Source organism: Nocardioides sp. Root1257, from assembly GCF_001425175.1.
GTDB lineage: Bacteria > Actinomycetota > Actinomycetes > Propionibacteriales > Nocardioidaceae > Nocardioides.
This window is the reverse complement of record NZ_LMDV01000015.1, coordinates 1-56,294: the sequence shown is the minus strand read 5'-3', so window position 1 is coordinate 56,294 and position 56,294 is coordinate 1. Positions and strand designations below refer to the sequence as shown.

The following is a 56,294-nucleotide window of genomic DNA, read 5'->3' as shown; positions in this document are numbered from 1 at the left end:
TGGACGCCGAGAAGGTCCAGGCGATCGTCAACCTGGTCGCCTCCAGCATCGACGGCCTGGACCCGGCGAACGTCACCGTCGCCGACTCGTCCGGCAAGGTCCTCTCCACCGAGGGCGCCGCCGGCGGCGTCGGGGCGGGCACCCAGTCGCAGGCCGTCACCGACTACCAGAACCGCAAGACCGCGCAGATCCAGGCGATGCTGGACCGCGTTCTCGGCCCCGGCAACTCGACCGTCCAGGTCTCCGCCGACCTCGACTTCGACAAGGCGATCCAGGAGTCGACGACGTACGCCGCCAACAAGAAGGTGCCGCCGCTCTCCGAGTCGACCAGCAAGGAGAGCTACACCGGCGACGCCACCGCGGGTGGCAGCACCGGCGTCGTCGGGCCGGACGGCCAGATGGACTCCACCGGCACCGTGTCGGGCACCGGGTCGAACGGGTCGAGCTACGTCAAGGAGTCCGCGACCAAGGACAACGCGGTCGAGACGACCAAGGAGCACCGCGAGGCGGCGCCCGGCAGCGTCCGCTCGCTGCACATCGGCGTCGTGGTCGACCCGAGCGCCAACCCCGGTGTCGACACGGTCGGCCTCAAGCAGCTGATCTCCGCGACCGTCGGCATCAACACCGCGCGCGGCGACACCGTCGACGTCTCGTCGATCGCGTTCGACCGTACGGCGGACACGGCCGCCGCCGCCGAGCTCGCCGCCGCCAACAAGGCCAAGGCCGACGCCCAGCGCTGGTCGATGATCCGCAACGGTGGCATCGCCGTCGCCGTCCTCGCGATGCTGCTGCTCGCCTGGCTGCGCGCCCGGCGCGGCAAGAAGGCTCGCGAGGAGCGCACCGAGTACCTGGTCGAGCAGCTCCGTCAGGACGCGGCGGCCCGAGCCGCCACGGCCGCGGCGCTCGAGCCGGCCCCGGCCGTCGCCGCACTGGAGACCGCAGAGCAGGCTGCCAACGACGAGCTCAAGCGTGAGATCGCCGCCCTCGCCGAACGTCAGCCCGACGAGATCGCCACGCTGCTCCGCGGCTGGCTGGTGGAGCGGTCCTGATGAACCTCGCCTCGCTCGGCGTCCGCAAGGCCGCCATCATCCTGATCCAGCTCGGCCGCGACAAGGCCGGAGAGGTGCTCAGCCACCTCTCCGACAGCGAGGTGGAGGCGATCTCCGCGGAGATCGCCCGGCTCGACGTCGTCGACGCCGCCGAGAGCGGTGCCGTCCTGTCCGAGTTCACGGAGATGGCGACCGCTCGCGCCAACATCGCGCACGGCGGCCTCGCCTTCGCGCGCACCATGCTCGAGCAGTCGCTCGGCTCCGAGCGCGCCAACGAGATCATGGACCGCCTCCAGGCGGCCGCGGTGAAGATGCCGTTCCAGTTCCTCCACCGCGCCGACCCCAGCCAGGTCCGCACCTTCATCGCGGAGGAGCACCCGCAGGTCATCGCGCTGGTGCTGGCGCACATGACGCCCGACAAGGCGTCGATGGTCATCGCCGGACTGCCGCCCAACCTCCAGGCCGAGATCGCCCACCGGATCGCGGTCATGGACCGGACGACGCCGGAGATCATCCGGGCGGTCGAGGCCAACCTGGAGCGCAAGCTCTCCTCGGTGCTCCAGCCGTCGGAGCTGTCCCAGGTCGGCGGCGTCGACCCCCTGGTCAACATCATCAACCGCTCCGACCGCGTCACCGAGCGCGCCATCGTCGAGGGCCTCGAGACCCTCGACGCCGAGCTCGCCGACGAGGTCCGCAGCCGGATGTTCATGTTCGAGGACATCGTCCACCTCGACGACCGCTCGGTGCAGCTCGTGCTGCGCCAGGTCAACGAGGCCGAGCTCGCCCTCGCCCTCAAGGGCGTCAGCGAGTCGGTGCGCTCCAAGATCACCTCCAACCTCTCCACCCGTGCGGCCGAGACCCTCATCGAGGAGGTCGAGCTGCTGGGCGCCGTCCGCCTGACCCAGGTCGAGGAGGCGCAGCAGGGCGTGATCCGCAAGATCCGCCAGCTCGAGGAGCAGGGCCAGATCATGGTCCACCGCAGCGGCAGCGAGGAGGAGCTCGTTGTCTGAGGCGCTTTCCTACCCCGACCTCCGCCACGGCCACTGGACCCGGCTCGGCGACGAGCGCATCCTCGGCGACGGCGCGACCGAGGCCGTCCTCGGCCGGCTGGCCGAACGCACCCGCGCCGCCGCCCAGGCGCAGGGGTACGCCGTCGGCTGGTCCGAGGGCCAGCAGGCGGCGCTCCGGCGCGGACTCGAGGAGGCGGCCGCGGCCGCCGCCGACGCCGAGCGTCGCGAGCAGGCGCGGGCCCGCGAGCACGCCGCGGCCGTCGCCGGCCTGCACGCGGCGGCTGCCGCCGTCGCGGCCTCCGCCCAGGAGGTCTGCACCCGGATCGCCGACCAGGCCACCGACCTCGCGTTCGAGGTCATCGAGACCCTGCTCGGCCACGAGCTCGCGGCCAGCACGGACCCCGGCGCCGGAGTCGTCGCCCGGGTGCTCGCCGTGCTCCCGAAGGACCCGGCCACGACCGTGCGCCTGCACCCGGCGACCGCCACGTCGATCGCCGTCGCCGAGCTCGACACGGTCGGCGTCGAGGTCGTCGCCGACGCGACCCTCGACCTCCACGACGCGATCGTCGAGACCAGCACGACGGCTGTCGACCTGCGCCTCGCCCAGGCGGTCGACCGGCTGCGCGAGGCGCTGTCATGACGACGTTGACCGTCGACCACCTGTCCGCGGCGCGCGCCGCCGTCGTACCCCAGCGCCTCGGCCGGGTCTCCGGCCTCCTCGGCCTGCGGGTCACCGTGTCCGGTGTCTCCGCGGCGCTCGGCGACCTCCTCGAGGTCCGCGGCGCAGCCGGCCCGGTGCCGGTCGAGGTCGTCGCGAGCGAGTACGGCGTCCTCACCTGCCTGCCTCTCGCCGAGACCACCGGCCTGCGCGTGGGCGACCACGTCGAGGCCAGCGGGCTCGGCCTGCGCATCGCCGTCGGCGAGCAGCTGCGCGGACGCGTGCTCGACGGCCTCGGCCGGCCGATCGACGGCGGGCCGTCGCTCGGTCACCTGCCCCAGGTCGTCGTCAACAACGAGACCCCCAACGCCCTGCTGCGACCGCGCATCGACCAGCAGCTGAGCCTCGGCGTCCGGGCCATGGACTCGCTGACGGCCTGCGGCCGCGGCCAGCGCCTCGGCATCATGGCCGGCTCCGGTGTCGGCAAGTCCAGCCTGCTCTCGATGATCGCCCGCGGGACCGACGCCGAGATCTCCGTGATCGCTCTCATCGGCGAGCGTGGCCGCGAGGTCCGCGAGTTCCTGGAGAACGACCTCGGCCCCGAGGGCCTGGCCCGCTCGATCGTGGTCGTGGCGACCTCGGACGAGCCGCCCGTGGTGCGGCTACGGGCGGCGTTCGTCGCCACCCGGATCGCCGAGTGGTTCCGCGACGCCGGCCGCGACGTCGTCCTGATGATGGACAGCCTCACCCGCGTGGCGCTGGCCCAGCGCGAGATCGGTCTCTCGGCCGGCGAGCCGCCCGCCACCCGTGGCTTCCCGCCCAGCGTCTTCGCGATGCTGCCGCAGCTGCTCGAGCGCGCGGGCACGTCGCCGTCGGGCAGCATCACCGGTCTCTACACCGTCCTCGTCGAGGGCGACGACATGCAGGACCCGATCGGCGACGCCGCGCGGTCCATCCTCGACGGCCACATCGTGCTGACCCGCGAGCTCGCGACGTCGGGCCACTTCCCCAGCATCGACGTGCTCGAGTCGATCTCGCGCGTCTCCGCGATCGTCTCGCCGACCGGCAAGCAGGACGCCCAGCGGCTGCGCCGGCTGCTCGCCGCGCACCGCAACGTCAAGGAGCTCGTCGAGATCGGCGCCTACGCGCCGGGCAGCGACCCCGACGCCGACCTCGCGCTGGCGCTGATGCCCGCGATCGAGGCCTTCCTGCGCCAGGACATGGACGACGCCACCCCCGCGGCCGACACCTGGGCCGCCCTCCACCAGCTGGTGACCACATGAGTCGCCGGCAGGGGAACCTCGGCGGCCTGGTGCGGCTACGCAGCGTGCGCGAGCGGGACAGCCGCATCGGCCTCGCCACGGCGCTCCAGGAGGAGCGCGAGGCGGCCGTCAAGGTCGCCGACCTCGAGCAGCTGCTGGCGAATCTGCCGATGCCGGCCACCTTCGACCTGACCGCCTTCCACGGCCGCCAGCACACGGTCGAGATGATCCGCACCGCGCTGGCCCACGGGCGCACCACCCTCGAGACGTCGCGCGACGTGACCGCCGCCGCCCGGGACCGCTGGCTCGCCGACCGCAGCCGACTGGCCGCCGTCGAGTCGCTGGTCGAGCGACGGGCCGCCGCCGTCCGCGCCGAGCGCGCCCGCCGGGAGACCCGCGAGCTCGACGAGGTCGCCCAGGAGATGTGGCGCCGGCGTACCGACGTCACCGTTGCGGGCGGAGGTGTGCGATGAGCGTCTCCGACGTCACGAGCCGGATCTCCCAGATCCAGGCCCAGATCGCGCTGCTGAAGCCGGCGAGCAGCACCAGCTCGACGGCGTTCTCCGGTGCGCTGAGCGACGCCACCGCGACGTCGACGTCCACCACCACCTCCACGGGTACGGCGAAGGGCGACGCCGTCGTCGAGGACGCCCGCAAGTACCTCGGCGTCCCCTACGTGTGGGGCGGCACCGACCCCGACAAGGGGCTCGACTGCTCGGGACTCGTGCAGAAGGTCTACTCCGACCTGGGCTACGACCTGCCGCGCGTCTCCTACCAGCAGGCCGAGGCGGGCCGCCCCGTCGCGTCCCTCGCCGACGCCCAGCCCGGCGACATCCTCGCCTTCGGGTCCCCCGTGCACCACGTCGCGATCTACGTCGGCGAGAACCAGATGATCGAGGCGCCCCGCCCCGGCCTGGACGTGCGCCTCGGCCCGATCTACGAGACCCCCACCGCCATCCGGCGCGTCGTCCCCGACGCCGGGACGGCCTCGGCCGGCTCCGTCGGTGTCGGCGGCGTCGGCGGGGTCGGCACGTCCGGTCGCGTCGCCGCGGGCACGCCGTACGCCTCGCTCTTCGAGAGCGCCGCGGCGAAGTACGGCGTCGGCGCCGACCTGCTCTCCGCGGTGGCGAAGCAGGAGTCCGGCTACAACCCGCGCGCCACCAGCTCCGCCGGCGCGCAGGGCCTGATGCAGCTGATGCCGGGCACCGCCCAGGGCCTCGGCGTCACCAACGCCTTCGACCCCGCCCAGGCCGTCGACGGCGCTGCGCGCCTGCTCAGCAGCCTGCTCGACCGCTTCGGCAGCACCCCGCTCGCGCTCGCGGCGTACAACGCCGGGCCGGGTGCCGTGCTCCGGTACGACGGCATCCCGCCGTACGCCGAGACCCAGAACTACGTCCGCTCCGTCATGTCGACGCTGGAGGCAGCATGAACCCCACGACTCTCCTGACCGGTCTCGGTGCCGCCATCGCCGCCGACCCCGCGCTCGGCGGCGCCAGCAGCCAGGGCCGCGAGTCGGCTCCCGGCAGCGGTGACCTGTTCCTCGCCCTGGTGAGCGGTCTGCTCACCGGCGACGCCACCGCCGACCCGGACGCCGGCGCGGCGACCGCGACCGGCACACCCACCGCCGCGACGCCGACCGGCGAGGACGTGGCCGCAGCCGCCACGGAGATCGAGGCGCCGGTCGTCACGACCGCGCCCGCCGATCTCTCCGCCCTGCCTGTCGTGCCCGCCCTCCCGGTCGCACCCGGAGCGGGGGACGTCACCGCTCCTGCACCGGTCTCGGACGAGACGGAGGAGACGGACAAGACCGACACCGCGCTGGCGATGCTGCCGACCGCGATCGTGATGGCGCCCTTCATCGCTCCGGTCGCCGCTCCGGTCACCGCCGCGGCGACCGGGGCTGCGGACCCGGCGGCCACCACCGTCGACGCCACGACCTCCACGACCGCCACGACCGCTGCCCCCGTCCCCGCCGTCACCGCGGACGCCGACGGTGCCGCCCAGCCGGGCGCCGGCGACAGCCACGCCGACGACCGGGCCCGGGACGGTGCGGCCCGGCCGACGACCGACGCCACGGCCTCGGTGCCTGCGTCGGCACCGGCACCGGCCGCGGCGGACGCACCGTCCGCCGTCGTCGGGACGGCCGCTCCGCGGACCGAGGTCCGGACCGACACCACCCCCACCCAGGCCCCGGCGGTCGCGGCCGCCGCTGCCGTCGCGCCGACCGCCGCACCCGCCCCGGTGACCGCGTCGACCGCCTCCCCCGACCTCCCCCGGGTCGCCGACCAGGTCTTCCCGGAGGTGCTCCGCGTCGCGACGAACGCCGAGACCGGCACGAGCCGCGTCGTCGTCAAGCTCAACCCCGAGTCGCTCGGCGAGGTCCGGGTCGTGCTCACGCAGCGGGGCGGCGAGCTCGAGGTCAGCCTCGCGGCCGGCTCCGACGCGCGCCGCGCGCTCACCGAGGGCGCCCCCGAGCTGCGTCGCCTGCTCGAGTCCGTCGGCCGGACCGACTCGAGGATCCTGATCCGCGACCTCCCGACCGGCACCGCCCCCACCCCGCCCGTCGTACCCGCCACCTCCGCGGCGACGCGCACCGATGTCTCGACCGACCTGGCCGGAGGGGCCTGGTCGGGAGCCGGACGCCCTGGTGGCGAGCCGGCACCGGACCGGGAGAGCTCCCGGCACCACCCTGGAAGCAGTACTGCCACGGACGGCATCCCGAACGCGACGACACCGTCGCGTCCCATCCAGACGGTCGGCCGGCAGCTCGCCGGTCTCGACCTGAGCATGTGAGGAGCGGCGATGTCCGTCCCGGCAACTGAGGCCGTCACGAGCACGGGTCTCTACCAGCCCGCCACGACGACGGGGAGCAGCTCCGACAAGGAGATGTTCTTGAATCTGATGGTGGCGCAGCTGCGCTACCAGGACCCGATGAACCCGACCGACTCGGGCCAGATGATGGCCCAGAACGCCCAGTTCACGGCGCTCGAGAAGATGCAGGACGTCGCCGACCAGACGGCCGCCCTGCTCTCGGCGCAGGTCTCGTTCGGCGCGGCCGGCATGGTCGGCAAGAACGTCACCTACATGAACCAGGACGGGACCACCACGTCCGGCCTCGTCGGCTCGGTGACGTACGACGCGAGCGGTCCGATGCTCGTCGTCGGCGGCGCCAGCGTCTCCCTCGGCCAGGTCCAGTCCATCTCGGCGACCGCCACCGCGCCCACGGCACCTGCCGCGGCGAGCTGACCACCACCCCAGAATCCGTACTTCCGAATCCAGGAGAACCACCATGCTTCGTTCCCTCTTCGCCGGCATCAGCGGCCTGCGCGTCAACCAGGTCATGCTCGACGTGACCGGCAACAACATCGCCAACGCCAACACCGTCGGCTTCAAGTCCAGCTCGACCGTCTTCTCCGACACCCTGTCGCAGATGCTCACCTCGAGCTCCGCGCCCGACGCCACCAACGGGCGCGGCGGCAGCAACCCGATCCAGGTCGGCCTCGGCGTCCAGCTGGCCGCGACCAACACCAACTTCAACCAGGGCTCGAACCAGACCACGGGCCGGGTCACGGACCTGATGATCCAGGGCGACGGCCTGTTCGTCGTGCAGAAGGGCAACGACCAGGTCTACACCCGCGCCGGCGCCTTCTCCTTCGACCGGTCCGGCAACCTGGTGGCTCCGGGCGGCGGCCTGGTGCAGGGCTACACGACCTTCGATGCCTCCGGGAACCACACCGGCACCACCGGCAAGATCACCCTCCCGACCGATGACGGCGCGACTCCCACGCCGCACGCGCTGAAGTCCTACGAGATCGGCTCCGACGGCAAGATCACCGCGACCTTCGACGACGACAGCACCTCCGTGGTCGCCCAGATCGCGCTCGCCAACTTCACCAACCCGATGGGTCTGGAGAAGGTCGGCGGCACCAGCTTCCGCGCCACCGCCAACTCCGGAGCCGTCGACCTCGGCGTCGCCGGCGAGGGCAGCCGCGGCGAGCTCGTCCCCGGCTCGGTCGAGATGTCGAACGTCGACCTGGCCGCCGAGTTCACCAACCTGATCCTGGCCCAGCGCGGCTTCCAGGCGAGCTCGCGCGTGATCACCACGTCCGACCAGGTCCTCGAGGAGCTCGTCAACATCAAGCGCTGATCGCGCCGCCACCGCGGGCGCCGCCACCGGCGCCCGCGGTGGATCGCGTCACACCCCTCAGGTCGCACCGGACATCGCCGATGGACACCTCGAGTCGCCACGGACGGCGCTCTCGGCAAGGCCCAAGGACGGTGCAACATGATCACGCTCACGCGACTCTCGGGGACGAAGTTCGCCCTCAACTGCGACCTGATCGAGCGCGTCGACGCCACTCCGGACACGGTGGTCACGCTCGTCGACGGCAAGAAGTACGTCGTCCTGGAGTCCCTCGACGACGTCCTCACGTCGGTACGCCGCCACCGCGGCGAGGTGCTCGCCATGAGCACGGCGATCGACCTCGACATGTGGGCGCGCCACAACGCGCGTCCCACCCATCTCGGCACGGTGTCCGAGCATCCGACGGCCCGGCTGGGGCTGACCCCGGTCGACACGGCCGACGAAGCGGAGGGCTGATGGACCCGGCAACCATGATCGGCGTCATCGGGGCGCTGGTCTTCATCGTCGTCGCCAACGTGATGGAGGGCGGCAACCCGATGAGCCTGATCGTCATCGCGCCGATCCTGCTCGTCGTGGGCGGCACGATCATGATCTCGATGGCCGGCGGCACCATGGGCGACACCAAGCTCGCCGTCCGCGGTCTCGTCAAGGCCTTCACCGGGTCCGCCGGCAGCGCCGCGGCTCTCGTCCCGACCCTGGTCTCCCTGTCGGAGAAGGCCCGTCGCGAGGGTCTGCTCGCCCTCGAGGACGCTCTGGGCGACGTCGACGAGCCGTTCCTGTCCCGCGGCCTCACCCTCGCCATCGACGGCACCGACCCCGAGGAGGTCCGCGACATCCTCGAGGCCGAGGTCGTCGCCGTGAAGGCGGAGGCCAAGCAGGCGGCCAAGTTCTTCAACGCCGCCGGCGCCTACGCGCCCACCATCGGCATCATCGGCACGGTCATGGGCCTCGTGCACGTGCTCGAGAACCTGGCCGAGCCCGAGAAGCTCGGTCACCTCATCGCCGGCGCCTTCATCGCCACGCTGTGGGGCGTCATGTCGGCCAACGTGTTCTTCCTGCCCGTCGGCGCCCGGATCGCCCGGCTCGGCGAGCTCGAGGCGGCGCGGATGGAGCTGATCATCGAGGGCATCGCAGCGCTCCAGGCCGGCTCCAACCCGCGGGTCGTCGCCCAGCGGCTCCAGTCGCTGCTCCCCGCCGACCAGCGCGAGCCCGAGGCGGCCTGACATGAGCTCTGCCAAGGGTCGTCGCAAGAAGCACGAGGAGCACGAGGAGCACGAGAACCACGAGCGCTGGCTGGTCACCTACGCCGACATGCTCACGCTGCTCATGGTGCTCTTCATCGTCATGTTCGCGATGAGCTCGGTGGACCAGAAGAAGTACAACGCGCTGAAGAACGGCCTCGCCGAGGGCTTCGGCGCCGACAGCTCCTTCATGAAGGGCTCCGACTCGATCCTCGAGGGCCACCTCGAGGAGGCGTCGAACCCCGAGCTCGAGGGCACCCAGATCTTCCAGTCCCTGTCCCCGGCCGGCCAGGCGATGGTCACCCAGGCGCTCAAGGAGGAACGGCGCAAGAGCAAGCAGGCGTCGTACGACGCCGCGGCCACCGAGGCGAGCCGGCTGAAGGAGGCCGAGCAGAAGCTCAAGGCGGCGCTCAAGAAGCGGGGCCTCGCCGACGACGTGTCGACCACCATCGACGAGCGCGGTCTGGTCGTCAGCCTCGTGTCGCGCCACGTGGTGTTCCAGCCCAACATCGCGCAGCTCAGCCCCCGGGGCCAGGAGGTCGTCGACACCCTCGCGCCGGTCCTCCACGACCTGGGCAACGACCTGCGCATCGACGGGCACACCAACCAGGCGGCCGGCCCGCCCAAGTACTACGCGACCGACTGGGACCTGTCGGCCGCCCGCGCGCTGTCGGTGCTGCGTCGCCTCAACGAGGTGGCGGGCATCCCCGGCGCCCGCCTGTCGCTGGCGGCGTTCGGCCACGAGAAGCCGCTGATCAGCCCGGTGCTGCCGGGCTCGCAGGACATCAACAAGCGGGTGGACATCGTGGTCCTCCCGAACGTCGGCCAGGACGCGCAGCAGCTGCTCAAGGAGGCCGCGAGGGCCAAGGCCGGCGCGACCGTCACGGCCGCGAGCAACAAGACCAGCACCGACACCAGCACCAGCACCAGCGATGAGACCGACGCCGCGAGCGCCGGTCACGACTCCGAGGGGGGACACGAATGAGCGCGACCGCCGAGAAGGCGCCCGAGAAGACCGCGGACGACGACAAGAAGAAGGGTAGCAAGAAGAAGCTGATCATCATCGTGGTGGCGCTGCTCCTCGTCGGCGGCGCTGTCTACTGGTTCTTCCTGAAGCCGGCCGGGCCGACCCCGCCGCCGGAGCCGGGCGAGATCGTGACCATGGACGCGACCCAGATCAACCTGGCCGACACCCACTACCTGCGGCTGGGGCTGGCGCTGCAGCTGACCACGACCGCGCACGAGGTCGACGGCAGCAAGGCCCTCGACGCGGCGATCGAGCTCTTCAGCGGCAAGAAGCTCGAGCAGATCGAGGGCCACAAGCGGGTCGCCCTGAAGGCGAAGCTCGTCAAGGAGCTCGACCACCTCTACCACGGGGACGTGATGGACGTGTACTTCACCGAGTTCGTGACCCAGTGACGGGCCCGGGCGGGACCGAACCGATGACCAGGTGATCCAACTCACTTCCACACGTTTCCTCAGGTAGGGGCGAACGGGGCCGATCCGTCCTTTCGTGCCGCCCTCAGACAGTTCCGACGCACACCCCGGCGCCCTCGTGGCAGACCGGGGCGCTCGGCCTGCCCCGGTGCCGGTCCTCTACGACTTCCGGCGGCCCATCCAGCTGTCGCGCGAGCACTCGCGCATGCTCCAGGTGGCGCTCGACGGCTTCTGCCGCCAGGCGACGACCGTCCTGACGTCATCCCTGCGCACCGTCTGCGCAGTCACGCTGACGGGGATCGAGCAGAGCAGCTACGCGGAGTACGTCGACTCGCTCGAGACCACGACCTACCTCACGATCTTCTCGGCGGAGCCGCTGCTCAGCAAGTGCGTGCTCGAGATCCCGGTCGGCGCCGTGATGACGGCCGTCGACCACATGCTCGGCGGCCCCGGACGCGTCGACCAGCCCGAGCGTGCGCTGACCGAGATCGAGACCGGTGTCTCACGCGGACTGATCGAGCGCCTGCTCCACGAGCTGCGCTACTCGCTCGCCTCGATCGTGGCGTTCGAGCCCGTCGTCACCGGTGTCGAGTACAGCCCCCAGTTCGCCCAGGTCGCCGGCGCGTCCGACGTCATGGTCGCCATGCACCTCGAGCTCAAGATCAACGACCGGCCGTTCCCGATGTCGATGTGCATGCCGTTCTCCGGGCTCCTGCCGCACCTGCTGCGCGCGGCCGCTCCGGCGCCGGTCTCCGACCGCGAGCGGGCCCAGCGCGCCCGCGCTGCCGCCGAGCTCAAGGACCAGTTCCAGACCGTGCCGGTCGACGTCGCCGTCCGGCTCCGGCCGACGACCCTGAGCCCGGGCGACCTCGCCGTCCTCCAGCCGGGCGACGCCATCCGTCTCAACCACCCCTCGTCCGCCCCGCTCGAGGTGGTCGTGGACGGCATCAACTTCGCGCACGCCACTGCCGGGACCAGCGGGTTCCGGCTCGCCGCCCTGATCGTGGGCACCCCCAAGGAGACCCCGTGAGCAACCTGAACGTCACCGAGCTCGCCCTCGCCGCCGCCGGCGCCGGCGCGGCGGTGCTGCCCTCCGCCGAGCCGCTGACCGTCGGCACGGTCGCCCCGGGAGACCCGCAGGTCGCCGGGCCGTTCGCCGGTGCGGTCATCGCCGACCTCGAGGCGGCCGTCCCCGGCCGCATCGCGGTGCTCGTCGGCCAGGAGCTCGTGGACGCGTTGGCCGGCAGCCCGCTCGGCGGCCTCGACCTGGCCGCCGCCCTGCAGCCCACCCTGGACGCCGTGGCCGCCGCCCTGCACGGGCGGGTCGGTGCCGCCCGCGAGGTCGCCCTCCCTATGGTGGCCCGCGACGTCGCATCGCCCTTCACCGTGGCGTTCCTGCACACCAGCTCCGTCGCCGCCGCCGTGCTGATGCCCGACAACGTGCTCTCCGGCGCCCACAACTCCGAGCTGTCCGCCGCGACCGGGTCGGTGCCCGGCGGCGCTGCAGCCGACGTCCTCGAGGCGGCCGCGCCCGCCACCGTGCCCGGCAACGTGCTCAGCTCGGTCGGCCACCTCGACCAGCACCGCCCGAGCCCCGGCATCGAGCTGCTGCACGGCGTCGACATGGAGGTGACGGTCGAGATCGGCCGCACCCGGATGACGGTCCGCGACCTGCTCGACCTCACCCCCGGTGCCGTGCTGGAGCTCGACCGGGCCGCCGGCAGCCCCGCCGACCTGCTGGTCAACGGCCGCCTCATCGCCCGCGGCGAGGTCGTCGTGATCGACGAGGACTTCGGCCTGCGCATCACCGAGATCGCCGTCGACGCGGCAGCGAGCTGACCTGACGACATGCTCGAGCTCGCCATCCGGCTGGTCTTCTCGCTGGCCGTCGTCCTGGGCCTGCTGGCCCTGCTGACCAAGGTCGGCGGCCGCCGGTTCCGTGGCCGCAAGGACGCCATGGTCCAGGTCCTGCACCGCCAGCACCTCACCCGCGGCACCGCGGTGTCGGTCATCACCGTCGGCTCGCGCGTGCTCGTCCTCGGCACCACCGAGCACCAGGTCAGCGTGCTGGCCGAGCTCGACCCCGACGAGGTCGCCGAGCACCTCCCCGAGATGGACGACGTCATCGACGGCGCCGTCGAGGGTGACGTGATCACGCTGGTCCAGCCGACCGACGAGGCCATCGCCCTGCCCGCCCCGCGGCCGGTCGGCGCGCACCGCGCCGCCGCCCCCGCCACCCGTCCGGTCCCCGCCAAGGGCGGTCGCCGCGCGGCGACCCGCGCCCCCGAGGGTGCCCTGACCGGCTCGGTCCTCAGCATCGACACCTGGCGCCAGGCGCTCGCCGCGGCCACCGGGAAGGCCTCATGACCGCCCGCCTGCGGCGCCTCGTGACGCTCGTCGGCGCCCTGGTCGTCACGGTCGTCATCCCGATGGTCGTGCTGCCCCTCGTCGCCAACGCCGACCCGGCGTCGCCGACCGGTCCCGCCGGCCCGGCGGGTCCCTCCGGCGACGGGAGCTCGAACGTCACCATCGGGCTCGACGGCCTGACCGACAGCCCGAGCACGTCCGTGACGGTGCTGATCGGACTCACCCTGGTCTCCCTGCTCCCGGCGATCCTGCTCAGCTGCACGGCGTTCACCAAGATCTTCGTGGTCCTCGGCCTGACCCGCAACGCACTCGGGCTCCAGCAGACACCGCCCAACCAGGTCCTCGCCGGGCTCGCGCTCTTCCTCAGCCTCTTCGTGATGGGCCCGGTGCTCAGCGAGATCAACGACGCCGCGCTGCAGCCCTACCTGAACGGCGACCTGACCGCCGGGGCCGCGATGCAGACGGGCATGGAGCCGCTGCGCGGGTTCATGCTCGAGAACACCGACGACGACGAGCTGGAGCTGCTCACGAACGTCGCGGACCGGGACCTGCCCGCCAACCGGGACGAGGTCTCCACGACGACGCTGATCCCGGCGTTCGTCCTCACGGAGCTCAAGCAGGCCTTCATCATCGGGTTCATCATCTTCATCCCGTTCCTGGTGATCGACCTGGTGGTCAGCGGGGCGCTGATGGCGCTCGGCATGATGATGATGCCGCCGGTGATGGTGTCACTGCCCTTCAAGCTCCTGCTGTTCGTGATGGTCGACGGCTGGGCCCTCGTCATCAAGTCCCTCGTCTCGAGCTACGGGTAGGCGCGCCATGAGTGACACCGCGATCATCCACATCGCCCTCCAGACCATGCTGGTCGCCCTCAAGCTGTCGGCACCGATCCTGCTGACCTCGCTGGTGATCGGCTTCGCCGTCTCGCTCTTCCAGTCCCTGACCCAGATCCAGGAGGTCACGCTCGCGTTCGTCCCGAAGCTGGTGGGCGTCGGCGTCGCGCTGCTGATCTGCGGCAACTGGATGATGCACACGCTGGTGGCCTTCACCAACGACCTGTTCGACGCGATCCCCGGCCTGCTGGGCTGAGATGACCCTCAGCGTCTCGGGCGAGCCGCTCGTCGCCTACCTGCTCGCGTCCGTGCGGATCATCGCCTGGCTCGCCGTCGTCCCGCCGTTCTCGGGTCGCACGGTGCCGTCGATGGTCAAGCTCGTGATCGCGCTGGGGCTCTCGTTCGCGGTCGTCCCGAACGGCGACAGCATCCCGCTCGACACCGTCGGACTGCTGCTGAACGTCGCGACCCAGGTGCTGGTCGGCGTGGCCATGGGCTTCGTCACCTACCTGCTGCTCGCTGCGGTGGCCACCGCCGGCAGCCTGATCGACGTCTTCGGCGGCTTCTCGCTCGCCCAGGGCTTCGACCCGCTGTCGATGAACTCCAACACGGTCTTCGGCAAGTTCCACCAGATGCTCGCGACGGTGCTGCTCTTCGTCAGCGGCGGCCACCTGATGGTGATCGGCGGGCTGCTCAAGACGTTCGAGTTCCTGCCGCTCGGCACGACGCCGGACTGGGGCAGCTTCCCCGACGTGCTGATGACGGCGTTCGGCCTGTTCTTCACCACCGCCGTACAGATCGCGCTGCCCCTCATCGCCGTGCTCTTCCTCGCGGACCTCGGCCTCGCCCTGCTCACCAAGGTCGCCCCGCAGATGCAGGCGATGACCGTGATGTTCCCGGTCAAGATCGGGCTGACCCTCCTGTTGGTCGGTCTCTCCTTCCCGGTCCTGCCGCACGCCGTGGACAAGATGGTCGACCTCTCCACCCAGGCGATGTCCACGCTCTCCGGAGCGGGGTGATCGAAGGGTGTCGGAGGAGAAGTCCGAGAAGGCGACAGCCAAGAAGCACAAGCAGAACCGCAAGGAGGGCAAGGTCCCCCGCACCCAGGAGCTGGGCGCGTGGTCGGCCCTCGCGCTCTTCGCGATGGCGCTGCCGAAGCTGATGGGTCACGAGGTCGCGGAGCTGCAGGGACTGATGACCACCAGCCTGAGCATGGGCGGCCAGGCCGACGTCGCGAGCGCGCTCACCGTCCTCGGCGACGGCCTGTGGCACGTGCTCATCACCCTGGTCTTCCTCGGCAGCGGCGTGCTGCTGGTCGGCGTGGCCGGCGCGCTCTCCCAGGGCGGCTTCTACATCGCCTCCAGCTCGGTGAAGCCGAAGCTCTCGAAGCTCAACCCGATCCAGGGGCTCAAGCGCATGTTCGGGGCGCGCGCCTGGTGGGAGGCCGCCAAGATGCTGCTGCGCAGCGCGGTGGTGGTGGCTCTCGTGTGGATGACCGTCCACGCCGCGATGCCGCTGGTCGGTGGTCTGGTGCCGATGCAGGTGGTCCTCGACCAGACGGCCGCGAGCGCGCTCTCGATGGTCCGCAACGTCGCGATCGTGGGCATCGTCCTCGCGGCCGCCGACTACATCGTGCAGCGCCGGATGGTCGGCAAGCAGGCCAGGATGACCAAGGAAGAGGTCAAGCAGGAGCACAAGCAGTCCGAGGGCGACCCGATGCTCAAGGGCGCGATCCGGTCGCGCCAGCTCGCGGCGTCGCGCAACCGGATGATGGCCGACGTACCGATGGCCGACGTCGTGCTCGTGAACCCGACCCACGTGGCCGTCGCGCTCCGCTACGACCCCGAGCGAGGCGCGCCCCGCGTGGTCGCCCGGGGCGCCGGCGTGATCGCGACCGCGATCCGCGAGAAGGCCACCGAGGCACGGGTGCCGCTGGTCCGCGACATCCCGCTCGCCCGGGCGCTCTACACCTCCACGACCGTCGGCCAGGAGATCCCGACCGAGCTCTTCGCCGCGGTCGCCCAGGTGCTCGCGTTCGTGATCAGCCGGCGTACCCACGGTCAGCGCGGCGGCTCGCACCGCAGCCCGCGACCGGAGACCGACGTTCCCGCGGTCAGCCCACCGGGACGTCGGCGCCGAGAAGTCTCAGGTCCGGCTCTCGCCAGCCGATAGGACCCCCGGACCCCAGGACGGAGTCACGCAGCGGTGCCACGGACGGCGCGCCCGCACCCTGCTCGACCCGTCAAGTCCTCTGGAGGAACCAGCGTGAAGCGGATGAACCAGCTCGGGGTTCCCGTCGGCATCGTGATGATCATCGTGATGCTGGTGGTCCCGCTGCCCGCCGCGGTCCTCGACCTGCTCATCGCCCTCAACATCACCGGCGCACTGCTCGTGCTGATGACGGCGATGTTCGTCCACAAGCCGCTGGACTTCGCCGCCTTCCCGGCCGTGCTGCTGGTGATGACGCTCTTCCGGCTCGCCCTGAACGTGAGCGCGACCCGGCTGGTGCTGCTCGACGGCTTCGCCGGCAAGGTGATCGACACGTTCGGTCACTTCGTGGTCGGCGGCTCGCTGATCGTCGGCCTGATCGTGTTCGCGATCCTCCTGGTCATCCAGTTCGTGGTCATCACCAACGGTGCCGGCCGGGTCGCCGAGGTCGGCGCCCGCTTCACCCTCGACGCGATGCCCGGCAAGCAGATGGCGATCGACGCCGACCTCAACTCCGGCCTCATCGACGAGGACGAGGCACGTCGACGCCGTGCCGAGGTGCACGCCGAGGCCGACTTCTACGGCTCGATGGACGGCGCGTCGAAGTTCGTGAAGGGCGACGCGATCGCCGCCATCATCATCACGCTCGTCAACCTCGTCGGCGGCTTCGCCATCGGCGTCGGCCAGATGGGGATGCCGTTCAGCGAGGCGGTCACGACGTACAGCCTGCTGTCCGTCGGCGACGGCCTCGTCTCGCAGATCCCCGCGCTGCTGCTCTCGGTCGCCACCGGCCTCATCGTGACCCGCTCGGTCAACAACGAGGACATGGGCTCGGACATCCTGCGCCAGCTCATGCGCAACCAGATGCCGCTGCGTGTCGCCGGCTTCGGAGCGCTCGGCCTCTGCCTGATCCCCGGGCTGCCCAAGCTCCCGTTCATCGTCGCGGGCGGCCTGATGCTGATCGCGTCCTCGCGCGCCGGCGCCGCGGCGAAGGAGGAGGACGCCCAGGCCCAGCAGGCCCAGCAGGCCCTCCCCGCGGCGGCCGACACCCCGGAGCTGCTGGCCGCCGAGATCCAGGTCGACCCGCTCGGCCTGGAGCTGTCCGCCGACCTCATCGACCTGGTCGACCCCAGCAACGGCGGCGACCTGCTCGACCGGGTCAAGGCGCTGCGCCGCAAGATCGCGACGGACCTGGGCATCGTGGCGCCGCCGGTCCGCACCCGCGACAACCTCCAGCTCCCCAGCCAGACCTACGCGATCATGCTCTTCGGCATCGAGGTCGCCCGGGGCGAGGCGCCTCCCGGCACCGTGCTCGCGATCGGCGACTACCTCGGCTCGCTACCCGGGCAGCCGACGCAGGAGCCGGTCTTCGGGCTCGAGGCCAAGTGGATCCCGGCCGAGCTGCGCAGCCAGGCCGAGCTCAGCGGCGCCACCGTCGTCGACCGGGCCTCGGTCATCACCACGCACCTCGCCGAGGTCGTCACCGCCCACGCCGCGCGCCTGCTCGGTCGCGAGGACGTCCGGATGCTCACCGACGTCGTCAAGCGCACCCACCCGGTCGTGGTGGAGGAGCTCACTCCCGCCCAGCTCAGCCTCGGCGAGATCCAGCGGGTGCTCCAGGAGCTGCTCGACGAGAGCGTCTCCATCCGCGACCTGGTCCGGATCTTCGAGGCGATCTCGCTGCGCGCGACCCGGACCAAGGAGCTCGACCCGCTGGTCGACGCCGCCCGCCAGGCGCTCGGACCGGCCATCGCGGCGCCGTACCTCGTCGACAAGACGCTGCACGTCCTCACCATCGAGCCGCAGCTCGAGCAGCGGATCCTCGAGTCGTTGCGCCCCGGCGAGCACGGCCAGGGCATCGCCCTCGACCCGGAGACCAGCCAGGCCCTGATGGGCAGCCTCGCGCAGCTCACCCAGGACGTGGAGAACCGCAACCTCCGACCGGTGCTGGTCTGCGCCCCGCAGCTGCGGGCCCCGCTGCGTCGGCTCGTGCACCCGATCGTGCCGCGGCTGGCGGTGCTGTCCTACCAGGAGCTCACCGGCGCCGACCAGATCCGCTCCGAGGGCGTCGTCGTCGCCGACGCGCGCCTGGCCGTGGGGGCCTGATCGCCGTTCCGTCCGTCGTTCCGTCAGTTCCGTCAGGGAGGTAGCAAGTGAGTCCGTTCTCGTGGCCCGTGCTGATCGGCACGCTCCTCGTCAGCTCGCCGGCGCTGTACGCCGCCCAGGTGAGCGGCACCCTCTCCCCCGACGTCGCACTCGTGCGGCTGCTGATCTGCATGGCCGGCGTCTGGCTGGTCTGCGCGATCGTCGCGAGCCTGGTCGAGGGTGCGGTGACCTCCAACAAGGTGGCCGCGGCCGCCGAGGAAGCGGCGCTCGCCGCGCTGGCCGACGACACCGCCGTGCTGCCCGTCGTACCGGACGACCTCTCCTCCGACGCCGCCTGAGGGCCGCGGGGGTCAACCTCCCGGAGGTCGTTCCAGCGCAATTGCACCGCTGGTGCACCGGATCGGCTCTTCCGGACGTCGTTCCGGCGCAATTGCGCTGGAACGTGTGAGGCGGAGCGGAGCGCCTGTGGATGACCGCAGCGCCTCACGACCGCGGAGAGGCAAGGTCCTCCCATGGAGCCCGCGACCGTCTCGAGCGACAAGCCGCCGTTCGACCGACCCTTCACCCGCTCCGAGTTCGTCGAGGACGGCCACGATCCGCGGCTGCTGCGCCGTCGCCACTACGCGTCGGTCTTCAAGGGCGTGTGGGTGCACGTCGGGTGCATCGACGACACGACGCGGATCCGCGCGGCGCTGCTCGTGCACCCCGAGGGAGCCGTTGCGAGTCACTTCAGCGCGGCGAGGCTCTACCGACTGCCCGTGCCCGACCATCCCTTCGAGCACGTCACCGTCTTCCGCACCAAGGACCGCCGCCGCCGTGCCGGCGTGAAGTCCCACGTGACGAAGCGACTGAAGCGCGTGCGCCACGTCCGCGGCCTCCCTGCACTCGACCCGGTCTCGACCTTCATCCAGCTGGCAGGCCATCTCTCACTCGTCGACCTGGTCGTCCTTGGCGATGCCCTCGTCCGGAAGTTCGGGATCTCCCCCAGGCAGCTGGTGCGCCACTGCCGACGAAGCGGCGACTACTACGCCGCCCGCGCGGCCGAGGGCGCCGGGTACGTTCGCACCGGCGTCGACTCCCCGATGGAGAGCATCCTCCGCATGCTGCTCGTGCTTGCCGGCCTGCCGGAGCCACAGACGAACGTCGAGCTGGTCGACGAGTCCGGGGTGGTACGCCGGCGGTTCGATCTCTACTACGCAGGCGCGCGCGTGATCGTCGAGTACGACGGCCGGCAGCACGCCCACGACACGGCCCAGTGGCAGCACGACCTGGAGAGACGCGAGGAGCTCGATGACGAGGGTTACCGGATCCTGGTCGTCACCGCAGAGGGCATCTACAGGGACCCAGCCCGAACGCTCGAGCGAATCCACTCGCTCCTCCAGGCTCGTGGCATGACGAACCTGGGCCCGCTGCGCGAGGGGTGGCGCGATCACTTCCCGGCCTGGGCGACCCCGCGTCGGTGAGATCCGGTTCAGCGCAATTGCGGGGGAATGACGTGGCATCGCCTGCCGCCCTCGCTGTTCCAGCGCAATTGCGCCGGAACGACCGCGCCGCCGGAACGAACGGCCCCGCACTGGCCCCGCAAACGCAGCGACCCGCAGGCGTCGAGCCCAGGTGGGCCCGGCTCCGGTGGACGTGATGACCGGATCGCCTGCGGGTCGGGTGACTGCGATGGATTCACCAGCAGCCGTCCCAGGACGACTCCGCCCCGGGTCTTGCTGATGGGCTGCTAGCGGGCAGCCACCTCACGCGTCCCAAAAGAAATCATTCTTCGGACCACCTCCTTTCCCGTGTACGACAACGGTAGGTCGAGACCGGGCGCCGTTCAACGGGATTAAACGGCCGCGTCCTCGGTCGCCGCCGCGGTGAACTGCGCGTGGTAGAGCCGGGCGTAGGCACCGCCGGCGGCGAGCAGCTCCTCGTGGTCGCCCTGCTCGACGATCGCGCCGTCCTCCATCACCAGGATCAGGTCGGCGTCGCGGATCGTGGAGAGCCGGTGGGCGATCACGAACGACGTCCGGTCCGTGCGCAGCGCGGCCATCGCGTTCTGGAGCAGCAGCTCGGTGCGGGTGTCGACGGAGCTGGTGGCCTCGTCCAGGATCAGCAGCGCCGGGTCGGTGAGGAACGCCCGCGCGATCGTGACGAGCTGGCGCTCGCCCGCGGAGAGGTTGGAGCCCTCCTCGTCGATCACGGTGTCGTAGCCGTCGGGCAGCGAGTGCACGAACCGGTCCACGAACGTCGCCCGCGCCGCCTCGAGGACCTGCTCCTCGGTCGCGTCCGGACGGCCGTACGCGATGTTGTCGCGGATGGTGCCCTCGAAGAGCCAGGTGTCCTGGAGGACCATGCCGATCTGCCCGCGCAGCGCCGAGCGCGGCATGCCGGCGACGTCGACCCCGTCGATCGTGATCCGTCCCGCGTCGAGCTCGTAGAACCGCATGACCAGGTTGACCAGCGTCGTCTTGCCGGCGCCGGTCGGGCCGACGATCGCGACCGTCTGCCCGGGGCGGGCCACCAGCGACAGGTCGGTGATGAGCGGGCGGTCCTCGTCGTAGCGGAACGACACGTGCTCGAACGCGACCTCACCCCGGCGTACGGCGGGGGCCGTGAGCGCCGGCGCGTCCAGAGACTCCTCGTCGGCGTCGATGAGCTCGAAGACGCGCTCGGCCGAGGCGACGCCCGACTGCAGCAGGTTGGTCATCGACGCGACCGTCGTGAGCGGCTGCGTGAACTGGCGCGAGTACTGGATGAACGCCTGCACCTCGCCCAGCGACAGGCTGCCGCTGGCGACCCGGAGGCCACCGACGACGGCGACCAGGACGTAGTTGAGGTTCCCGATGAACATCATCGCGGGCATGATCAGGCCGCTGACGAACTGCGCGCCGAAGCTGACCTGGAAGAGCTCGTCGTTCTCCTCCGCGAAGGTCTGCTCGACCTCGGCCTGGCGGCCGAAGACCTTGACGAGCGCGTGGCCGGAGTAGGCCTCCTCGATCTGCGCGTTGAGCTTGCCCGTACGCCGCCACTGGGCGACGAACTGGCCCTGCGAGCGCTTCATGATCTGCGCCGTCACCACGAGGGAGAGCGGCACGGTGATCAGCGCGACCAGGGCGAGCAGCGGCGAGATCCAGACCATCATCGCGAGCACCGCGATCACGGTCATCACCGACGTGAGCAGCTGGCTCATCGTCTGCTGGAGCGTCTGGCTGACGTTGTCGATGTCGTTGGTGACGCGGGACAGCAGCTCACCGCGAGGCGAGCGGTCGAAGTAGTTGAGCGGCAGGTGGTTGATCTTCTCCTCGACGTCCTCGCGCATCTGCCGCACGGTGTTCTGCACGACGGTGTTGAGGATGTAGCCCTGGAGCCAGGCGAGCAGCGAGGCGCCGACATAGATCAGCAGCACGATCATCAGCACGTGGCCGACGGCGCCGAAGTCGACGCCCTCGCCGGGCACGACGTCCATGCCCTGCACCGCCTTGGGCAGTGCGGAGTCGGGGGTGCCGGCCGGGAACTGCGAGCCGATGAAGCCGTTGAACACGAGGTCGGTCGCGTGGCCGAGGATCCGCGGTGCGATCGACATCAGCAGGACGCTGGCGACGCCGAGCAGCACGACGGCGATCGCCTTGCCGCGATCGGGACGCATCAGGCCGACGAGACGCTTGGCGGACGGCCCGAAGTCCATCGCCTTCTGCCCGACCATGCCGCCGCCCATCGGCCCGCGGCCGGGGCCGCCCTGCGGTGCCTCGATCCGCTCGGTGGCCTTGAACTCCTGCTTCTTGGTGCCGGCGCTGGTGTCGGTCATGCCGCCTCCTCCGCGGTGAGCTGGGACGTGACGATCTCCTGGTAGGTCTCGCAGTCGGCGAGCAGCTCGTGGTGGGTGCCGCGGCCCACGAGCCGACCGTCCTCGAGCACGAGGATCAGGTCGGCGTCGCGGATCGTGGAGACGCGCTGGGCGACGATCACCACCGTCGCGTCGCTGGTCGTCGGTCGCAGCGCCGCCCGCAGCCGGGCGTCGGTCGCGAGGTCGAGTGCCGAGAAGGAGTCGTCGAAGAGGTAGATGCCGGGCTTGCGGATCAGCGCCCGCGCGATCGCGAGCCGCTGCCGCTGACCGCCCGAGAAGTTGGTCCCGCCCTGGACGACCGGCGAGTCCAGCCCGTCGGGCAGCGCCTCGACGAAGTCGCGGCCCTGTGCGACCTCGAGGGCGGCCCACATCTCCTCCTCGGTCGCGTCCGGCTTGCCGTGCCGCAGGTTGCTGCGCACCGTGCCGCTGAAGAGGTAGGCCTTCTGCGGCACCAGCCCGATCTGGTCCCACAGCAGGTCCTCGTCGACCCGTCGTACGTCGGTGCCGCCGACGCGGACCACCCCGTCGGTGGCGTCGAACAGCCGAGGCACCAGGTTGACCAGCGTCGTCTTGCCGGCGCCGGTCGAGCCGATCACGGCGACCGTCTGCCCGGGCCGGGCGGAGAACGAGACGTCGGCGAGCACCGGCTCCTCGGCGCCCGGGTAGGCGAAGGTCACGCCCTCGAGGTCGAGGTGACCGCGCTGCGCCGGGTCCGGGGCGACCGGCTCCGTCGGGGTCGGCACCGAGGTGTGCGTGTCGAGGACCTCGGCGATGCGGTCGGCGCAGACCGACGCCCGCGGGATCATCATCAGCATGAAGGTCGCCATCATCACCGACATCAGGATCTGCATCAGGTAGGAGAGGAACGCGGTCAGTGCGCCGACCTGCATCTGGCCGCTGTCGATGCGGTGCCCGCCGAACCAGATGACGGCGACGCTCGAGACGTTCACGACCAGGATCACCAGCGGGAACATGGTCGCCATCCAACGACCGGCGGCGACGGCGACCTCGGTCAGGTCGTCGTTGGCCTTGCCGAAGCGCTGCTTCTCGTACGGCTCGCGGACGAACGCGCGCACCACGCGGATGCCGGTGATCTGCTCGCGCAGCACCCGGTTGACCTCGTCGATGCGGCCCTGCATCAGGCGGAAGTTGGGCACCATCCGGCTCACGACGAAGCCGACGCAGAGGAAGAGCGCGGGCACCACGACGGCGAGGATCCAGCCGAGGCCCATGTCCTCGCGCAGCGCCATGATCACGCCGCCGACCATCATGATCGGCGCGGACACCGCGATCGTGCAGGTCATCAGCACGAGCATCTGCACCTGCTGCACGTCGTTCGTCGTCCGCGTGATCAGCGACGGCGCACCGAAGTGCTGCACCTCGCGGGTCGAGAAGGTGCCGACCCGGTGGAAGAGCCCGGCGCGCACGTCACGGCCGAAGCTCATCGCGGTGCGCGCGCCGAAGCGGACGGCGATCACCGAGCAGACGATCTGCCCGAACGCGACGGCCAGCATCACCCCGCCGGTGGTGACGATGTAGTGGGTGTCGCCGGTCTGGACGCCCTGGTCGATGATGTCGGCGTTCAGGGTCGGCAGGTAGAGCATCGCCAGCACGCCGAGGAACTGGAAGAGCACCACGACGGCGAGCCAGGCACGGTACGGCGCCAGCTGGGTGCGCAGGAGTCGGAGCAGCATCAGTTCTTCCTCTGGAGTCCGAGCAGGACGGTGTCGACGATGTCGTCGGGGGTGAGCAGACGGCCGTCGGAGATCAGGGGGTGGCTGCCCGCGAAGGTGAGCAACCGCAGGGTGTGGGCGAACTCGGCGGCGGGGACCCGGAACTGGTCGCCGTCGGAGCCGATGACGGCTGCGAACAGCATCTCCTGGCGGGCACGCCACGCCTGCGCCGACGCCGAGTCGTGCCGCGGTGGGCCGACCAGGCCGACCTTCTGCATCAGCTCGAAGGTCGCGCGGAACCGCTGCTGGAGGATCGACACGAGCAGGACCAGCCGCGCGCGCAGCGGGAGGTCGGGATCGATCTCCTCGATCCGGGCGACCACGTCACCGGGCTCGAAGGCTCGCGAGAGGGCCGCGTCGACGAGCTCGTCCTTGGTCGCGAAGGCCCGGAACACCGTGCCCTCCGCGATGCCCGCCGCCTCCGCGATCTGACGGGTCGTCACGTCGCGGCCGTGGACCCGCATGAGTCGGAGGGTCACGTCGATGAGGTCGGCACGGCGCTCGTCGGGTGCCATCGGGCGGGCTCGGGGGGACACCCGACGAAGCGTAAGTGAGTGAGCACTCACTCACAAGTCGATTCCTCTAGAGTCCGCTCGTGCGCGCGCGTCAGGTCGTCCTCGTGGTCGTCGTCCTCGGGCTCCTGGGCGGGGTGGTCGCCGCCGGCATCTCGGCCACGATGGGGATCCGCACCGAGGCGAAGGACGTGCCCGTCGAGGCGCCGACCGTCGCTCCCCCGCGGCCGGCCGTCGCGCCGCCGGCGTTCTCCCGGATCACGGTCCCGGACACCGTGCGCACCCGGACCGCCGTCGCCGAGCTCCGGGACGCGACAGCCTCGGGGACCCGTGGTCGCGCCACCCTCGCGGTCACCCACGGCGACGGGGACGACGGCGACGACTCCTACCGGCTCGGCGGCACCGCGAAGGCGCTCACGATCGCCGCCGCCAGCGAGACCGGCGCCGTCCGCGGCATCTACGACCTCGCCCAGGCCGCCCGCGAGAGCCGGCCGGTCACCGAGCACCTGGGCGAGAAGGTGACCTCGCGGCTGCCGTTCCGGATGGTCGACCTGGGCGCCGCCGGGGTCGACGCCGACGCGTCGCAGTGGCGCGGGGGCGAGGACTACTCCCACTACTCACGCGCCTTCGAGGACGCGATCCTCCCGGGTGCGCCGTACGTCGACCAGGCGGCGATGCCGGCCGCCCGCGCGAGCGTGCTGGCCTACGTGAGGCACACGCTCGCGCAGGGCTACAACGCGATCGCGGTGCCGGGCTTCCTCGAGTACCTGACCTTCTCCGACGTGCCGGCGATCTACGCCGACGACCCGGAGTACGTCGCCCGCGCCGAGGCGATGCGGGCGGCGTTCGGACCGATCTGGCAGGAGGTCCACGACCTCGGCATGCAGGTCTACCTCCGCACCGACATGCTGATCCTGAGCGGCCCGCTCGAGAGCTACCTGACGAAGGAGTTCGACCTCGACCCGACCGACCCGCGACTGTGGGAGGTCTACCAGCAGGGCCTCGACGAGCTCTACCGCGAGATGCCGTACGTCGACGGCGTGCTGCTGCGCATCGGCGAGGGCGGCAACATCTACAACCTGCCCGGCTGGGACTACTACTCCGAGATCACGGTGACGACGCCGCCCGCCGTACGCGCGATGCTGACGGCGTTCACCGACGAGGCGGAGCGGGTCGACAGGACCGTCATCTTCCGGACCTGGAGCGTGGGCATCGGCGCGGTCGGCGACATGCACACGAACCCGGACAGCTACCACGAGGTGCTCGACGGCATCGACAGCCCGAACCTGGTCGTGTCGACCAAGTACAGCCTGGGCGACTTCTACAGCTGGCTGCCCCTCAACGACACCCTCGAGACCGGCGACCAGCGGCGGATCGTCGAGATGCAGAGCCGGCGCGAGTTCGAGGCCTTCGGCGCGATCCCCAACGATCTCGGCGACCTCTACCAGCAGGCACTGCAGCGCTTCGTCGCCGCCAATCCGCACGTCGAGGGCGTCTGGACCTGGACCCAGGACGGCGGCCCGTGGCGCGCCGGCCCGATGTCGCTCGAGCTGACCCACGGCTTCTGGCAGCTCTACGACCTCAACAGCGAGCTCTCCGCCCGGCTCGCCCGGGACCCCGACGCCGACCCCGCCGAGATCACCGCCGACTGGGCGCGGCGCTGGTTCTCCACCGACCCCGCGACCGTCACCGCGATCTCCACGGCGATGGCGTCGTCGCGCGAGGCGGTGTCGCAGGGGCTCTACATCGAGCAGTTCGCCCAGGTCCGCGCCTTCGCGCTGGGACTGGAGCCACCGCCGCAGATGTGGATCTTCGAGTGGGACATCCTCACCGGCGACAGCGCCGTCCTCGACGTCATCTACTCGATCGTCCGCGACTCCGGACCGCACGGAGTGGACGACGCGATCAGGGCCGGCGAGCACGCCGTCGAGGTCGCGCAGTCGATGCGGGACGACGTCGCGGCGACCGACGCCTCGACGTACCGCGACCCCGCGCTCCGCCAGCAGCTGCTCGACTCGCTCGACTACCAGGTCAACCTCTTCACGCTGCTGGGCTCCTACCGCGCGATGGTGCTGCGGCACGCGCAGTGGCTCGACACCGGCACCGGCCGGGACGCCTGGGCCGACGCCCGTGAGGCGTTCGACGTCGCTGCCGCGGACCACGAGGAGAAGTACGGCGACGACGTCGAGCTGCCGGCCTACAACCTGACCGCGGCACGCCTCGGCGAGGAGCGGGCCGAGCGCGACCTGCCGATGGCCTGGCTCGCCCGCGGCGGGCTGCTCGTCCTGCTGCTCGGCCTCGGCCTGACCCGCACCGGCCGCACCATGGTGCGCGCCGCCGCCACGCCGTGGCGCGATCCGGGGCCGGTGAGCCGCTGGCTGGTCGTCGCGTTCCCGCTGGTGGCGGTGGCGTGGAGCCGGCTGGTGCTGACGTGGTTCCTGGCGCCCGCCCACCTCCTGCTGGTCGGCGTCGGATGGGCGGTGCTCGCGCTGGTCGTCGTGACGAGCCGGTCCTGGTGGGTGGCGACCGCCGTCGGCGGTGCGATCACCATCCGGTCGCTGCTGCTGCTCGGCGTGCTGTCGGTGCGCGGCCCCGGCGGCTACTGGTTCGCCTTCTGGACCGCACCCGGCTGGCGCACGGCGTACGTCGTGGTGGCGTTCGTGCTCTTCGGCTGGGTGCTCGCCTGCCTGGCGTGGTCGCTGGCGGGCGTCGGCACCCGCCGGTACGCCGCCGGCGCGGTCGTCGGCGTCGTCGGCGCGACCCTGGCCCTCGTCGGCCTGCTGCTCGCCGCCGTCGGCCTCGAGGACGCCCTGACCGTCTGGAACGACCAGCTGGCACTGCTGCCGTGGGGCATGGCCCGCATCCTCGGGATCACGACCTACCTCGGCATCCCCGAGGGCCTGCCGTGGCTCTTCACGATCGTCGGTGGCGTGCTGATGCTGACGTCGTCCCTGATCTGGACGCTGCCTAGGGTGCGAGCCGCTCGATGACCCACTCGTCCGGACCGGCCGAGCGTCGGTAGACCAGGCGGTCGTGCAGCCGCGAGGTCCGGCCCTGCCAGAACTCCACGACCTCCGGACGGACGACGTACCCGCCCCACTCATCCGGGGTCGGCACCTCGTCGGGGTAGCGCGCCTCGGCGTCGGCGTACGCCGCGTCGAGCTCCGCGCGACCGGCCACCACGTGCGACTGGTGGGACGCCACGGCGCCGAGCTGCGAGCCGCGCGGGCGGCTGGAGAAGTAGGCCTCGACGTCGGCGCGGGGCAGCGGGGTGGCGACCCCGTCGACGCGCACCTGCCGCTCGAGGACGTGCCAGGGGAAGAGCAGCGTGCACCGCGGGTTGGCGGCGAGCTCGGCGCCCTTGCGCGAGCCGGTGTTGGTGAAGAAGACGAAGCCGGCATCCGACACGCCCTTGAGCAGCACCATCCGCGACGACGGCGCGTTGTCGGCACCGACGGTGCTGACGACCATCGCGTTCGCGTCGTGCCGGATCGCCTCGTGCGCCTCGCCCATCCAGCGGTCGAACATCGCCATCGGGTCATCGGCCAGGTCGGCCTCGTCGAGGCCGGCGCGGGCGTACTCCTCCCGGAGCGCGGAGAGGTCGAGGGGGGCCATGCCTCGACCCTAACCACCAGGCGGTGCAGAATGCCGGGGCGGCGTCTGACGCCCGTCAACTTCGACCTGAGGAGCCCGATGACCGAGGTACACCACGGACTGGAGGGCGTCGTCGCCTTCGAGACGCAGATCGCTGAGCCGGACAAGGAGGGCTCGGCGCTGCGCTACCGCGGCGTGGACATCGAGGACATCGTCGGCCGCGTCCCGTTCGAGAACGTCTGGGGCCTGCTCATCGACGGCTCCTACACGCCGGGCCTCTCCCCCGCCGAGCCCTACAACCTGCCGGTGCACACCGGCGACGTCCGCGTCGACGTGCAGGCCGCGGTCGCGATGCTGGCGCCGGCGTTCGGGTTCGGCCAGACCTACGACATCAGCGACGAGCAGGCCCGCGAGGACATCGGACGGCTCGCCGTCATGGTGCTGTCGTACGCCGCGCAGTCGGCCCGCGGGCTCAACCAGGCCGTGGTGCCGCAGCGGCTGGTCGACGAGGGCAAGACGCTCGCCGAGAAGTTCCTGATCCGCTGGAAGGGCGAGGCGGATCCCCAGCACGTGAAGGCGATCGACGCCTACTGGAGCTCGGCGGCCGAGCACGGCATGAACGCCTCGACCTTCACCGCCCGCGTCATCACGTCGACCGGTGCCGACGTCGCAGCGGCCTTCTCGGGCGCCATCGGCGCGATGAGCGGTCCGCTGCACGGCGGCGCCCCGTCGCGCGTGCTCGGCATGATCGAGGAGGTCGAGCGACGCGACGGCGACGCCACGTCGTACGTCAAGGAGCTGCTCGACAGCGGCGAGCGGCTGATGGGCTTCGGGCACCGCGTCTACCGGGCCGAGGACCCGCGAGCCCGGGTGCTGCGGCGTACGGCGCGCGAGCTGAACGCGCCGCGCTACGAGGTCGCGGAGGCGCTGGAGCAGGCCGCGCTCGCCGAGCTGCGCGAGCGGCGCCCCGACCGGGTGCTCGAGACCAACGTGGAGTTCTGGGCGGCGATCGTGCTCGACTTCGCGGAGGTGCCGGCGAACATGTTCACCTCGATGTTCACCTGTGCCCGCACCGGCGGCTGGTCGGCACACATCCTGGAGCAGAAGACGACCGGTCGGCTGATCCGGCCGTCCGCGATCTACACCGGCCCGGCCGCGCGCCCGGCGTCCGACGTCGAGGGCTGGCGGTCCGAGTGGGACGTGTGAAGGCCGACGTCGACGCGCACTTCGCCGGCAAGCGGGCCATCGTCACCGGCGCCGGGTCAGGCATCGGCGCCGCACTGACCCGGGCCCTGGTGGCCGCGGGTGCCGACGTCGTCTGCGCCGACCTGGACGAGATGGCGGCCACCCGGACGGCCGCCTCGATGGTCGGCCCGGGCTCCGCCCGCGCGGCGGCGCTCGACGTCACCGACGCCGCGGCCGTCCAGGCGCTCGTCCACACGGTCCAGCCGGACGTGCTCTTCAACAACGCGGGGATCACGTTCGGCGGCGAGACCGAGGACCTGACCCTCGAGCAGTGGAACGCGATCATCGACGTCAACATCCGCGGCGTCGTGCACGGCGTCGCGGCGGCGTACCCGCAGATGGTGGCGAGGGGGTCGGGCCAGATCGTCAACACGGCCTCCATGGGCGGGCTGATGGCGGCCGGCCTGATCACGTCGTACGTGATGACGAAGCACGCGGTCGTCGGGCTGTCGCTGGCGCTGCGCTCCGAGGCCGCGTCGAAGGGCGTCGGCGTCACCGTCGTCTGCCCGGCCGCCGTCGACACGCCGATCCTCGACAAGGGGTACGTCGGGCGGTTCCACGGCCGCGACTTCTACCTCAAGGGGCAGGGTGTCCGGCACCCGCTCGACCCGGCGGTCTTCGCCGACCAGGTGCTCGAGACGGTCGCCGCGGACCGGGCCATGCTCGTGACGCCGCGGCCGGCGCGGATCGCGTGGCGGCTCGGCCGGTTCTTCCCCGGGTTCGTGCAGCGGTCGTCGATCAAGTTCGTCGACAAGCAGCGCCGGATGCAGGACAAGCGCGCACGGAAGGCGCTCCGGTCGGCGGCGTAGCCGGGGGTCGTTCGCGACGTGCCGCGCGCTACAGCCGGCCGTCGTACCAGCTGGTGCGCCCCTTGGCACCGGCGCGCGTCAGCGACACGTGCAGGTGGTCGCGGTGCCGGAGCGTCTTCGAGCACATCTTCTTCGACCGGCAGCTCGAGGACAGGTAGGGCTCGGGGCGGAACTCGTTCCAGGCGGCGTACATCCGGTCGTTCCAGATCACGTACATGATCCCCATGCGGCGCGCCCGCGCGTCGAGGTTGCCGCGGGCGTCCGAGCCGAAGAGGTCGCGGAACAGCTGCTTGACCTGGACCCGGTCCCCGCGACGCGCAGCGTTGTGGGACCAGTCGAACGCCTGGCCGGTCTGGTGCTCCGAGGTGGCGCGTCGTTGCTTCTTCGCGCACGACCGCGGCCCGCCGACATACCCGCCGCCGTAGTGCCGCGCCACCCACCGACCGAGGTAGACGGTCCCGGCGTACGGCTTCGGGTGGCACTTGCCGGGCTGCTGGTACGACGCGTAGTCCTCGATCGGCCGCGCGGCATCGGCCGGGGCGAGGAGGGTCAGCGGGAGCAGGAGGGCGGCGAGGCCCGAGACGAGGAGACGCACGGTCGACCACGATAGGTCTAGACCAGTGGTCGTGTCGTCCTGTCGAGGTAGGCCACCCCACGGGGTGAGACCTCGTAGCCGACCTCGAAGCTACGGGTCAGCCCGAGGTTCTTGAGCTTGCGGACGTCGATCTTGAAGGGGTCGCGCTCGCGGCCCAGCTCGGCCGCGAGGTCGGGCGCCCGGGTGTGCGGGCGGCGCCGGATGATGTCCAGGGTCGCCATGGTCCAGGCGCCGTGGCTGCTGGCGCGGTCGAGCCGCTCGAGCTTCGCGTCGATCGCGGCGACGTCGTCGTCGGTCAGGTCGGCACTCTCCCGGAGCGCCACGCGGGGGTCCGGGCCGGCCCAGCTCAGCGCGACCCGGTACGTCGAGAGGTCGCCCTCCCCGGCGTCCGGCTGAGCCTTGTCCAGCTGCGTGCGCAGGCGGTCGGCGTCGGGCCACCCGGCGGCGATCGCGTCCGCGTCGGTGATGGCGGCGGGGTCGACCACCTCCACCCGGTCGACCCGGACCACGCCGGACACGGTGCGGAACTCCGAGCCCACCGCCACGTCCTGCTTGCGCCAGCGCCGGAACGCGAGGGTGACCGAGCCGTCGGCGACCCCGTGCGCGACCTTGGGAGGGAGCAGCATGGCGACCAGCCTAGGGTCGGGGGATGACCTCTCGGGACAGCCAGGTCTGGGACGCCCAGGCCGCCACCTTCGACGACGAGCCCGACCACGGTCTCCACGACCCCCTCGTGCGCGAGGCGTGGCAGAGCCTGCTGCGCTCGCTCCTCCCGCCGGCGCCGGCCCGCGTCGCCGACCTGGGCTGCGGCACGGGCACCCTGTCGCTGCTGCTCGCCACCGACGGGTACGCCGTGGACGGCGTCGACTTCGCGCCCGAGATGGTGCGTCGGGCGACCGCGAAGGCCGGGACCTTCCCCGGCTCCGCCTTCGTCGTGGGCGACGTCGCCGACCCGGCACTCACCGACGGCGCGTACGACGTGGTGCTGTGTCGCCACGTCCTGTGGGCGCTGCCCTCGCCGGCCCAGGTGCTCGAGCGCTGGACGCGCCTCCTCACGCCCACCGGCCGCCTGGTGCTCGTCGAGGGCAGCTGGTCGACCGGCGCCGGCCTGACGACCGCCGAGACGGTCGCGCTGGTGGAGGGCGCCGGGCTCGACGCCGAGGCGCACCGGCTCGACGACCCGGCGTACTGGGGCCGGCCGATCAGCGACGAGCGCTACGCGGTCGTCGGCAGACGCTTGGCGTAGCAGCGCGACAGCGGCGCGTCCTTGTAGAAGCCGAACGGCGGGATCGGCTCGTAGCCGCTGGACTCGTAGAGCGCCATCGCCTCGGGCTGGCGCGTCCCCGTCTCGAGCACGACGGCCTCGACGCCGTGGCGGGCGACGTCCGTCTCGAGGTGCGCGAGCATCAGGCGGGCGAGGCCCCGGCCGCGCGCCGACGTCGCGACGTACATCCGCTTGATCTCGGCGGTCGCGTCGGTGCCCAGCGCGGCGACGGTCGTCCGGCGCCAGGCACCGGTCGCGACAGGCTCGCCGTCGACGTACCCGACGAAGAAGCTGCCCGCCGGTGGCTCGAACATGAGCGGGTCCAGGGGCGTCTCGTCGGGGCCGCCGTAGCGGACCACGTACTCCGCCTGGACCTCGTCGATCAGGCGCAGCGCGTCCGGGTGGCCGTAGCCGACGCGCTCGAGCCGGACGTCAACCCGGACCTCAGCCCCGACCTCAGTGGAGGGCGGTGCCGCAGGAGTCGCAGAACGTCGCGTCGCCGTCGTTGCGGACGCCGCACCGGGAGCAGAAGGGTCCGGCGGTGCGCCCGACCCCGAGGATGCCTTCACCGTCCGAAAGGTACGCCGCCGAGTCCTTGACGACCGGCATCGTCTCGCCGGCGGCGTAGCGCGCCTGGGCGCCGAGGAAGCCGGCGTTCAGCGCGCCGAGACCGAAGACGGCCAGGAAGCCGCCCGCGCCGAGACGGAGGATCGGCCCGAACCCGCCGTCGACGTCGCTGCTGCTGGCGTCGTCGGCGAAGGCCATGCCGCCGGTGACGAGGAGGTACGCCCCGGCCAGCAGCAGCACGACGCCGAGCACGCGCAGCACGGTGCGCTGGGTCTTGTTGCGCTCGAACCCGGGGGTGCTGGTCATCGTGGACTCCTCGAGAAGCGGATCGACAGCGGTGCCACAATGGAGACCGCTGACAGCGTGGTCAGGGAGCACCCGCCTACCCCGTTCGGAAGGTTTTCATGACCGACGCCGCCCTCCAGATCCCCGCCGACCTGCTGCCCTCCGACGGGCGCTTCGGCGCCGGTCCGTCGAAGATCCAGCCGGCGCACCTGGACGCCCTCGCCGCGACCGGGACGTCCCTGATGGGCACCTCGCACCGGCAGGCGCCGGTCCGCGACCTCGTCGGTCGGGTGCGGAGCGGGCTCGCGGACCTCTTCTCCCTGCCGGACGGCTACGAGGTGGTGCTCGGCAACGGCGGTGCGACGGCGTTCTGGGACGTGGCGACGTACGGCCTGATCTCGCAGAAGAGCCAGCACCTCGCCTTCGGCGAGTTCTCGGCGAAGTTCGCCGCGGCGGCCGCCGCGGCACCGTGGCTGGCCGAGCCGTCGGTGATCAAGTCCGACCCCGGCACCCGACCGGTGGCCGTCGCCGAGGACGGCGTCGACGTCTACGCGTGGGCGCACAACGAGACCTCGACGGCCGTGATGGCACCCGTCGTCCGACCGGCCGGAGCCGCGTCCGACGCGCTGGTGCTGATCGACGCCACCTCCGGCGCCGGCGGCCTGCCGGTCGACGTCAGCGAGACCGACGTCTACTACTTCGCGCCGCAGAAGAGCTTCGCCTCCGACGGTGGCCTCTGGCTCGCGCTCTTCTCGCCGGCGGCGCTCGAGCGCGCCGCGTCGATCGCGGCGTCGGGCCGTCACATCCCGGCCTTCTTCGACCTGCCGACGGCGATCTCCAACTCCGCGCTCAACCAGACCTACAACACCCCGGCGGTGGCCACGCTCTTCCTGATGGCCGAGCAGCTGGACTGGATGAACGCCTCCGGTGGGCTCGACGGCATGGTCGCGCGCACCACCGCGTCCTCGGACGCCCTCTACACCTGGGCGGAGAAGTCGCCGTACGCCTTCCCGTACGTCGCGGACCCCGACCACCGCTCGCTGGTGATCGGCACCATCGACTTCGAGCAGCCGATCGACGCCGCCCGGATCGCGGCCGTGCTGCGCGCCAACGGCATCGTCGACACGGAGCCCTACCGCAAGCTCGGCCGCAACCAGCTCCGGATCGCGATGTACCCCGCCGTCGACCCCGCCGACGTCGAGGCCCTCACCCACTGCATCGACTGGGTCATCGAGCGTCTCTAGGCCGTGAGCCAGTCGGCGACCAGGTCCGGGTCGGCCAACGCGACCAGGTGACCCCCGGGCACGACGTCCGCGTCGATGCCGAGGCGCTCGCGCGCGACCCGCTGCTGGAGCTCGGGCGGGAAGAGGCGGTCGTCGGCGCCGGCGAGCACGGTCGTCGGAACGTCGGGCCACGCGTCCAACGGCCAGGGATCGGCGAAGGCCCGCTCGGCCTCGTCGGGCATCGGTCGCGAGAAGAGCTCGCGCGTCACCGCCTCAGGTACGTCGTGGAAGAAGTCGCGCTCGACGTCGAACTCCTCCGACCGACCGTCGCGGCGGGCGGCGGCGCCGGCCGCCTCGGCCTGGCCGACCGTCTCCCACCACGAGCCGGCGGTCTCGCCGGGCGCCGGCACCATCGCGTTGATCAGCGCGATGCGCTCGACGTCGAGACGGTCCACGGCCAGGGGGGCGCTGAAGCCGCCCATCGACTGCGCGACCAGCACGAGCGGACCCGCGTCGCGCCCGGCGTCGACGATGACGTCGGCGTACGCCGCGAGCCCCGCCGACTCGTCGGGCCCGGGCAGGGTGACGGCGATGCCGCGGTGGCCGCGGTCGGCGAGCGCCGCGACCAGCCGGTCCCAGAACCAGCCGTCACCGCCGGCGCCGGGCACGAGGAGGAAGGTCGTCATGCCGGTGCTGACCGGCACCGGCCGGTCGACTCATCGGTCAGACGCGGGCGAGCAGGGCGAGCACCCGCTCGGTGAGCAGGTCGCTCGCCTCGGCGTCGTACGACGGCAGCGAGCTGTCCTCGAAGAGGTGCTGGTCGCCGGCGTAGACGAAGAGCTCGCCGTCCGCGGTGGACGCGACGAGCTCGCGGGCGGCGTCGACGTCGCCCTCGCCGGCGAAGAACTCGTCGGCGTCCATGCCGTGGACCTGGACCGGGACGCCGTCGGGCCACGGGCCGATCGCCCACTCGCCGCTGATCGGCAGGCACGACTCGCAGAGCACCGCGCCGGCGGCACCCGGTCGGGTCTGGGCGAGGCGCTGGGCCTGCATCACGCCGGACGAGATGCCGGCGTAGACGACCCCGGCCGGGAGTCCGGCGACCGCCTCGTCGGCGAGCGCGTCGAGGTCGGGCGCGCCCTCCCCCTGGGAGAACGCGGCGCCGTCCGCGATCGACGCGAAGGTGAGGCCGCCGTAGAGGTCGGGCGTGTGGACCGTGTGCCCGGCGGCGCGCCACCGGTCGGCGAGCGCGACGACGCCCGGCGTGAGTCCCTGGATGTGGTGGAAGAGCACGACGTCAGCCATGCGCTGCACGCTAGCCCAGCCCGCCGACCGGGTCAGGCCTCCGGGATCTCGCGGCTGAAGGCCGGGAAGAGCACGTCCTCCGGCGCCGGGCCACCCCGGCGGCCGGTCTCCAGCCCGTCGATGGCGGCGAACTCCTCGGCGGTGAGGTCGAAGTCGAAGACGTCGATGTTCTCGGCGATCCGGGCGGGCTTGGTCGACTTCGGGATCACCTGGCGGCCCTGCTGCAGCGCCCACCGCAGCATCACCTGCGCCGGCGTCCGGCCGTGGGCCGCGGCGACCTCGCCGATCACCGGGTCCTCGAGGGTGCTCGTGTGGCCGCTGTCGCGGTAGAAGGTGATCCCACCGATCGGCGCCCAGGCCTGGGTCAGGATGCCGTGCTCGGCACCAAACGCCTGCACCTCCCGCTGCTGGAAGTAGGGGTGCACCTCGATCTGGTTGATCGCGGGCACCACGGTCGCGACGTCCAGCAGCCGGGTGAGGTGCTCGACCATGAAGTTGCTGACCCCGATCGCCCGCACCCGGCCGTCGCCGAGCAGGGTCTCGAGCGCCCGGTAGGCGCCCAGGGTCCGCTCCCACTCCGCCGGCCACGCCTGGTGCAGGATCAGCAGGTCGACCGTGTCGACACCGAGCTTGCCCGCGCTCTTCTCGAAACCGTGCAGCGTCTCGTCGTAGCCGTAGTCGTTGAGCCAGATCTTGGTCTCCAGGAAGACCTCGGAGCGGTCGACGCCGGAGGCCCACACGGCCTCGCCGACGCCCCGCTCGTTGCCGTACGCCGCGGCCGTGTCGATGTGGCGGTAGCCGGCATCGAGGGCCGCGCGCACCGCGTCTCGCGTCTCGTCGGGCGGCGTCTGGAAGACGCCGAACCCGAGTGCCGGGATCTCGACGCCGTTGTTGAGCGTGTAGGTGTCCATGAGGACGACGCTACTGAGCGGGTGGCGACGCGAGTGCCGCGATCTTGCGCTCCAGCACCCGCCGCTCGGCGTCGTTCGCACACAGTCGTACGGCGTCCGCCAGCTCCGCGCGTGCCTCCTCGACCCGTCCCAGCCGGGTGAGCAGCTCACCCCGGACGGTCGGCAGCAGGTGCGTCCCGCCGAGTGCGCCGGCCGCGACCAGCTCGTCGACGATGGGCAGCGCCGCGGCCGGACCGTCGGCCATCGACACGGCGACGGCACGATTCAGGTCGACGACCGGCGACGGGGCGAGCCGGCCGAGCGCCTCGTAGAGCACGACGACGCGGCTCCAGTCCGTCTCGGCGACCGAGGGAGCGACCGCGTGGCACTCGGCGATGGCCGCCTGCACGCCGTACGCCCCCAGACCCCGTCCGGCCCGGCCGGCCGCCTCCAGCGCGGCCCGGCCGCGGCGGATGGCCGAGCGGTCCCACCGGCGCCGGTCCTGGTCCTCGAGGAGGACCGGGTCGCCGTCGGCGTCGGTGCGTGCGGGGAAGCGGGCGGCCGTCAGCTCCAGCAGGGCGAGCAGCCCGAACGTCTCCGGCTCGGGCATCAGTCGGGCCAGCATGCGGGCCAGCCGGGTGGCCTCGCGGGCGAGGTCGACGCGGATCAGCGCCGACCCGGCCGTCGCCGTCGACCCCTCGGTGAAGATCAGGTAGATCACGCTGAGCACCGAGCCGAGCCGATCTCGACGCTCCTCGGGCGGCGGTACCTCGAACGGCACCCGCGCGGCCGCCAGCGTCTTCTTCGCCCGGGTGATCCGGGCCTGCACGGTCGCGGTCGGCACCAGGAACCCGCGAGCGATCTCGTCGCTGGTGAGGCCGCCGAGCACCCGGAGGGTCAACGCGACCTGCGACTCGCGCGAGAGCGCCGGGTGGCACGAGATGAACATCAGTGCGAGCACGTCGTCCTCGATGCGGTCGGGGTCCCAGTCGGGCTCCTCGGCATCGTCGACCTCGTGCGCGATGGCGGCGTACCGCTCGTCGAGGGCCGACCGCCGCCGGAACGCGTCGATCGCGCGCCGGCGGGCGGTCGTGAGCAGCCATCCCGCGGGGTTGGCGGGTACGCCGTCGCGCGGCCAGGTCACGAGTGCCTGCGCGAGTGCCTCCTGGGCGACGTCCTCCGCGAGCGAGAAGTCGCCCGTGTAGCGGGCCAGGGAGCCGACGATGTGGGCGGACTCGATCCGCCACACCGCCTCGACAACCGCGCGGGTCGCCGCCGGTCCCGTCACAGCTGACCGTTGGCCTCCCGCCAGGCCCGCTCCCGCTGGATCCACGGGTTGTCCTGGGGGAACTCCTCGATGCTCGGCACCCGACGGATCTCGGTCTTGATGCCCGGCCGGGTCATCGGCAGGCGCTTGGCCCACTCGACGGCCTCCTCCTTCGAGGCGACGTCGAGGATGTAGTAGCCGCCGAACAGCTCCTTCGTCTCGCCGTACGGCCCGTCGGTGACGACCGGCGGCGTCGACGAGTAGTCCACGACGACACCCTGCTCCGCGTCGTCGAGCCCCTCGGCTGCCACCAGCACGCCGGCACTGATGAGCTCGTCGTTGAAGCGGCCCATCGCCTCGAGCATCTGGTCGAAGTCGACGTCCGCGAACGACGCGACCGCCTCGTCGTCGCCCCGCATGATCAGCATGTACTTCATCTCCGCACCTTCCGTCAGGGGTCGTCGTCCGACCCTCTCACCCAGCAGACGAACGACCCCGTCCGCGCATCGACACCGTCCACGAACTTTCTCGGAATCTGTTGATCATGCATGGATAGTGCTGGCCCGGCACACGATGAGCGCCGGCGAGTTCGCCGAGCGGGTCGGCCTCCCCCTCGAGCGGATCCGAGGACTAGACGAGAGCCCCGCGCACCATCTCGTACGTCGCGGCGTCGAACGCGACGATCCGCACCTCGGTGACCGAGGTCGTCGCAGACCCGAGGACCTCCAGCGCGCAGGCGATCGCGTCGTCCTTGGGCCAGCCGTAGACACCGGCGGAGACGAGCGGGAACGCGACCGATCCGGCGCCGAGCTCGTCGGCGACCGCGAGCGCGCGGGCGTAGCAGGAGAGCAGCAGGGCGCGGTCGGTCTCACCGGCGTGCCGGTTGGGTCCGACGACGTGGATCACCCATCGCGCGGGCAGGTCACCGGCCGTCGTCCAGCCGGCGTCGCCGGTCGCGAGGCCGGTCGGGAAGCGGCGTACGCAGTCGGCCAGGATCGCCGGCCCGCCCGCGCGGTGGATGGCACCGTCGACGCCACCCCCGCCGCGCATCGCGCGGTTGGCGGCGTTGACGATCGCGTCGACGCGCTGCTCGGTGATGTCCCCCTGGACCGCGGTGATCTCCATCAGGCCTCCCTCACTGGGAACGGATCAGCCTCAGCGTCGCACGCTCCAGGGCGGCCTGCCGCTCGTCGGTCGTGTCGTAGGTCTTCGAGGTGGCGCGGGCGATCGTGCGGCCCTCCTCGTAGGCATCGATGACCCGCGGGTCGACGTACGACGAGCGCGCCAGCGTCGGGGTGTTGCCGAGGAACGACGCGACCTCCTTCATCGCCCCGGCCACCGCCCGCTTGCGCGATGCCTTGGTCTCACCCGGCTCCGGCGTCTCGGCCAGCGCCGCGGCCGCGAGCACGGTGGCGTGCCAGGTGCGGAAGTCCTTGGCCGTCGCCTCGAGGCCCGTGGACGCGCGGACGTACTCGTTCACCAGGGCCGGCAGCACGGACCGCCACGACCGCCCCTCCTTGTAGGACAGCAGCCGCAGGTCGGTCCCGCGCCGGCGGCGCATGATGTCGACGGCCGTGATCACGACGGCGTCGTCGATCTCGATCTCGTGCTCGACCCCGGACTTGCCCACGAAGGCGAAGACCAGCCGGTCCTGGCGCCGGCGCACGTGGCGCCGCTCCAGGGTCGTCAGCCCGAACGACCCGTTCTCGTCGGCGTACACGTCGTTCCCGATCCGGAAGTAGCCGAGGTCGAGCAGGCGTACGGCGACCGCGCACGCGCGCTCGAGCGGCATCCCCTCGCGGCCGAGGTCGGTGATGACGAGCTCGCGCGCCTTGGTGAGCGCCTTGCCGAACTCGAGCATCCGGTCGAACTTCTCCGCGTCCCGCCGGGTCCGCCAGTCCGGGTGGTAGAGGTACTGGCGACGGCCCGCGTCGTCGGTGCCGACGGCCTGCAGGTGCCCGTTGTCGTACGGCGTGACCCAGACGTCGGTCCACGCCGGCGGGATGACGAGGTCGCGGACCCGCTGGGCCTCGTCGTCGGGCAGCCGGTCGCCGTGCTCGTCGAGGTAGACGAAGCCGCGGCCGGCCCGGCGGCGGGTCCAGCCGGGCTGGTCCGGAGACGTCCTACGAAGCCTGACCACGACGGTGCAGTAGCCAGCCGCCGCCGACCACAAACGCCAGTCCGCCACCCACCAGCCACGGCCAGATCGGCTGCTCGTCCGCGGGTGCCGGCTCCGGCTCCGCGTCCGCAGGAGGAGGCTCGGCCGCCTCGGCCGGTTCCATCGCCGCGACGACGTCCTGGGGCAGCCGCATCCGGAGCACGTCGCTGAACTGGCCCTCGGTGCTCAGGTAGAGCTGCCCGTCCGGCCCGACCGAGATCCCCTCGCCCTGCTTCTGGGTCGGCAGGGGGAACGAGACGAGCGGCTCGTGGTCGGGGAAGGAGTAGACCGTGGCATCGGTGTAGCCGCGGACGACGTAGTGCTTGCCGTCGGGGAAGAACGACCCGTCGGTGGCGAACGTGAACCCGTCGGCGACCGCCCTCAGCTTGTTGGGGTGGTCGGTCGACAGCCGGCGCGGGGCGGCGTACGTCGTGCCGCCGAAGATGTCCTTGGAGACCACGAAGAGCTGACCCGTCGTGGGGTCGGCCAGCAGCGTCTCGGCGTCGTGGGCGCGGTCGGGGAAGACCAGCTCGTACGACGTCGGCGTGACCTCACTGTCACCCACGCCGTACGGCACCCGGAGCACGGTGATCGAGTCGCGGGAGCGGCTGTTGTCGCCGGTGTCGCCGACCCACACCTCGCCCGGCCCGGCCGGTGCCAGCGACTCGACGTCGACGGGGTCGTCGGCCCACGACGTCACGCCGACCGTCTCTCCCGAGCGGTCGACCGCGAAGACCCGGCCGCTGTCACCCGAGTCGTTGACCGTCAGGAAGAGGTCACCGGTGGCGACCAGCCCGCTGGACTCGACGATCGCCGGGTCCTTGAAGGAGAAGACGACCTTCGCCTTCGGCGCGGCAGGGGCGACGGTGGTGCCGACCACCATGGACAGCGCCGCCGCGACGCCGAGGACCCGGTCGAGCACTCAGGCCTCGAGGAGCTCGGCGAGCTTCGGGTGCAGACCCCAGGTCGTCACGAGCTCGTCGTACTCCTTGCGCGCCGAGCCACCCTTCACCGGACCGCCGGTGCGGACCGCCCGGAGCATGGTGTTGCGGGGCGTGTGCTGGCTCTCGACGAACTGCACGACGTCGACGCGGTAACCCTGCAGCCGCATCAGCGACGCCCGGATCCCGTCGGTCAGGGTGTCGGCCAGACGCTCGCGGAGGATGCCGTGCCGGGTGAGCATGGCGTACGGCGCGGGGGTCGGCGCCTTGCGGATCTGGGCCGCGATGTCGTGGTGGCAGCAGGGCGCGGCGAGCACCAGCTGCGCGCCCCAGCCGACCGCCTGGGCCAACGCCTCGTCGGTCGCGGTGTCGCAGGCGTGCAGCGCGAGCACCACCTCGGGCGCCGGGTCGAGCTCGACGCCGCCGATGGTGCCGACGACGAAGTCGGCTTCCACGCCCAGCTCGTGCGCGACCGAGCTGTTGTGCTCGCGCGACTGCTCCTTCACGTCCACCCCGGTGAGTCGCACGGGCAGCTTGCGGACACCGGTCAGGAAGCGCTCCGCGGCGAAGGTCAGGTAGGCGTTGCCGCAGCCGAGGTCGACGATGCGCAGCGGGTCCTCGAGGGTCGGCCGGCGCAGGTGCCCCTTGTCGATCGCCTCGGTGATCGAGGAGTCGAGCAGCCGCAGGAACTCCTCGACCTGGCGGTACTTCGCCTGCCGGCTCGGCTTGATCCGCCCCTCGTCGTCGGAGATGCCGAGGACGATGAAGACCGGGTCGTTCTCCGGCAGCAGGCGCTGCTTGGCCTTGTCGTGGCTCCGCTCCACCGGAGCGGCCACCGCCCGGTCCGTGGTCCGCACGGTCGCGGTGAGCTTGGACGTCACCCGGAGCTGGTGACTCTGGGTCACGGTGTCGACGTGCCACTCGCCGTACGGCTCCTCGAGCAGCGCGTCGACGGCATCGCGCGACGCGTCGCCGACGGCGTGGTTCTCGGTGAACGCCTGGGTCTGGTCGTACGTCGTGACCTGCAGGTGCGTGCCGGCCTTGAGGTCGACGTACCGCATCTCGGCCCGCCGCCGGGTCGGCTGCTCGCCCTTGCGCTTGCCGGACGCGACGGCCTTGACCAGCACGTCGGGGTCGAGCAGGTAGGACCGGAGCCGGTTGAGCTCGCGGAGCAGCGGCTGGGGCTCGGACATCACACCACCGCCGCGATCACGACGATCAGCAGAAGTGCCACCAGAGCGATCGGGATGACGAGGCGGCGGTGGCGGGGATTCACCGCTCCACTTTAGAGGCGAAGAGCTCGGCGAGATGCATCGTGGGCTGCTGGGCGAGGTCGTCGAGCTGGACCCGGCAGGACATGCCGTCGGCAAGCACCACGGCGTCCGGGTTGGCGCGGACGGCGGGCAGCAGGTGGGTCTCCGCGACGGCGACGGAGACCTCGTAGTGGCCCTTCTCCATGCCGAAGTTGCCGGCCAGCCCGCAGCACCCGGCGACCTGCGTGACCGAGGCGCCGGCCCTCTCGAGGATCCGCTTGTCCGCGGCCCAGCCGAGGATCGAGGTGTGGTGGCAGTGCGGCTGCGCGACGACCTCGACCCCGCTCAGGTCCGGCAGCGGCAGGTCGAGCCGCTCGACCAGCTCGGCGAAGCTGAGCACATCGAGGTTCGTGCCGGTGAGCTCGGCCGCGTCGCTGCGCAGGGTCGCCAGGCAGGACGGCTCCAGGCCGACGACCGGCACCCCCGACTCGACGTACGGCGTGAGCGTGCGGACGGTCCGCTCCATGATGGAGCGGGCCTGGTCGAGCTGGCCGGTGGTCACCCAGGTGAGCCCGCAGCAGGCATCGTCGGCGATCACCCGCGCGGTGATGCCGACCGAGGCCAGGTAGTCGATCGCCGCGTGGCCGTTGCCCGGGAAGAAGTGGTCGCTGAACGAGTCCGCCCAGATCCACACGTCCGGGACGACCTCGGGCGTCCCGACCGACCGCCGCAGGGTCTTCGGCGCGAACGCCGGGATGGACCGGCGCTGGTCGATCCCGGCCGTCGCCTTGGCCATCCGGGCCACCGGTCCGAGCCGCATCATCCGGTTGGCCAGCGGCGCCATCGGCGCGGCGAGCGCCGCCCACTTCGGCAGTCGACCCAGGAGGAAGTGGCTGCGTGGTCGCCTCTCCCCCAGCACGTCGTGCTTCTGGTGCAGCGCCTCGGCCTTGTACGTCGCCATGTCCACGCCGGTCGGGCAGTCGGACGCGCAGCCCTTGCAGGCCAGGCAGAGGTCGAGCGCCTCGGCGACGGCCGGGTCGCCGAGGCCGGCGACGAGCGAGCCGTCGAGCGCCTCCTGGAGCACCCGCGACCGCCCTCGGGTGGAGTCCTTCTCGTCGCGGGTCGCGAGGTACGACGGGCACATCACGCCGGTGGTCTTCGGGGCCACGCACTTGCCGACGCCGGTGCAGCGGTGCACCGCGTCGCCGAGCACGCCTCCGTCGTGGACCAGCTTCAGGCCGGCGTTGACCGGCAGCCGGGGTCGAGGGGCGCGCAGGTCGGCGTCCAACGGCGCGGGGTCCACGATGTTGCCGGGGTTGAGCAGGTTCTGGGGATCGCAGATCGCCTTGACCGCGCCGAAGAGGGCGACCGACTCCTCGTCGTACATGACCGACAGCAGCTCGGAGCGGGCCCGACCGTCGCCGTGCTCGCCGGACAGGGAGCCTCCGTGCTCGCGGAGCTTGTGGGCGCTGGCGGTGAGGAAGTCGCGGAAGACGGCGCTCCCCTCGGTCAGCGGGAAGTCGATGCGCACGTGCACGCAGCCGTCGCCGAAGTGCCCGTACGGGACGCCGTCCAAGCCGTGCTCGCGCAGCAGCTCGTCGAAGTCGCGCAGCCAGGCACCGAGCCGCTCGGGCGGCACCGCGGCGTCCTCCCAGCCGGAGTACGCCGGGCGCGACAGCGAGCGGGCCGCGAGCCCGGCGCCGTCCTCGCGGATCCGCCAGAGGGCGGCGGCCTCGCGCTGGTCCTCGACCAGCCGGTGCTCGAGCGCAGCGGACGCGGCGACGACCGCCGCGGTCTCCGCCGCCGGCACCTCGACGAACAGCCACCCGGCGCCGCGCGGCAGCGCGGGCGCGCCCGGCACCAGGTCGACGATCCGGGAGTCGAGGCCCTCGCACGCCGTCATCCCCGGCGCCACCGCGAGCAGGGCGGGCACGGCGTCGGCGGCCTCGGCCATCGACGGGTAGCCGAGCACCACCAGGTGCCGGTCGGGGTCGTCCTCGACGAGGCGGACCGTCGCGGACCGCACCACCGCGAGGGTGCCCTCCGAGCCGACCAGGAAGCGGTCCAGCGACCGGCCGTTCTCCGGCAGCAGGTGCTCCAGCGAGTAGCCGCTCACCTGGCGGGTGAACCGCCCGAACGTCGTGCGGATGTGGGCCAGGTGCTGGTCGACCAGCTCCGCCAGCCGCGCCTCCACGCTCGCCCGACCCTGGTCGGCCCCGGGGCCGTGGACGACGTCGAGCGCGACCACGTTGTCGGAGGTCCGGCCGTAGCCGAGCGCGCGCGAGCCGCACGCGTTGTTGCCGATCATGCCGCCGATCGTGCAGCGGGTGTGGGTCGAGGGGTCCGGTCCGAACCGGAGGCCGTACGGCGCGGCCGCGCGCTGGAGGTCGGCGTGCACGACGCCGGGCTCGACGACGGCGGTGCGCGCCTCGGCGTCGATGGAGACGACCTTGTTCAGGTGCCGCACGGTGTCGACGACGATGCCCGTCCCGACCGCGTTGCCGGCGATCGAGGTGCCGGCGCCCCGCATCGTCACCGGTGCCCCCGTCTCGGCGGAGACGTCGAGGATCGCGGCGAGCTCGTCGGCGTGCCGCGGCCGGACCACGACCTGCGGCACCACCCGGTAGAGCGAGGCGTCCGAGGAGTAGAGCGCCCGGGTCAGCGTCGAGTCGTCGACGTCGCTGACGCCCCGCTCGCGCAAGGCGGCGAGCAGGTCGGCGGTCACGTCACCAGTGTTCCATCGACCGGCGGAACACTCCCGCCAGGTCCTCCTCCGTGGGACTCCTCGGCGCGGTCGCCAGCAGCCGCTGCTGCTGGAGGGCGCCGGCCACGAGGTCCGGGACGTCGGCCTCGCCGTACCCGATCTCGGCGAGTCCGCTGGGCAGGCCGATGTCGCGCATCAGCGCGGTGATGACGGTCGGGAGGGCGTCGGGGCCGGCGCCGGCACCAGGGTCGAGCAGCCGGGCGGCGTGCAGGTGCCGGTCGGGCGCGGCCTCGAAGGTGAAGCGGAACGCCTCGGGCGCGGTCATCGAGACCGCCATGCCGTGCGGCACCATCGGCTCGTCCGGGTAGCCCTCGGGCCGGTAGTCCCGCACGCGACCCGCGATCGGGTAGGCGTTGGCGTGCGGGATGTGCACGCCGGCGTTGCCGAACCCCAGTCCGGCGAAGGTCGCCGCGAGAGCCATCTGCTCGCGCGCCCGCGGGTCCGAGCCGTCGCGCACGGCCGCCCGGAAGGCGCCGGCGAGGAGGCCGAGCGCCCGCTCCGACCACAGGTCGGCGATCGGGTTCGCGCCGCAGTAGGGCACCCGCTCCTCGGGGCGCTTGGCGTCGAAGTCGGCGTACCACCGCGCCGTGTAGCTCTCGAGCGCGTGGCAGAGGATGTCCATCCCGGCGGCCGCGGTGACCAGGGTCGGCTGCGTCAGGGTCAGGGTCGGGTCGACGACGGCCGTCGTCGGTCGCAGCGCCGGGTGGCTGATGCCGGTCTTCACGTGCAGGGAGAGCACGTCGAGCACGCAGATGGTGGTGCTCTCCGATCCGGTGCCGGTGGTCGTCGGCACGGCCACCAGCGGCAGCAGCGGCTGGGTGGGCGCCTGCGCCTTCCCGACCGGGGCGTTGACGTAGTCCATCAGCTCACCGGGGTTGGTGGTGAGCAGGTTGACCGCCTTGGCGGTGTCGATCGCGGAGCCGCCGCCGACCGCGACGATCACGTCGAACGGCCCCGCAGCGCGCGCGAACTCGACCGCCTCGGTCAGCGACGTGTCGGTCGGCTCCACGTGCACGCCGTCGTACGTCGTGACGCCGAGGCCGGCCGCGGTGATCTGCTCGGCGATCCGCGCGGGATGCCCAGTGGCGGCCACGCCGGGATCGGTCACCAGCAGCACCCGGCGGGCGCCCGTGCGGGCCAGGTCGGACCCGATCTCCGCGGCCGCGCCGGGCCCGAACTTGAGCGCCGGAGCGGCGTACGTGAAGACGGTCTCACCCATTCGGCCACCATAGAGGGAGGACCTGCCCGTACCATTCCTCGTTGAAAGAGGGGGGCTTCATGCGGCACGCGCGCTGGATCGTGCCGGTGGCAGCGGTTGTCGTGCTGCTCACCGGCGGTGCGATCTATGCCGAGCACCGCGACTCCGGGACGTCGGATCCCGGGGTCGAGACGGGCGCCCCGCAGCCGGTGGTCGACGGCAACCGGCTCGTCGACCAGCGCACCGACGCGACCTTCGTCCCGCGCGGGGTGAACTGGAGCAGCTTCGAGTACGCCTGCGCCCAGGGCTGGGGCATGTCGTCGCTCGACACGCTCAGCGTGCCCGACGCCGAGAACAGCGAGGCCAAGGCGATCGCGTCGTGGGGCGCCAACACGGTCCGCCTCCCGCTCAACCAGGACTGCTGGCTCGGCACCCGTGGCGCCCCGGTGAGCGACCAGTTCGAGGAGCGCACCGCGGCCGACTACCGCGCGAGCGTCCACCGCTTCGTCACCGCGCTCAACCGGCAGGGCCTGGTCGTGGTCCTCGACCTGCACAGCCGCAAGCGCATCGGCCAGCCCGAGTTCGGCAACGTCGCGATGCCCGACTCCGAGTCGCTCTCCTTCTGGCGCTCGGTCGCCGGGGAGTACCACGACAACCCGTCGGTGATGTTCGACGCCTTCAACGAGCCGTACTCGAGGTACGACGCGCTCGACAACCTGGTCTTCGACCTGACCTGGGAGTGCTGGCGCGACGGCGGCTGCGCGGCGCCGGTCGAGGACGACCAGACGGCGACCAACGGGCTGACGACGTACACCGTCCAGGGCATGGCCTCGGTCGTCCGCGAGATCCGCGACGCGGGCGCCCACCAACCGGTGCTGCTCGGCGGGCTCGACTACGCCAACGACCTGTCCGGCTGGCTCGACCACGCGCCCGACGACGACCAGCTCGTGGCCTCGTTCCACAGCTACGACTTCAAGAAGTGCGCCAGCGAGAAGTGCTGGGACAGCGTCCTCGCCCCGATCGCCGACCAGGTGCCGGTGCTCACCGGCGAGCTCGGCGCCGACGACCCGCTGGACGGGTACGTCACCCGCTACCTCGCCTGGGCCGACAAGCACGGCATCGGCTCGCTCTTCTGGGTCTGGGCCGACCACCCGACCGACCCGATGGCCCTGGTCAAGGACGTGACCGGCACCCCGTCGGACTACGGCGTCCTCGCCCGGCGCTACCTGCGGTCGCACGCCGACGACAGCTGACCGCACGAGCCGTCTCCGGACGGTCCAGAGGGGGTCGGACGGACCCTCCTCACTTGTTACCCGACTGTGGATCGCACGTTGCGCCCCCGTCGATCACGCCCGGATAGCCTTTTTTTCAGGTTGAGGGGACATCTCGGGTCGCGTCGCGACTAGCCAAGGGGACACCACATGAACGTGCACGCCGGTCAGGCGCGCTCACAGCGCATGTCGATGGGCGCAGCGATGCTGCGGGTCCTGTTGACGCTGCTGCTCTTCTTCGTCGTCTTCATCCCGTTCCTCATCGCCCCGCTGCTGGCCCTCGGCGCCGGCTACCTCGTCTACTTCGTCTGGCGCTCGCGCGGCAGCCGGACCCGCTCGGTGACGCCCGGCTCGCCGACGGCCACCTCCGCCTCGGGCTTCGGAGCAGGGACCTCATGACCACCACCGCCAACCCCCCGACCTCGACGACGACGTCGCCGGCGCCCCTCCGGGCCCGCCTCGGCGACGGCGTCGCCGGCGACCTCGGCCGCCTGCTGCCCGAGGGCATCTGCCGCACCTTCCGGGTGCTGCCGTACGCCGTGACCGACGGCGTCGTGCTCGTCGCCGCCGCCGACGTCGAGGACGCCATCACCCAGCGCGTCGTCGCCGAGCGCATCGACCGCCAGGTCCAGCTCGTCCGCCACACCGCCAACGAGGTCACCGAGGCGATCGACGCCGTCTACCCGCCCCTCGAGGGCCAGATCGAGACCGCCGACGAGCGTCGCTCGCGGGTGCAGCTGGCCCGGATGCTCACGAGCAGCGGCCTCGTCACCAACGAGCAGCTGCAGTCCGCGATGCTCGAGTACTCCCGGACCGGCGACCCGCTGGGCGACATCCTGGTCGCCCACGAGTCGATCTCCGAGGACGTGCTGGTCGCGGCGCTCTCCGAGCTCTACCAGATGCAGCGGGTCGGCCTCGCCGACTTCGCGCCCGACCTCGAGGTCGCCCGTCGGCTGCCTGAGCACCTCGCGCAGCGCCTCCAGGCGATCCCGGTCGCCGCCACCTCCGACCTGGTGCTCCTCGCGACCGCCCGCCCGCTGGACCCGGAGCAGACCCTCGACGTCGAGGAGGCCCTCGGCTCGCCGTTCCGTCAGCTCCTCGCCAACCGCACCGAGCTCGACCAGCTGATCCAGAAGGTGCACAGCGAGCACTACGCGTCGATCTCGACCGTCTCGCTGATGGAGTCGCAGCCGGAGGCCTCGGCCCACACGGTCTTCACGGGCAACCAGAAGGCGCTCGCCGTCTGCGTCGGGATCGTCGTCGTGCTCAGCGGCATCTTCTGGCCGATGCCCACCCTCGTCGGCGTCGTCGCCGTGCTGTCCCTCGTCTACCTCCTGGTCTCCTGCTACAAGTTCCAGCTCACCTTCCGGGCGCTCGGCACCCACCTCGAGACCGACGTGACCGACGAGATGGTCGCCGCCCTGGACGACCGCGACCTGCCGATGTACACGATCCTGGTGCCGCTCTACAAGGAGGCCGGCATCGTCCGCCGCCTGGTCCGCGGCATCAACGAGCTGGACTGGCCGCGCACCCGCCTCGACGTGAAGCTCCTCTGCGAGGAGGACGACACCGAGACCGTCGAGATGATCCGGTCGCTGAACCTCCCGCCGCACTTCCACCTCGTCGTGGTCCCCGACAGCCAGCCGAAGACGAAGCCGAAGGCCTGCAACTACGGCCTCCAGCTCGCGACCGGCAGCTTCTGCGTGATCTTCGACGCCGAGGACCGCCCGGACCCCGACGAGCTGAAGAAGGCGTACCTCGCCTTCCAGACGGTCGCGTCCAACGTCGCCTGCATCCAGGCCAAGCTCAACCACTTCAACCAGGACCAGAACCTCCTGACGGCGTGGTTCGCGAACGAGTACTCGATGCACTTCGAGCTGGTTCTGCCGGCCATGGGTGCGGCCGGCTCGCCGATCCCGCTGGGCGGCACCTCGAACCACTTCATCACCTCGGTACTGCGCGAGCTCGGCGCCTGGGACCCCTTCAACGTGACGGAGGACGCCGACCTCGGCATCCGCCTGCACCGCCAGGGCTACCGGACGGCGATGATCGACTCGACGACGCTCGAGGAGGCCAACTCCAGCGTCCCGAACTGGATCCGCCAGCGCAGCCGCTGGATCAAGGGCTACTTCCAGACCTGGCTCGTGCACATGCGCAACCCCGGCACCCTGGCCCGGGAGACCGGCGTCCGTGGGTTCCTCAGCTTCAACCTGACGATGGGCAACGCCTTCGTGCTGCTGATGAACCCCATTTTCTGGGCGCTGTCGACGCTCTACCTCTTCACGCAGGCCGGGTTCATCCAGCAGATGTTCCCCGGGTTCGTCTTCTACGCGGCCAGCGCTCTGCTCTTCATCGGCAACTTCGTCTTCGTCTACCTCAACGTCGCGGGCAGCCTGCAGCGCGGTGAGTTCGGCATCACCCGGACCGCGCTGCTCTCCCCGCTCTACTGGGGCCTGATGAGCTGGGCCGCCTGGAAGGGCGCCATCCAGCTCTTCACCAACCCCTTCTACTGGGAGAAGACCGAGCACGGTCTCGACGACGGCGAGGGTGACGAGCTGTGACCGCGACTCCCGAGACCACGACCGGCGACGCCTCCGAGGTCACCCTCGTCGCGCCGGACGCCGACAAGGCCGCCGCCCACATCGAGGCGTCGAAGCTGCGCAAGGCGTCGCTGGTGCAGAACATCCACCGGCGTACGCCCGACATCACCCGCCGCCCGTGGGAGAGCCTGGCGATCTTCGTCGGCTTCACCGGCTTCTACATCTGGTTCGGCTACTGGCTCGTCGTCAAGATGCACGTCGTCGGCTTCGAGACGCTGGACCGCCTCAACCGCGCGCTGATGATCTGGCACAACGACCCGGCCAAGCTGTCGGCGCTCGGGTTCGACTACCCGCCGCTGGCCACGCTGCTGGTCTCGCCGCTGGCGATCTTCCCGGCGGTCACCTCCTCGCTGATCGCGGTCCCGATCGCGTCGGCCGTGTTCGCCGGCCTCACCATGCTGTCGCTGAACACGATGATGCGCCGTGCCCAGCTGCTCGCCCCGCTGCGGTACGCCGCCCTGCTCGCGCTCGGCGCCAACCCGCTCTTCCTGCTCTACGCGTCGGGCGGTGCCCGCCAGTTCATCTGGATCGCCTTCGTGGTGGTCGCGATGGGCGGCGTCCTGGCCTGGTACATCACCGCCGACGTCCGCTTCGTGATGCTCTCCGGCCTGGCCTTCTCGATCGCCGCGCTCTCCGGCTACGGCAGCCTGCTGTGGTTCGTGCTCACGGCGCTGATGATCGGCGCGATCCTCGCCAAGCTCGGTGCCGACGGCAGCGAGGTCGAGGGCACCACGGTCGGCTTCGCCGTCCCGACGGCGTACGTCATCGCGCTGTGGTGCGTCTTCAACCTGATCCTGCTGTCCAAGCCGTTCTACTGGATCACCGGCGCCAGCGACGCGGGCGGCGGCGACCCCACCAGCTTCACCGGCGTGGAGCTGCTCCAGGACACCGCATCGCTGGTGCTCTACGGCGCGCCGATCGCGTTCGTGGTGCTGCCGGCGCTGATCTTCGTCGGCATCGCCCGCAACAACCCGCTGTCCCTCTGGCTCGGGGTGCTGCTCGCCGCGGCCATCGTGTCGCCGGCGCTCTCGGTCGCGCTGCACCTGACCGACTCGCCGATGCAGCTGCGCAACGCGCTGCCGATCCTGCTCTTCTCCGTGATCGGCGCGATCTGGATCGCCCGCTCCTCGGAGTCCAACAACCTGATCGTCAGCATCGCGCTGGTCGCGGCCCTGCTGGTGAGCATCCCGTGGACCTTCGAGGCGATGAAGACCTACCGGTTCCAGAACCTCGAGTCGAACTTCGCCGCGGCGCTCTCGACGCGGGACTCGCAGGAGGGCGCGACGACGCTCAGCGGCTCCACGGTCGGCGTCCGGGACGAGCAGGCGACGGCGGAGTACATCACCTCCAACATCACCAACCCGAACTCGATCCTGACCGACAACGCGCAGACCTACGGCGTGATGCTGATGACCGGCCGCCCCGACCTGTTCGTCGACCGCGTCGACAAGAGCGACGGACCGTGGAAGGAGATCGCGGCCAACCCGGCGCCGTACGTCGACTACATGCTGCTGAGCACCGGCGGCGGCGGCGACCTGCTGGCGCAGGCCTACCCGAACGCCGCTGACGGCTCGGACCCGCGCCTCCCGGTCATCTACCGCACCGACCGCTACGTGCTGGTCGGCGTGCCGGCGAACTTCGACCCTGACGGGGGCTCCACCCTGTCCACCCAGACCAGCACGAACGGGGCAGGCCAGTGATGGACCAGAAGATGAACCCGATCCAGGCGGCGCCCAGCGTCGACGACCTGCTGGCGCTCGGCACCGAATCGCGGGTCGGCCAGGTCGACTTCGCGACCCGCCTGGTCGCCGTGCCCGACCCAGCTCCTCGCGGCGAGGCGCCCGCGCCGGAGACCACCACGACGGTGCTGCCGCGCCGCCGCGTGGTCGAGGCCGTGCCGGACCCCGAGGTCGAGGCCGAGGCGGACGTCGAGGTCGCGGCCGAGGTCGAGGCCGAGGTCGAGGCCGTCGTGGAGCCGGAGCCCGTCGTCGAGGCTGCGCCGGAGAAGCCGACCCGGGTCCGCAAGCCCGCCGCCAAGACCGCCAAGCCGCGCAAGCCCGCGGCCCCCAAATCCCAGGCCCGCAACCACCCGTCGATGACCAAGCCGACCCGGCCGAAGGCGGCGCTCGAGCCGACCGCCGCTTCCACGGTGACGCTGCCGCCCGTCGCCCCGCCGATCATGCCGATCGCCAACCTGTCCGGTGACCCCGTCGCCGCCACGCCCGCTCCCTCACCGACAGAGACCGCCATGAGCAACGCTGCCCTGATCGAGCCCGAGCACGCCGACCGGACGCCGACCCGGCGGATGCCGGCTGAGCCGGTCCGACCGGCGCCGGCCGAGCCGGCCGTCGACGACTCCGCCTACCTGGGTGCGACCGTCCAGGCGGTCGCGGACGCGGCCCTCGAGCGGCTGCGCGACGCGGAGAACGCGACCCTGCACCACCTCGCCGCGCTCGAGGCCGAGGCGGCCCGCCGCGCCGAGCTGCTGACCGCGCAGGCCGAGCTCGACGCCGAGCTCATCCGGATCACCGCGCGCCGCGAGGCGCACGCGATCATCAGCGCCGCCCGGACCCAGGCAGGTCTCGGCTCCCCGTCCGCCCAGTCCAGCCGGGACAGCCGGCAGCTGGCGGAGATCAGCGACGCCGTCTCGCGCTTCGCCGAGTCCATCGAGTCGACGCTGACTCCGATGCACAGCACCCGGGGCGACGCATGACCGCCCGGCACCGCGGCGCGGCCGCCGCCCTGGCGCTCGTCGTCGTCAGCGCGCTCGCCCTGGCCGGCTGCTCCGGGGACGCCAACGGCTCGGACCCGCGCTCCGACCTCGAGGTCCTGGTCAACCCGACCGACGCCGCCGGCTCGGTGGCCGTGCCCGAGCGCCGGTTCTTCGCCGCCGACTCGCCCTGGAACACCCGCATCGACGGCGCCCCGACCGACAAGCGGTCGTCGCAGATGATCAGCCTGGCCCGCGAGCGGGTCGGCGTGACCCAGTCCGCCGACGGATCGATCCACACGCAGCGCCGGATCGTCAACGAGGGCCTCTACATCAACACGGAGCGCTGGACGACCGCCCTCGCGGCCGGTGGCCAGCCGACCAAGCTGGTCTGCCGCCAGCTGGTGTGCGGCGACGGCGCCGAGACGACGACCCTCAACGTCCCGTCCGACGTCGACCCGGACCCCCGGTACGACGGGTGGTTCACCATCTTCGACATCAGCAAGCCGATCGCCTACGACCTGTGGCGTGCGCGCCGCGAGGACGACGGCACGATCTCCTACCAGTTCATGCGCAAGTGGGACCTCGACGGCTCCGGCTTCCAGAAGCCGCAGTCCGTCAGCGCCCGCGGGTCCGGGCTGCCGCTCTTCGCGGGCCTGATCCGGCCCAAGGAGCTCCAGGCCGGCCTGATCAACCACGCACTCGCGATCAGCGTCCCCGGACCCGCGTCGAGCGTGTTCGTCCAGCCCGCGTCGGCGACCGACGGCAACGGACGGGTCAGCTCGCTCCCCGAGGGTGCGCGGATCCGTCTCAAGGCCGACGTCGAGGTGCCGACCCCGACCGACCCCGTCACCGGCAAGCCGATCAAGATGACGCCGCAGCAGCAGCGGATGGCCGATGCGATCGTCGCCGCGCTGCGCACCTACGGAGCGATCGTGGTCGACCGCGCCGCCGTACCCACCCTGTACGCGCAGCGTGACGTCACCTCCGACATGATCGCCGGCAACGAGCTGATCAACCTGCACCTCGAGGACTTCGAGGTCGCCGCGATGGGGCCGCGTCACCGCTTCACCCCCGGCGCCCAGACGACGACCGGCGAGTCCGCCACCCCGTCGGCCTCGGCCAGCTCGGAAGGCAACTGATGACCACCCAGCGCAGGTTCGGCCGCACGGCGGTCCTGGTGCTCGCCCTGTCCAGCACCCTGGTCCTGGCTGCGTGCTCCCAGGACGAGAACCGGGATGCGAGCGACCTGGTCGCCGACGCGCAGGCGCAGGACTACCGCGCCCAGCAGGCCGCCCAGCAGCAGATCAACAAGGCGAACGCCGCGCTGCCCGAGCGCCCGGCCGGTCAGCTCGACATCGACGGCACCACGACGTTCTCGCTGACCCAGGACGAGGTCGACCACTACAACACGACCGGCACGGCCACCCAGGTCAACCTCAGCCAGCACACCCAGGACCAGGCCTTCCAGGAGCTGTGCTCCGGCAAGATCGACCTGGTCAACGCCGAGCGCCCGATCACCCGCACCGAGTGGGAGGCCTGCCAGTCGGTCGGTCTCGACGTCGTGCAGTTCCAGATCGCGTCCGACGGCATCGTCGTCGCGATCAAGTCGGAGTCCGACGTCGGCGGCGACTGCCTGACGACCGACCAGGTCCAGGAGACCTGGCGCGCCGGCTCCCCGATCACCAACTGGAAGCAGCTGGGTCTCGACGACGTGCCGCTCGAGGTCGGCGGTCCGTCCCAGGACTCGTTCCCCGTGGAGTTCCAGACGTTCGGCAAGACCGTGCTGGGCTCGCCGGCGCCGAGCCAGACCGACCTGCGCTCCGACTACTTCAGCTACGACCGGTTCGACCAGGCCCGGACGTTCCTCAACGGCGGCACCCGGCGCGCCAAGCTCGCCCAGGGCTACGCGGAGCAGGCTCGTCAGCTGGGGCTGCGCAAGTCCGAGATGGTGACGGCCGACCAGGTGCTGGTCGACGCCCGCCTCGAGGTCGAGACCGCCCTGGCCGAGCAGGCGAAGGGCGTCCGCGACAACCGCAGCGCCGCCGACCGGGCCAAGGACGACGCCCGCGTCGCGACCGCGCGGACCGCACGCACCAAGGCCCTCAACGACTTCCGCGCCGCGCAGCAGCGGCACCGGCAGGCCAAGAAGGTCGCCACCCGTGCCGCCGACGCGAAGCGGGTCGTGGAGCGCAGCACCGGCCACGTCATCTACGCGCGGTTCAGCTCGTACGAGCTGTTCGAGGAGGAGCTGCGGCCCTTCGAGATCACCACGCCCGACGGGCACCGCAACTGCGTCTTCCCGAGCCAGACGACGATCTCCAACGGGATCTACCCGCTCTCGACCCAGGTCCTGCTCACCACGACCACCCGGTCGCTGGAGCGCGACGAGGTCAAGGACTTCCTCAAGGACTACCTCACCCAGTCCCAGGACGCCGCCAACGCCGCAGCGATGATCGCGCTGCCCGACGAGACGCTGCGGCTCGAGCTCGCCTGGCTCGACGGCCGGCAGCAGCCGGTGCTGGTCGTCCCCGAGGAGGACGCGGCCGAGCCGTCCGAGGACCCCGACGCCACCGACGTGGGTACGCCGGCCCGATGACCGCCCCGACCACCCGCCTGCTCTCGATCGGCACCGGCCTCCTGCTCCTCGCCAGCCTGCTGGCGGCGCTGGGCCCGTCGCCGTCGTACGGCGAGCGCGCGGTCTCGGCCCGCAAGGTCACGGTCCAGAAGGACAAGCGCATCGTCGTCAGCTGGAAGGGCGAGCGGAAGCGCCGCGTCTACCAGAAGAGCGCGAGCGTTCCGGGCATCGGAGCGGTCGACCTGGTCTGCCGGCCCAACAGCACCCAGGTCCGGATCCGGCCGAACAGCCGCTCCCCCGAGACCCAGATGTGGATGGCCAAGTTCGAGACCAAGGGCGGCAAGGACGTCGTCGCGGTCAAGAACGTCCGCGTCTACACCTACGCGACCGCCGCCGACAACGGCCGCGGCGGCACCGGCCCGAAGGCAAGCGAGGGGCTCAACCAGAAGGGCTCGATCGAGGACTTCCAGAAGGGCAACGCGTACGGCGTGATCAGCCAGCGCCCGAGCCGCGCCCAGGACGGGCTCGGCGCGCCGACGACCCCGATCACGTCGTTCAAGCTGACCTGGTGGTGGGAGCGGTTCGACTACCCCGGCCACCAGTACTGCAACATGTCGCTGACCCTGCACACCGACACCACCCGGCAGTTCGGCCTGAACTGGCACGGCACGACCGAGGGCTCCGCCCGCACCACCAGCACCACGACGATCCCCGGTGTCGGCGAGGCGATCGTGACCTGCGAGCCGGGCAGCAACACCTACGACCAGACCGTCGCCTTCCGGCCGACGGGCAACAACCCGGGGACGTCGTTCCTGGACTACGAGTACATCCAGGGCGAGGGCGACGTGGACCTCCACGTCGACCACGTCGACGACCTCGACTACGACCCCGTCACCGGCCTCCTCGGCCCGGTCGAGCTCCCCCGCAACGGGATGATGCGGCTCTGGGTCTCGGTCAACGGCGTGAAGCGTGCCTACGTGCTGTCGTCGTACTACGTCGTCAACAACGACCAGAACCCCGCCCTCGACTCCTGCGAGATCGCGGCCACCCCGCTCCCCTGATCCCCTCCGGTGGTTGAGCAAGGCGCGCTAGCGCCTGTCTCGAAACCACGGAAAGCCACGGCGATGTGCCCGGCTCGCGGGTCCACTCGGGTCGGCCGCCGACAGGCTGACTACGCCGGGTACGGCGGGCGGGTGGTTGCGGCCGCTTCCCGGGCTCCGCGTCTGCTCGAAATAGTTCGAACCAACCACTGATTGCTAGAACATACGTTCGAATCATGGTAGTATCGAGCATGGCTCGACGCACCCCCACCCAGGACCCGCGGCTGCGGGATCTGCTGGAGCGTGCCACCGAGGCTGATCTCGCTGAGCGGTTGGCCGCGG

Annotated in this window: 55 protein-coding genes (1 of these 55 running past the window's edge); 36 read left to right on the top strand and 19 right to left on the bottom strand. The window is 71.6% G+C overall.

Going from position 1 to position 56,294, the window contains the following annotated elements:
• The 23 genes from fliF to ASC77_RS25160 all read left to right on the top strand — a co-directional run.
• A protein-coding gene (gene fliF / locus ASC77_RS25270; protein ID WP_056159921.1) for a flagellar basal-body MS-ring/collar protein FliF crosses the window boundary here: on the top strand, positions 1–1,049 show its 3' portion. 556 nt of this gene lie to the left of the window's left edge; 1,049 of the gene's 1,605 nt are visible here — the last part of the coding sequence; its start codon lies beyond the left edge, outside the window; its stop codon occupies positions 1,047–1,049.
• Positions 1,049–2,059: a flagellar motor switch protein FliG gene (gene fliG / locus ASC77_RS25265; protein ID WP_056159918.1), complete on the top strand. Its 1,011-nt coding sequence runs from the start codon at positions 1,049–1,051 to the stop codon at positions 2,057–2,059. Before fliF ends, fliG begins: the two co-directional genes overlap by 1 nt.
• Positions 2,052–2,699, top strand: a complete 648-nt coding sequence (locus ASC77_RS25260) for a FliH/SctL family protein (protein WP_056159915.1) — start codon at positions 2,052–2,054, stop codon at positions 2,697–2,699. The genes fliG and ASC77_RS25260 overlap by 8 nt, the downstream gene beginning before the upstream one ends.
• Positions 2,696–4,000 carry a FliI/YscN family ATPase gene (locus tag ASC77_RS25255; RefSeq protein ID WP_056159912.1) on the top strand — a complete coding sequence of 435 codons (1,305 nt, stop codon included), beginning with the start codon at positions 2,696–2,698 and terminating at the stop codon, positions 3,998–4,000. The genes ASC77_RS25260 and ASC77_RS25255 overlap by 4 nt, the downstream gene beginning before the upstream one ends.
• The gene (gene fliJ, locus ASC77_RS25250; RefSeq protein ID WP_056159909.1) at positions 3,997–4,452 is read left to right on the top strand and encodes a flagellar export protein FliJ; all 456 of its coding nucleotides are present in this window, start codon (positions 3,997–3,999) and stop codon (positions 4,450–4,452) included. The genes ASC77_RS25255 and fliJ overlap by 4 nt, the downstream gene beginning before the upstream one ends.
• Positions 4,449–5,408 (top strand): transglycosylase SLT domain-containing protein, encoded by a 960-nt coding sequence (locus ASC77_RS25245; protein ID WP_056159906.1) that lies wholly within the window; start codon positions 4,449–4,451, stop codon positions 5,406–5,408. The genes fliJ and ASC77_RS25245 overlap by 4 nt, the downstream gene beginning before the upstream one ends.
• Positions 5,405–6,772, top strand: coding sequence for a flagellar hook-length control protein FliK (locus tag ASC77_RS25240; protein ID WP_056159901.1), 1,368 nt, complete (start codon positions 5,405–5,407; stop codon positions 6,770–6,772). The genes ASC77_RS25245 and ASC77_RS25240 overlap by 4 nt, the downstream gene beginning before the upstream one ends.
• Before the next feature lie 9 nt (positions 6,773–6,781).
• Positions 6,782–7,225 (top strand): flagellar hook assembly protein FlgD, encoded by a 444-nt coding sequence (locus ASC77_RS25235; protein ID WP_056159898.1) that lies wholly within the window; start codon positions 6,782–6,784, stop codon positions 7,223–7,225.
• Positions 7,226–7,268: 43 nt separating this feature from the next.
• Positions 7,269–8,126: a flagellar hook-basal body complex protein gene (locus ASC77_RS25230; protein ID WP_056159897.1), complete on the top strand. Its 858-nt coding sequence runs from the start codon at positions 7,269–7,271 to the stop codon at positions 8,124–8,126.
• Positions 8,127–8,264: 138 nt separating this feature from the next.
• A complete protein-coding gene (locus ASC77_RS25225) occupies positions 8,265–8,579 on the top strand; it encodes a flagellar FlbD family protein (RefSeq protein ID WP_056159894.1) in 315 nt (104 codons plus the stop codon).
• Positions 8,579–9,346: a motility protein A gene (locus ASC77_RS25220; RefSeq protein ID WP_056159891.1), complete on the top strand. Its 768-nt coding sequence runs from the start codon at positions 8,579–8,581 to the stop codon at positions 9,344–9,346. Before ASC77_RS25225 ends, ASC77_RS25220 begins: the two co-directional genes overlap by 1 nt.
• A 1-nt stretch (position 9,347) precedes the next feature.
• A complete protein-coding gene (locus ASC77_RS25215) occupies positions 9,348–10,349 on the top strand; it encodes a flagellar motor protein MotB (RefSeq protein WP_056159889.1) in 1,002 nt (333 codons plus the stop codon).
• A complete protein-coding gene (fliL, locus tag ASC77_RS25210; protein ID WP_056159886.1) occupies positions 10,346–10,783 on the top strand; it encodes a flagellar basal body-associated protein FliL in 438 nt (145 codons plus the stop codon). The genes ASC77_RS25215 and fliL overlap by 4 nt, the downstream gene beginning before the upstream one ends.
• A gap of 166 nt (positions 10,784–10,949) precedes the next feature.
• A complete protein-coding gene (locus ASC77_RS25205) occupies positions 10,950–11,831 on the top strand; it encodes a flagellar motor switch protein FliM (RefSeq protein WP_235547976.1) in 882 nt (293 codons plus the stop codon).
• Positions 11,828–12,640 carry a flagellar motor switch protein FliN gene (gene fliN, locus ASC77_RS25200; protein ID WP_056159880.1) on the top strand — a complete coding sequence of 271 codons (813 nt, stop codon included), beginning with the start codon at positions 11,828–11,830 and terminating at the stop codon, positions 12,638–12,640. Before ASC77_RS25205 ends, fliN begins: the two co-directional genes overlap by 4 nt.
• A 9-nt stretch (positions 12,641–12,649) precedes the next feature.
• Complete coding sequence (locus ASC77_RS25195; RefSeq protein WP_056159876.1) at positions 12,650–13,168, top strand: flagellar biosynthetic protein FliO; 519 nt, start codon at positions 12,650–12,652, stop codon at positions 13,166–13,168.
• Positions 13,165–13,980: a flagellar type III secretion system pore protein FliP gene (gene fliP / locus ASC77_RS25190; RefSeq protein ID WP_056159873.1), complete on the top strand. Its 816-nt coding sequence runs from the start codon at positions 13,165–13,167 to the stop codon at positions 13,978–13,980. The genes ASC77_RS25195 and fliP overlap by 4 nt, the downstream gene beginning before the upstream one ends.
• Before the next feature lie 7 nt (positions 13,981–13,987).
• Positions 13,988–14,257 carry a flagellar biosynthetic protein FliQ gene (locus ASC77_RS25185; RefSeq protein ID WP_056159872.1) on the top strand — a complete coding sequence of 90 codons (270 nt, stop codon included), beginning with the start codon at positions 13,988–13,990 and terminating at the stop codon, positions 14,255–14,257.
• A gap of 1 nt (position 14,258) precedes the next feature.
• Entirely contained in the window at positions 14,259–15,020 is a 762-nt protein-coding gene (locus ASC77_RS25180) for a flagellar biosynthetic protein FliR (RefSeq protein WP_056159870.1), read from the top strand.
• Positions 15,021–15,027: 7 nt separating this feature from the next.
• Complete coding sequence (locus ASC77_RS25175; RefSeq protein WP_056159868.1) at positions 15,028–16,173, top strand: flagellar biosynthesis protein FlhB; 1,146 nt, start codon at positions 15,028–15,030, stop codon at positions 16,171–16,173.
• 102 nt (positions 16,174–16,275) lie between these two features.
• On the top strand, positions 16,276–18,315 hold the full coding sequence (gene flhA / locus ASC77_RS25170) for a flagellar biosynthesis protein FlhA (protein WP_056160266.1): 2,040 nt from the start codon (positions 16,276–16,278) through the stop codon (positions 18,313–18,315).
• Positions 18,316–18,362: 47 nt separating this feature from the next.
• Positions 18,363–18,653 carry a hypothetical protein gene (locus ASC77_RS25165; RefSeq protein WP_056159865.1) on the top strand — a complete coding sequence of 97 codons (291 nt, stop codon included), beginning with the start codon at positions 18,363–18,365 and terminating at the stop codon, positions 18,651–18,653.
• 174 nt (positions 18,654–18,827) lie between these two features.
• Positions 18,828–19,778, top strand: coding sequence for an endonuclease domain-containing protein (locus ASC77_RS25160; protein WP_056159862.1), 951 nt, complete (start codon positions 18,828–18,830; stop codon positions 19,776–19,778).
• Positions 19,779–20,149: 371 nt separating this feature from the next.
• On the opposite strand, the gene ASC77_RS25155 is transcribed toward ASC77_RS25160, so the two are convergent.
• Genes ASC77_RS25155 through ASC77_RS25145 form a run of 3 tightly spaced genes read right to left on the bottom strand, consistent with a single transcriptional unit; the run spans position 20,150 to position 24,419 of the window.
• Complete coding sequence (locus ASC77_RS25155) at positions 20,150–22,111, bottom strand: ABC transporter ATP-binding protein (RefSeq protein WP_056159859.1); 1,962 nt, start codon at positions 22,109–22,111, stop codon at positions 20,150–20,152.
• On the bottom strand, positions 22,108–23,844 hold the full coding sequence (locus ASC77_RS25150) for an ABC transporter ATP-binding protein (protein ID WP_056159856.1): 1,737 nt from the start codon (positions 23,842–23,844) through the stop codon (positions 22,108–22,110). Before ASC77_RS25150 ends, ASC77_RS25155 begins: the two co-directional genes overlap by 4 nt.
• Positions 23,844–24,419, bottom strand: a complete 576-nt coding sequence (locus ASC77_RS25145) for a TetR/AcrR family transcriptional regulator (protein ID WP_156391287.1) — start codon at positions 24,417–24,419, stop codon at positions 23,844–23,846. Before ASC77_RS25145 ends, ASC77_RS25150 begins: the two co-directional genes overlap by 1 nt.
• 59 nt (positions 24,420–24,478) lie before the next feature.
• On the opposite strand from ASC77_RS25145, the gene ASC77_RS25140 reads away from it, so the two are divergent.
• Positions 24,479–27,385 (top strand): hypothetical protein, encoded by a 2,907-nt coding sequence (locus tag ASC77_RS25140; protein WP_056159851.1) that lies wholly within the window; start codon positions 24,479–24,481, stop codon positions 27,383–27,385.
• Here ASC77_RS25140 and pdxH read toward each other — a convergent pair.
• Positions 27,363–28,010: a pyridoxamine 5'-phosphate oxidase gene (gene pdxH / locus ASC77_RS25135; RefSeq protein ID WP_056159847.1), complete on the bottom strand. Its 648-nt coding sequence runs from the start codon at positions 28,008–28,010 to the stop codon at positions 27,363–27,365. The two genes, ASC77_RS25140 and pdxH, sit on opposite strands and share 23 nt — an antisense overlap.
• A 78-nt stretch (positions 28,011–28,088) precedes the next feature.
• On the opposite strand from pdxH, the gene ASC77_RS25130 reads away from it, so the two are divergent.
• Positions 28,089–29,195, top strand: coding sequence for a citrate synthase 2 (locus tag ASC77_RS25130; protein WP_056160262.1), 1,107 nt, complete (start codon positions 28,089–28,091; stop codon positions 29,193–29,195).
• Positions 29,183–30,043: an SDR family NAD(P)-dependent oxidoreductase gene (locus tag ASC77_RS25125; RefSeq protein ID WP_082575318.1), complete on the top strand. Its 861-nt coding sequence runs from the start codon at positions 29,183–29,185 to the stop codon at positions 30,041–30,043. The genes ASC77_RS25130 and ASC77_RS25125 overlap by 13 nt, the downstream gene beginning before the upstream one ends.
• Positions 30,044–30,071: 28 nt before the next feature.
• On the opposite strand, the gene ASC77_RS25120 is transcribed toward ASC77_RS25125, so the two are convergent.
• Together ASC77_RS25120 and ASC77_RS25115 are read right to left on the bottom strand one after the other, a co-directional pair.
• Positions 30,072–30,638 (bottom strand): hypothetical protein, encoded by a 567-nt coding sequence (locus ASC77_RS25120; protein ID WP_056159841.1) that lies wholly within the window; start codon positions 30,636–30,638, stop codon positions 30,072–30,074.
• 17 nt (positions 30,639–30,655) lie between these two features.
• On the bottom strand, positions 30,656–31,264 hold the full coding sequence (locus ASC77_RS25115; RefSeq protein ID WP_056159839.1) for a hypothetical protein: 609 nt from the start codon (positions 31,262–31,264) through the stop codon (positions 30,656–30,658).
• Between the two features lie 23 nt (positions 31,265–31,287).
• Between ASC77_RS25115 and ASC77_RS25110 the strand changes: the two genes are divergently transcribed.
• Entirely contained in the window at positions 31,288–31,884 is a 597-nt protein-coding gene (locus ASC77_RS25110) for a class I SAM-dependent methyltransferase (protein WP_056159836.1), read from the top strand.
• Here ASC77_RS25110 and ASC77_RS25105 read toward each other — a convergent pair.
• Together ASC77_RS25105 and ASC77_RS25100 are read right to left on the bottom strand one after the other, a co-directional pair.
• Positions 31,854–32,285 (bottom strand): GNAT family N-acetyltransferase, encoded by a 432-nt coding sequence (locus ASC77_RS25105; protein WP_414813216.1) that lies wholly within the window; start codon positions 32,283–32,285, stop codon positions 31,854–31,856. The two genes, ASC77_RS25110 and ASC77_RS25105, sit on opposite strands and share 31 nt — an antisense overlap.
• A gap of 73 nt (positions 32,286–32,358) precedes the next feature.
• Positions 32,359–32,775 carry a zinc ribbon domain-containing protein gene (locus ASC77_RS25100; RefSeq protein ID WP_056159833.1) on the bottom strand — a complete coding sequence of 139 codons (417 nt, stop codon included), beginning with the start codon at positions 32,773–32,775 and terminating at the stop codon, positions 32,359–32,361.
• 98 nt (positions 32,776–32,873) lie between these two features.
• On the opposite strand from ASC77_RS25100, the gene serC reads away from it, so the two are divergent.
• Positions 32,874–33,998, top strand: coding sequence for a phosphoserine transaminase (gene serC, locus ASC77_RS25095; protein ID WP_056159830.1), 1,125 nt, complete (start codon positions 32,874–32,876; stop codon positions 33,996–33,998).
• Here serC and ASC77_RS25090 read toward each other — a convergent pair.
• The 11 genes from ASC77_RS25090 to ASC77_RS25040 form a co-directional block, all read right to left on the bottom strand.
• Positions 33,995–34,681 carry an alpha/beta fold hydrolase gene (locus ASC77_RS25090; RefSeq protein ID WP_200945137.1) on the bottom strand — a complete coding sequence of 229 codons (687 nt, stop codon included), beginning with the start codon at positions 34,679–34,681 and terminating at the stop codon, positions 33,995–33,997. The two genes, serC and ASC77_RS25090, sit on opposite strands and share 4 nt — an antisense overlap.
• A 19-nt stretch (positions 34,682–34,700) precedes the next feature.
• Positions 34,701–35,282, bottom strand: coding sequence for a dienelactone hydrolase family protein (locus ASC77_RS25085; RefSeq protein WP_056159826.1), 582 nt, complete (start codon positions 35,280–35,282; stop codon positions 34,701–34,703).
• Positions 35,283–35,314: 32 nt separating this feature from the next.
• Positions 35,315–36,193 (bottom strand): aldo/keto reductase, encoded by an 879-nt coding sequence (locus ASC77_RS25080; RefSeq protein ID WP_056159823.1) that lies wholly within the window; start codon positions 36,191–36,193, stop codon positions 35,315–35,317.
• Positions 36,194–36,203: 10 nt separating this feature from the next.
• Positions 36,204–37,460 (bottom strand): RNA polymerase sigma factor, encoded by a 1,257-nt coding sequence (locus ASC77_RS25075; protein WP_156391286.1) that lies wholly within the window; start codon positions 37,458–37,460, stop codon positions 36,204–36,206.
• Complete coding sequence (locus ASC77_RS25070) at positions 37,457–37,876, bottom strand: YciI family protein (RefSeq protein ID WP_056159820.1); 420 nt, start codon at positions 37,874–37,876, stop codon at positions 37,457–37,459. Before ASC77_RS25070 ends, ASC77_RS25075 begins: the two co-directional genes overlap by 4 nt.
• Before the next feature lie 193 nt (positions 37,877–38,069).
• Complete coding sequence (locus ASC77_RS25065) at positions 38,070–38,567, bottom strand: O-acetyl-ADP-ribose deacetylase (RefSeq protein WP_156391285.1); 498 nt, start codon at positions 38,565–38,567, stop codon at positions 38,070–38,072.
• A 7-nt stretch (positions 38,568–38,574) separates the two neighbouring features.
• Positions 38,575–39,579 (bottom strand): DNA topoisomerase IB, encoded by a 1,005-nt coding sequence (locus ASC77_RS25060; protein ID WP_056159814.1) that lies wholly within the window; start codon positions 39,577–39,579, stop codon positions 38,575–38,577.
• A complete protein-coding gene (locus tag ASC77_RS25055) occupies positions 39,563–40,519 on the bottom strand; it encodes a hypothetical protein (RefSeq protein WP_056159812.1) in 957 nt (318 codons plus the stop codon). The genes ASC77_RS25060 and ASC77_RS25055 overlap by 17 nt, the downstream gene beginning before the upstream one ends.
• Positions 40,520–41,731: a class I SAM-dependent methyltransferase gene (locus ASC77_RS25050; RefSeq protein WP_056159809.1), complete on the bottom strand. Its 1,212-nt coding sequence runs from the start codon at positions 41,729–41,731 to the stop codon at positions 40,520–40,522.
• A 79-nt stretch (positions 41,732–41,810) separates the two neighbouring features.
• Positions 41,811–44,516 carry an FAD-binding and (Fe-S)-binding domain-containing protein gene (locus tag ASC77_RS25045; RefSeq protein WP_056159806.1) on the bottom strand — a complete coding sequence of 902 codons (2,706 nt, stop codon included), beginning with the start codon at positions 44,514–44,516 and terminating at the stop codon, positions 41,811–41,813.
• A gap of 1 nt (position 44,517) precedes the next feature.
• Positions 44,518–45,774 (bottom strand): hydroxyacid-oxoacid transhydrogenase, encoded by a 1,257-nt coding sequence (locus ASC77_RS25040; protein WP_056159803.1) that lies wholly within the window; start codon positions 45,772–45,774, stop codon positions 44,518–44,520.
• A 59-nt stretch (positions 45,775–45,833) separates the two neighbouring features.
• Here ASC77_RS25040 and ASC77_RS25035 point away from each other — a divergent pair, with 59 nt between their 5' ends.
• From ASC77_RS25035 to ASC77_RS25000, 8 genes are all read left to right on the top strand, one after another.
• Positions 45,834–47,006: a glycoside hydrolase family 5 protein gene (locus ASC77_RS25035; RefSeq protein WP_056159800.1), complete on the top strand. Its 1,173-nt coding sequence runs from the start codon at positions 45,834–45,836 to the stop codon at positions 47,004–47,006.
• Positions 47,007–47,174: 168 nt separating this feature from the next.
• Positions 47,175–47,423, top strand: coding sequence for a hypothetical protein (locus ASC77_RS25030; protein ID WP_056159796.1), 249 nt, complete (start codon positions 47,175–47,177; stop codon positions 47,421–47,423).
• The gene (locus tag ASC77_RS25025) at positions 47,420–49,585 is read left to right on the top strand and encodes a glycosyltransferase (protein WP_056159794.1); all 2,166 of its coding nucleotides are present in this window, start codon (positions 47,420–47,422) and stop codon (positions 49,583–49,585) included. The genes ASC77_RS25030 and ASC77_RS25025 overlap by 4 nt, the downstream gene beginning before the upstream one ends.
• Positions 49,582–51,324 (top strand): hypothetical protein, encoded by a 1,743-nt coding sequence (locus ASC77_RS25020; protein ID WP_056159791.1) that lies wholly within the window; start codon positions 49,582–49,584, stop codon positions 51,322–51,324. The genes ASC77_RS25025 and ASC77_RS25020 overlap by 4 nt, the downstream gene beginning before the upstream one ends.
• Positions 51,324–52,337, top strand: a complete 1,014-nt coding sequence (locus ASC77_RS25015; RefSeq protein WP_056159788.1) for a hypothetical protein — start codon at positions 51,324–51,326, stop codon at positions 52,335–52,337. Before ASC77_RS25020 ends, ASC77_RS25015 begins: the two co-directional genes overlap by 1 nt.
• Entirely contained in the window at positions 52,334–53,476 is a 1,143-nt protein-coding gene (locus ASC77_RS25010) for a hypothetical protein (RefSeq protein ID WP_056159785.1), read from the top strand. Before ASC77_RS25015 ends, ASC77_RS25010 begins: the two co-directional genes overlap by 4 nt.
• Positions 53,476–54,933 (top strand): substrate-binding domain-containing protein, encoded by a 1,458-nt coding sequence (locus ASC77_RS25005; protein ID WP_056159782.1) that lies wholly within the window; start codon positions 53,476–53,478, stop codon positions 54,931–54,933. The genes ASC77_RS25010 and ASC77_RS25005 overlap by 1 nt, the downstream gene beginning before the upstream one ends.
• On the top strand, positions 54,930–55,973 hold the full coding sequence (locus ASC77_RS25000) for a hypothetical protein (RefSeq protein ID WP_056159779.1): 1,044 nt from the start codon (positions 54,930–54,932) through the stop codon (positions 55,971–55,973). The genes ASC77_RS25005 and ASC77_RS25000 overlap by 4 nt, the downstream gene beginning before the upstream one ends.
• Positions 55,974–56,294 lie beyond the last annotated feature (321 nt).

Coding starts and splice junctions, on each gene's coding strand:
- fliG (WP_056159918.1), top strand. CDS start 1,049: ATGAACCTCGCCTCGCTCGGCGTCCGCAAGGCCGCCATCATCCTGATC.
- ASC77_RS25255 (WP_056159912.1), top strand. CDS start 2,696: ATGACGACGTTGACCGTCGACCACCTGTCCGCGGCGCGCGCCGCCGTC.
- fliJ (WP_056159909.1), top strand. CDS start 3,997: ATGAGTCGCCGGCAGGGGAACCTCGGCGGCCTGGTGCGGCTACGCAGC.
- ASC77_RS25245 (WP_056159906.1), top strand. CDS start 4,449: ATGAGCGTCTCCGACGTCACGAGCCGGATCTCCCAGATCCAGGCCCAG.
- ASC77_RS25240 (WP_056159901.1), top strand. CDS start 5,405: ATGAACCCCACGACTCTCCTGACCGGTCTCGGTGCCGCCATCGCCGCC.
- ASC77_RS25235 (WP_056159898.1), top strand. CDS start 6,782: ATGTCCGTCCCGGCAACTGAGGCCGTCACGAGCACGGGTCTCTACCAG.
- ASC77_RS25230 (WP_056159897.1), top strand. CDS start 7,269: ATGCTTCGTTCCCTCTTCGCCGGCATCAGCGGCCTGCGCGTCAACCAG.
- ASC77_RS25225 (WP_056159894.1), top strand. CDS start 8,265: ATGATCACGCTCACGCGACTCTCGGGGACGAAGTTCGCCCTCAACTGC.
- ASC77_RS25220 (WP_056159891.1), top strand. CDS start 8,579: ATGGACCCGGCAACCATGATCGGCGTCATCGGGGCGCTGGTCTTCATC.
- ASC77_RS25215 (WP_056159889.1), top strand. CDS start 9,348: ATGAGCTCTGCCAAGGGTCGTCGCAAGAAGCACGAGGAGCACGAGGAG.
- fliL (WP_056159886.1), top strand. CDS start 10,346: ATGAGCGCGACCGCCGAGAAGGCGCCCGAGAAGACCGCGGACGACGAC.
- ASC77_RS25195 (WP_056159876.1), top strand. CDS start 12,650: ATGCTCGAGCTCGCCATCCGGCTGGTCTTCTCGCTGGCCGTCGTCCTG.
- fliP (WP_056159873.1), top strand. CDS start 13,165: ATGACCGCCCGCCTGCGGCGCCTCGTGACGCTCGTCGGCGCCCTGGTC.
- ASC77_RS25185 (WP_056159872.1), top strand. CDS start 13,988: ATGAGTGACACCGCGATCATCCACATCGCCCTCCAGACCATGCTGGTC.
- ASC77_RS25180 (WP_056159870.1), top strand. CDS start 14,259: ATGACCCTCAGCGTCTCGGGCGAGCCGCTCGTCGCCTACCTGCTCGCG.
- flhA (WP_056160266.1), top strand. CDS start 16,276: ATGAACCAGCTCGGGGTTCCCGTCGGCATCGTGATGATCATCGTGATG.
- ASC77_RS25160 (WP_056159862.1), top strand. CDS start 18,828: ATGGAGCCCGCGACCGTCTCGAGCGACAAGCCGCCGTTCGACCGACCC.
- ASC77_RS25155 (WP_056159859.1), bottom strand. CDS start 22,111: ATGACCGACACCAGCGCCGGCACCAAGAAGCAGGAGTTCAAGGCCACC.
- ASC77_RS25150 (WP_056159856.1), bottom strand. CDS start 23,844: ATGCTGCTCCGACTCCTGCGCACCCAGCTGGCGCCGTACCGTGCCTGG.
- pdxH (WP_056159847.1), bottom strand. CDS start 28,010: ATGGCCCCCCTCGACCTCTCCGCGCTCCGGGAGGAGTACGCCCGCGCC.
- ASC77_RS25130 (WP_056160262.1), top strand. CDS start 28,089: ATGACCGAGGTACACCACGGACTGGAGGGCGTCGTCGCCTTCGAGACG.
- ASC77_RS25115 (WP_056159839.1), bottom strand. CDS start 31,264: ATGCTGCTCCCTCCCAAGGTCGCGCACGGGGTCGCCGACGGCTCGGTC.
- ASC77_RS25110 (WP_056159836.1), top strand. CDS start 31,288: ATGACCTCTCGGGACAGCCAGGTCTGGGACGCCCAGGCCGCCACCTTC.
- ASC77_RS25100 (WP_056159833.1), bottom strand. CDS start 32,775: ATGACCAGCACCCCCGGGTTCGAGCGCAACAAGACCCAGCGCACCGTG.
- serC (WP_056159830.1), top strand. CDS start 32,874: ATGACCGACGCCGCCCTCCAGATCCCCGCCGACCTGCTGCCCTCCGAC.
- ASC77_RS25085 (WP_056159826.1), bottom strand. CDS start 35,282: ATGGCTGACGTCGTGCTCTTCCACCACATCCAGGGACTCACGCCGGGC.
- ASC77_RS25080 (WP_056159823.1), bottom strand. CDS start 36,193: ATGGACACCTACACGCTCAACAACGGCGTCGAGATCCCGGCACTCGGG.
- ASC77_RS25070 (WP_056159820.1), bottom strand. CDS start 37,876: ATGAAGTACATGCTGATCATGCGGGGCGACGACGAGGCGGTCGCGTCG.
- ASC77_RS25050 (WP_056159809.1), bottom strand. CDS start 41,731: ATGTCCGAGCCCCAGCCGCTGCTCCGCGAGCTCAACCGGCTCCGGTCC.
- ASC77_RS25040 (WP_056159803.1), bottom strand. CDS start 45,774: ATGGGTGAGACCGTCTTCACGTACGCCGCTCCGGCGCTCAAGTTCGGG.
- ASC77_RS25035 (WP_056159800.1), top strand. CDS start 45,834: ATGCGGCACGCGCGCTGGATCGTGCCGGTGGCAGCGGTTGTCGTGCTG.
- ASC77_RS25030 (WP_056159796.1), top strand. CDS start 47,175: ATGAACGTGCACGCCGGTCAGGCGCGCTCACAGCGCATGTCGATGGGC.
- ASC77_RS25025 (WP_056159794.1), top strand. CDS start 47,420: ATGACCACCACCGCCAACCCCCCGACCTCGACGACGACGTCGCCGGCG.
- ASC77_RS25015 (WP_056159788.1), top strand. CDS start 51,324: ATGGACCAGAAGATGAACCCGATCCAGGCGGCGCCCAGCGTCGACGAC.
- ASC77_RS25010 (WP_056159785.1), top strand. CDS start 52,334: ATGACCGCCCGGCACCGCGGCGCGGCCGCCGCCCTGGCGCTCGTCGTC.
- ASC77_RS25005 (WP_056159782.1), top strand. CDS start 53,476: ATGACCACCCAGCGCAGGTTCGGCCGCACGGCGGTCCTGGTGCTCGCC.
- ASC77_RS25000 (WP_056159779.1), top strand. CDS start 54,930: ATGACCGCCCCGACCACCCGCCTGCTCTCGATCGGCACCGGCCTCCTG.